General features: G+C 43.0%; 43 protein-coding genes (1 of these 43 running past the window's edge). 8 read left to right on the top strand and 35 right to left on the bottom strand.

Translation table 11 applies throughout. From position 1 onward, the window contains the following. The 3 genes in view from araA to BLV00_RS06135 are tightly spaced (at most 30 nt apart) and all read right to left on the bottom strand, a layout consistent with a single transcriptional unit that may run on beyond the window. A protein-coding gene (araA, locus tag BLV00_RS06145; RefSeq protein ID WP_093043512.1) for an L-arabinose isomerase crosses the window boundary here: on the bottom strand, positions 1-512 show its start. The gene continues 913 nt to the left of window position 1, outside the view; only the first 512 of its 1,425 coding nucleotides appear in the window; it begins with the start codon at positions 510-512; the stop codon falls past the left edge of the window. A gap of 30 nt (positions 513-542) precedes the next feature. After that, positions 543-1,238, bottom strand: coding sequence for an L-ribulose-5-phosphate 4-epimerase (locus BLV00_RS06140; RefSeq protein WP_093043510.1), 696 nt, complete (start codon positions 1,236-1,238; stop codon positions 543-545). 1 nt (position 1,239) lies between these two features. Further along, positions 1,240-2,862, bottom strand: coding sequence for a xylulokinase (locus tag BLV00_RS06135; protein ID WP_093043508.1), 1,623 nt, complete (start codon positions 2,860-2,862; stop codon positions 1,240-1,242). Positions 2,863-3,171: 309 nt separating this feature from the next. Here BLV00_RS06135 and BLV00_RS06130 point away from each other — a divergent pair, with 309 nt between their 5' ends. Beyond that, positions 3,172-4,320 carry a GntR family transcriptional regulator gene (locus BLV00_RS06130; protein WP_093043506.1) on the top strand — a complete coding sequence of 383 codons (1,149 nt, stop codon included), beginning with the start codon at positions 3,172-3,174 and terminating at the stop codon, positions 4,318-4,320. Positions 4,321-4,812: 492 nt separating this feature from the next. Here the strand turns inward: BLV00_RS06130 and BLV00_RS06125 are convergent, their stop codons facing one another. From BLV00_RS06125 to BLV00_RS06095, 8 genes are all read right to left on the bottom strand, one after another. Then, complete coding sequence (locus BLV00_RS06125; RefSeq protein ID WP_093043504.1) at positions 4,813-9,039, bottom strand: immunoglobulin-like domain-containing protein; 4,227 nt, start codon at positions 9,037-9,039, stop codon at positions 4,813-4,815. A 186-nt stretch (positions 9,040-9,225) separates the two neighbouring features. Beyond that, the gene (locus tag BLV00_RS06120; protein WP_093043502.1) at positions 9,226-12,039 is read right to left on the bottom strand and encodes an immunoglobulin-like domain-containing protein; all 2,814 of its coding nucleotides are present in this window, start codon (positions 12,037-12,039) and stop codon (positions 9,226-9,228) included. 99 nt (positions 12,040-12,138) lie between these two features. Continuing rightward, complete coding sequence (locus tag BLV00_RS21915) at positions 12,139-12,303, bottom strand: hypothetical protein (RefSeq protein ID WP_176791356.1); 165 nt, start codon at positions 12,301-12,303, stop codon at positions 12,139-12,141. 34 nt (positions 12,304-12,337) lie between these two features. After that, on the bottom strand, positions 12,338-15,970 hold the full coding sequence (locus tag BLV00_RS06115) for a LamG-like jellyroll fold domain-containing protein (protein WP_093043500.1): 3,633 nt from the start codon (positions 15,968-15,970) through the stop codon (positions 12,338-12,340). A gap of 82 nt (positions 15,971-16,052) precedes the next feature. Beyond that, a complete protein-coding gene (gene yjfF, locus BLV00_RS06110; protein ID WP_093043498.1) occupies positions 16,053-17,039 on the bottom strand; it encodes a galactofuranose ABC transporter, permease protein YjfF in 987 nt (328 codons plus the stop codon). Further along, positions 17,036-18,085 carry an ABC transporter permease gene (locus BLV00_RS06105; RefSeq protein WP_093043496.1) on the bottom strand — a complete coding sequence of 350 codons (1,050 nt, stop codon included), beginning with the start codon at positions 18,083-18,085 and terminating at the stop codon, positions 17,036-17,038. Before BLV00_RS06105 ends, yjfF begins: the two co-directional genes overlap by 4 nt. Position 18,086: 1 nt before the next feature. After that, positions 18,087-19,604 carry a sugar ABC transporter ATP-binding protein gene (locus BLV00_RS06100; protein WP_342722128.1) on the bottom strand — a complete coding sequence of 506 codons (1,518 nt, stop codon included), beginning with the start codon at positions 19,602-19,604 and terminating at the stop codon, positions 18,087-18,089. Positions 19,605-19,682: 78 nt separating this feature from the next. Further along, complete coding sequence (locus BLV00_RS06095) at positions 19,683-20,693, bottom strand: ABC transporter substrate-binding protein (protein WP_093043494.1); 1,011 nt, start codon at positions 20,691-20,693, stop codon at positions 19,683-19,685. Between the two features lie 450 nt (positions 20,694-21,143). Here BLV00_RS06095 and BLV00_RS06090 point away from each other — a divergent pair, with 450 nt between their 5' ends. The 3 genes from BLV00_RS06090 to BLV00_RS06080 are packed head-to-tail and all read left to right on the top strand — an operon-like array spanning position 21,144 to position 25,447. Then, positions 21,144-22,916, top strand: a complete 1,773-nt coding sequence (locus BLV00_RS06090) for a sensor histidine kinase (protein WP_093043492.1) — start codon at positions 21,144-21,146, stop codon at positions 22,914-22,916. Beyond that, positions 22,891-24,432 (top strand): response regulator transcription factor, encoded by a 1,542-nt coding sequence (locus tag BLV00_RS06085; protein ID WP_093043490.1) that lies wholly within the window; start codon positions 22,891-22,893, stop codon positions 24,430-24,432. Before BLV00_RS06090 ends, BLV00_RS06085 begins: the two co-directional genes overlap by 26 nt. 37 nt (positions 24,433-24,469) lie before the next feature. After that, positions 24,470-25,447, top strand: coding sequence for a sugar ABC transporter substrate-binding protein (locus BLV00_RS06080; protein ID WP_093043488.1), 978 nt, complete (start codon positions 24,470-24,472; stop codon positions 25,445-25,447). A gap of 219 nt (positions 25,448-25,666) precedes the next feature. On the opposite strand, the gene BLV00_RS06075 is transcribed toward BLV00_RS06080, so the two are convergent. The 3 genes from BLV00_RS06075 to BLV00_RS06065 all read right to left on the bottom strand — a co-directional run bounded on the left by BLV00_RS06075 (position 25,667) and on the right by BLV00_RS06065 (position 30,163). Further along, entirely contained in the window at positions 25,667-25,987 is a 321-nt protein-coding gene (locus tag BLV00_RS06075) for a hypothetical protein (RefSeq protein ID WP_143030688.1), read from the bottom strand. Between the two features lie 209 nt (positions 25,988-26,196). Then, positions 26,197-28,149, bottom strand: coding sequence for a PTS fructose transporter subunit IIABC (locus tag BLV00_RS06070; RefSeq protein ID WP_093043484.1), 1,953 nt, complete (start codon positions 28,147-28,149; stop codon positions 26,197-26,199). Between the two features lie 97 nt (positions 28,150-28,246). Beyond that, positions 28,247-30,163: a BglG family transcription antiterminator gene (locus BLV00_RS06065; protein ID WP_093043482.1), complete on the bottom strand. Its 1,917-nt coding sequence runs from the start codon at positions 30,161-30,163 to the stop codon at positions 28,247-28,249. A gap of 184 nt (positions 30,164-30,347) precedes the next feature. Here BLV00_RS06065 and ppsA point away from each other — a divergent pair, with 184 nt between their 5' ends. Next, on the top strand, positions 30,348-32,711 hold the full coding sequence (ppsA, locus tag BLV00_RS06060) for a phosphoenolpyruvate synthase (protein WP_093043480.1): 2,364 nt from the start codon (positions 30,348-30,350) through the stop codon (positions 32,709-32,711). An 80-nt stretch (positions 32,712-32,791) separates the two neighbouring features. On the opposite strand, the gene BLV00_RS06055 is transcribed toward ppsA, so the two are convergent. The 10 genes from BLV00_RS06055 to BLV00_RS06010 form a co-directional block, all read right to left on the bottom strand. Then, positions 32,792-33,442, bottom strand: a complete 651-nt coding sequence (locus tag BLV00_RS06055; protein ID WP_093043478.1) for a 3-oxoacid CoA-transferase subunit B — start codon at positions 33,440-33,442, stop codon at positions 32,792-32,794. Beyond that, positions 33,387-34,115 carry a CoA transferase subunit A gene (locus BLV00_RS06050; protein ID WP_093043476.1) on the bottom strand — a complete coding sequence of 243 codons (729 nt, stop codon included), beginning with the start codon at positions 34,113-34,115 and terminating at the stop codon, positions 33,387-33,389. The genes BLV00_RS06055 and BLV00_RS06050 overlap by 56 nt, the downstream gene beginning before the upstream one ends. Positions 34,116-34,178: 63 nt before the next feature. After that, the gene (locus BLV00_RS06045) at positions 34,179-34,961 is read right to left on the bottom strand and encodes an enoyl-CoA hydratase/isomerase family protein (RefSeq protein ID WP_093043474.1); all 783 of its coding nucleotides are present in this window, start codon (positions 34,959-34,961) and stop codon (positions 34,179-34,181) included. Positions 34,962-34,998: 37 nt separating this feature from the next. Continuing rightward, a complete protein-coding gene (locus BLV00_RS06040; RefSeq protein ID WP_093043472.1) occupies positions 34,999-35,406 on the bottom strand; it encodes a PaaI family thioesterase in 408 nt (135 codons plus the stop codon). Between the two features lie 18 nt (positions 35,407-35,424). After that, positions 35,425-36,615 (bottom strand): thiolase family protein, encoded by a 1,191-nt coding sequence (locus tag BLV00_RS06035; protein ID WP_093043470.1) that lies wholly within the window; start codon positions 36,613-36,615, stop codon positions 35,425-35,427. A gap of 25 nt (positions 36,616-36,640) precedes the next feature. Continuing rightward, positions 36,641-37,534 (bottom strand): 3-hydroxyacyl-CoA dehydrogenase family protein, encoded by an 894-nt coding sequence (locus BLV00_RS06030; protein WP_093043986.1) that lies wholly within the window; start codon positions 37,532-37,534, stop codon positions 36,641-36,643. A gap of 26 nt (positions 37,535-37,560) precedes the next feature. Next, a complete protein-coding gene (locus tag BLV00_RS06025) occupies positions 37,561-38,712 on the bottom strand; it encodes an acyl-CoA dehydrogenase family protein (protein ID WP_176791355.1) in 1,152 nt (383 codons plus the stop codon). Between the two features lie 54 nt (positions 38,713-38,766). Further along, the gene (locus BLV00_RS06020) at positions 38,767-40,068 is read right to left on the bottom strand and encodes a TRAP transporter large permease (protein ID WP_093043468.1); all 1,302 of its coding nucleotides are present in this window, start codon (positions 40,066-40,068) and stop codon (positions 38,767-38,769) included. Further along, a complete protein-coding gene (locus tag BLV00_RS06015; RefSeq protein ID WP_093043466.1) occupies positions 40,059-40,595 on the bottom strand; it encodes a TRAP transporter small permease in 537 nt (178 codons plus the stop codon). Before BLV00_RS06015 ends, BLV00_RS06020 begins: the two co-directional genes overlap by 10 nt. Before the next feature lie 123 nt (positions 40,596-40,718). Then, positions 40,719-41,783: a TRAP transporter substrate-binding protein gene (locus BLV00_RS06010; protein WP_176791353.1), complete on the bottom strand. Its 1,065-nt coding sequence runs from the start codon at positions 41,781-41,783 to the stop codon at positions 40,719-40,721. Positions 41,784-42,155: 372 nt separating this feature from the next. Between BLV00_RS06010 and BLV00_RS06005 the strand changes: the two genes are divergently transcribed. After that, positions 42,156-42,923: an IclR family transcriptional regulator gene (locus tag BLV00_RS06005; RefSeq protein ID WP_093043462.1), complete on the top strand. Its 768-nt coding sequence runs from the start codon at positions 42,156-42,158 to the stop codon at positions 42,921-42,923. Positions 42,924-43,204: 281 nt separating this feature from the next. On the opposite strand, the gene BLV00_RS06000 is transcribed toward BLV00_RS06005, so the two are convergent. The 10 genes from BLV00_RS06000 to BLV00_RS05955 form a co-directional block, all read right to left on the bottom strand. Continuing rightward, positions 43,205-44,515: a (Fe-S)-binding protein gene (locus BLV00_RS06000; protein ID WP_093043460.1), complete on the bottom strand. Its 1,311-nt coding sequence runs from the start codon at positions 44,513-44,515 to the stop codon at positions 43,205-43,207. Then, a complete protein-coding gene (locus BLV00_RS05995) occupies positions 44,508-45,911 on the bottom strand; it encodes an FAD-binding oxidoreductase (protein ID WP_093043458.1) in 1,404 nt (467 codons plus the stop codon). Before BLV00_RS05995 ends, BLV00_RS06000 begins: the two co-directional genes overlap by 8 nt. Before the next feature lie 284 nt (positions 45,912-46,195). Then, complete coding sequence (locus tag BLV00_RS05990; RefSeq protein WP_093043456.1) at positions 46,196-47,683, bottom strand: sodium/proline symporter; 1,488 nt, start codon at positions 47,681-47,683, stop codon at positions 46,196-46,198. 171 nt (positions 47,684-47,854) lie between these two features. After that, entirely contained in the window at positions 47,855-48,646 is a 792-nt protein-coding gene (locus BLV00_RS05985; RefSeq protein ID WP_425441648.1) for an enoyl-CoA hydratase/isomerase family protein, read from the bottom strand. An 18-nt stretch (positions 48,647-48,664) separates the two neighbouring features. Beyond that, positions 48,665-50,215, bottom strand: coding sequence for a class I adenylate-forming enzyme family protein (locus BLV00_RS05980; protein ID WP_093043454.1), 1,551 nt, complete (start codon positions 50,213-50,215; stop codon positions 48,665-48,667). Between the two features lie 235 nt (positions 50,216-50,450). Further along, the gene (gene dhaM / locus BLV00_RS05975; protein WP_093043452.1) at positions 50,451-50,825 is read right to left on the bottom strand and encodes a dihydroxyacetone kinase phosphoryl donor subunit DhaM; all 375 of its coding nucleotides are present in this window, start codon (positions 50,823-50,825) and stop codon (positions 50,451-50,453) included. Positions 50,826-50,828: 3 nt separating this feature from the next. Beyond that, on the bottom strand, positions 50,829-51,449 hold the full coding sequence (gene dhaL / locus BLV00_RS05970) for a dihydroxyacetone kinase subunit DhaL (protein WP_093043450.1): 621 nt from the start codon (positions 51,447-51,449) through the stop codon (positions 50,829-50,831). A 17-nt stretch (positions 51,450-51,466) separates the two neighbouring features. Continuing rightward, positions 51,467-52,453: a dihydroxyacetone kinase subunit DhaK gene (gene dhaK / locus BLV00_RS05965; RefSeq protein WP_093043448.1), complete on the bottom strand. Its 987-nt coding sequence runs from the start codon at positions 52,451-52,453 to the stop codon at positions 51,467-51,469. 63 nt (positions 52,454-52,516) lie between these two features. Then, positions 52,517-54,010: a glycerol kinase GlpK gene (gene glpK, locus BLV00_RS05960; protein WP_093043446.1), complete on the bottom strand. Its 1,494-nt coding sequence runs from the start codon at positions 54,008-54,010 to the stop codon at positions 52,517-52,519. A gap of 19 nt (positions 54,011-54,029) precedes the next feature. Continuing rightward, on the bottom strand, positions 54,030-54,869 hold the full coding sequence (locus BLV00_RS05955; protein WP_093043444.1) for an MIP/aquaporin family protein: 840 nt from the start codon (positions 54,867-54,869) through the stop codon (positions 54,030-54,032). Positions 54,870-55,239: 370 nt separating this feature from the next. On the opposite strand from BLV00_RS05955, the gene BLV00_RS05950 reads away from it, so the two are divergent. Next, positions 55,240-56,166, top strand: coding sequence for a prenyltransferase (locus tag BLV00_RS05950; protein WP_093043442.1), 927 nt, complete (start codon positions 55,240-55,242; stop codon positions 56,164-56,166). A 98-nt stretch (positions 56,167-56,264) separates the two neighbouring features. Here BLV00_RS05950 and BLV00_RS05945 read toward each other — a convergent pair whose 3' ends face one another. After that, complete coding sequence (locus BLV00_RS05945; RefSeq protein WP_093043440.1) at positions 56,265-56,543, bottom strand: hypothetical protein; 279 nt, start codon at positions 56,541-56,543, stop codon at positions 56,265-56,267. A 154-nt stretch (positions 56,544-56,697) separates the two neighbouring features. Here BLV00_RS05945 and BLV00_RS05940 point away from each other — a divergent pair, with 154 nt between their 5' ends. After that, positions 56,698-57,561: an SDR family oxidoreductase gene (locus tag BLV00_RS05940; RefSeq protein WP_093043438.1), complete on the top strand. Its 864-nt coding sequence runs from the start codon at positions 56,698-56,700 to the stop codon at positions 57,559-57,561. The last annotated feature ends 110 nt before the right edge of the window (positions 57,562-57,671 follow it).

Genomic DNA, 57,671 nt, shown 5'->3' with positions numbered 1-57,671 from the left:
TTATAAGCAACCGCTACGTCCATCCACTCTGCAATTTGCTTTTGGACTTCAGCACGTTCCCAATGACCTACGACAACTTTATTTTTTTTGTTTAAACGGGCATTGATAAATCCATACTCCCGGTCACCATGAGCAGATTGGTTAAGGTTCATGAAGTCCATATCAATCGATTCCCATGGAATACTTTCGTTAAATTGTGTTGCTAGATGAAGTAATGGTTTTTGTAATAATTTTGTTCCACGAATCCACATTTTCGCAGGAGAGAAAGTATGCATCCAAGTAATGACACCTGCAACCTCGTCACGATAATTAACTTCTTTCATTATATTCGTAATTTTATCTGTATTAACAGCTAAATCTTGCAATATGACTGGGTAAGGTAAAACACCGCTTTCATTTAAAGCATCTGTCATTGTTTGTGCGTGTGCTTTTACTTCTGCTAACGCTTCTTCCCCATAAAGATGTTGTGATCCTACGATAAACCAAAATTCTTTTTTTTCTATTGCTGACATAGTAACCCTCTTTTCTTCATTTAAATTTTTTTACTTTTGCCCGTAATAAGCATTTTCTCCGTGTTTTCGTAAATAGTGTTTATCTAAAATACGCTGTGGTAATTCTTTAGCAAAGTGATTTAATTCCCGCGCAAATAAATTCATTTTCGAGACTTCCTCTAGAACCACACTGTTCATTACCGCAGATTTCACATCTTTTCCCCAGGTAAACGGAGCATGACCATGCAGTATGACACCGGGAACCGCTAAGATATCTAACCCGCGCTCTTCAAATGCTTCAATGATCACATTACCAGTTTCTGCTTCGTAACCACGGTCAATCTCCTCTTGTGTCAAGTAACGGGCACAAGGTACAGAACCGTAAAATGTGTCTGCATGAGTGGTTCCCATCGCTGGAATATCAAGACCTGCTTGAGCCCAGATTGTCGCCCAGGTTGAGTGAGTGTGTGCAATGCCACCGATTGCTGAATAATGCTTATAAAGTACTGCATGAGTCGGTGTATCTGATGATGGATTTAATTCTCCTTCCACCACATTGCCTTCTAAATCAACAACCACCATATCACTGGCTTTCATACTTTTATAATCCACACCACTTGGTTTAATTACGAATAGGCCGCTTTCACGATCAATCGCACTTGCATTTCCCCACGTATATTTCACAAGTCCCTGCTTTGGCAATTCTAAGTTTGCTTGGAACACTTCTTCTTTTAGTTGTTCTAACACATCAATCCCTCTCGCTTTCCACTAGATTATCTATTGCGGCTCGTTCAATCACTAATCCTTCTTTGTATCGTTCTATGAATGTTTCAAATCCTTTCACATCCAATCGATCTGGATACATTTCTTTTACCTCAACTCCAGTAAAGACTTTTTTATCGAGAAAATATCCTAAACTTTCTTTTTGATCTTTGTTCATCATGTAAGAAGCTAGAATAGCAATTCCCCAGGCACCGCCTTCTCCAGCTGTCGCCATAACGGAAACCGGAGTTTTCATTGCAGCCGCAACAATCTTTTGGCCGACAACCGGGGTTTTAAATAAACCACCATGAGCTAGAATGCTATCAATCTCAACATTTTCTTCCTTTGTTAAAATATCCATTCCAATTTTCAAAGCACCAAAGGCAGTAAAAAGATTGATCCGCATAAAGTTTGCTAAGTTAAAATTACTCTCCGGGGAGCGAACAAATAGTGGCCGGCCTTCTTCAAATCCTGTTATATTTTCACCGGAGAAATATCCATAGCTAAGCAAACCTCCACCATCCGGGTCAGCTTCCAAAGCTTTGTTCAACATCACAGTGAATAACTCATTCGTTTCAACCTTTTGTCCCATCGCTTCATAAAATTCTCGGAACAATCCGATCCAGGCATTGATGTCACTGGAACAGTTATTTGCATGAACCATTCCAACTGGACTACCACTTGGTGTGGTTACCAGATCGATTTCCGGATGTACAGTTGAAAGTTCTTTCTCCAACACAATCATGGCAAAAACTGAAGTACCTACGGAGACGTTCCCGGTACGTTTCCTCACACTGTTTGTAGCAACCATCCCCGTTCCAGCATCCCCTTCTGGCGGACAGAGCGGAATTCCTGGTTCCAAATTTTCTGATTTATCCAGAACTTTTGTTCCCACTTCTGTTAGTTCACCTGCTTGTTCACCCGATAGATAAACTGTAGGAAGAATATCTTTCAGTTTCCAGGGATAGCTTTGGTTAGCAATTAGTACATCAAACTGCTTCACCATCGATTCATTGTAATCTTGCGTTGATTCATCAATCGGAAACATTCCGGAGGCATCTCCAATCCCAATTGCTTTATTACCACTTAGTAACCAGTGAATAAATCCAGCTAATGTAGTGATATAATCAACCCGTGGTAAATGTTCCTCCTCATCTAATATCGCTTGATAAAGGTGCGCGATACTCCACCGTTCCGGAATATTGAATTGAAATTGATCAGTTAACTTGTTGGCTGCAACACTGGTGGTTGCATTACGCCAGGTTCGAAATGGAACAAGTAGATCACCTTTATTGTCAAAAGCCATATAGCCATGCATCATTGCAGAAATTCCAATAGAACCAATTTTCTGAATAGTAATTCTATAATTGCGTTCAACCTGTTGCTTCATACCACTATAAGCTTCTTGTAGCCCATTGATAATTTCCTCTAAATGGTATGTCCAATATCCGTTTTCCAAACGGTTTTCCCACTCATAACTTCCAGAAGCTATGGTTTCAAAACGATTATCAATCAACACGGTTTTTATACGCGTCGATCCAAATTCAATACCCAAGGAAGTCTCACCATTAATAATCTTTTGTTTAATGATATCTGGATTATTTTTCAAATTAAACTCCTCTCTGATAGCGGTTTCAATAGAAAGAAAAGCGCTTTCCTTTTTACTTATCTTTATTATAATTTTAGTATATTTTTTGTACGTACAAATGTCAATTATTAAATTATATGTACTTACAAAAATGAGTGTTAGATTTCTAAGAATCTGTATTTGATAAAATAAAATTACAATTTCAATTGGATATTAAGTTCTCGAAGATAGAGGTTTTATTTAAGTTCATTTAAATTCATGGTAGAATATGTACGTATAAATATAAGGATAAAAATTAAATCATGAACAACTATGAAAGAAGTGAGGAAAATGAAACCAAAATACCAAGTGCTTATTGACGATATAAAAAGTAAAATTCTTTCAGGAGTATATAGCGTAGGAGAACGAATCCCTACGGAATCCGCCCTGAAGGATATGTACTGTGTTAGCAGACAAACAGTTCGTAAAGCTATTTTAGAACTATCAAATGAGGGATTCTTAAGAAGTGAAAAGGGATCAGGGACTTATGTAAGTAATCAATATCAATCAAAATCCGGGAGGAAATCCTATAATAAAACAATAGGTGTAATTACTACTTATATTTCGGATTATATTTTCCCCTCTATCATTCGTGGTATTGAAGGCAGATTAAACGAGGAAAATTATTCGTTACTGTTAGCCAGCACGAATAATGATGTTGAACAAGAAAAAAAAGCGCTGGAGATGATGTTATCATTTGGAGTGGATGGTTTGATTATTGAACCAACAAAAAGTAATCTATTCAATCCTAATATTGCTTATTACCTGTCGTTCAAGGAGCATGACGTTCCATTCATTATGATCAATGCGTATTACGAAGAGTTAGATGTTCCTTTTCTTTGCCTAGATGACGTACAGTCCAGCTATCTTGCAACAAAAGAATTGGTTTCTAAAGGACACACACAAATCGGGCATATTTCAAAAAGTGATGATTTACAGGGGAAGTATCGAATGAAGGGGTATATAAAAGCACTTGGAGAAGCAAAATTACGTTTTCATCCCGAGAAAGTGCTTTCTTTTGATACAGAAACGAAGTTGGAATTATACATCAACTTGAAGAAGTTCCTAAACGAAAACAGAGACGAGTTGACTGCAATGGTTTGCTACAACGACGAAGTTGGGTTAGAAGTAGTAAATGTATGCAGACAACTAGGGATTTCGATCCCGGATGAATTGTCAATTATTGGCCAGGACAACTCTTATATTGCAAGAAACGCTAATATCAAACTAACAACGCTGACACACCCTCAAGAACAAATGGGTCGTGACGCAGCAGATTGGGTCATTAAGAAACTACAGGGAGGGGGAAAGGATTTACCAAACGAAACCTATTATCATCCAGTGTTAATCGAGGGCGAAACTGTAAAAGAGTTGAAAAAAATTAACTCCTGTGAATCTAGGCAGCTTTCAACTCGTTGTTTAAATAAGAAAATGTATTAGAGAAGCAGGAATCCCTATAAGGACCTGCTTCTCTTTCTTCTATTTTCTTCCACAGTATATTGTGCTCTTCCCTTTGTAAAATCATCCTTTTTTTACTGAGTCCAATCCGTAATCAATTTCACATCTATCCCCTAAATCTTTATTTTGCACCTGGTTTTAGTTTTTTAACAACGTGTCGTATTTTAAAATTATGATATATCCAGGATACCATCGATGAAATCGTGGAGCAGGCCCTGAATAAACATCCCTCCATACAATCTTAGCAGGTTATCTTCATTGAAAATTGATGGGGAAAAAGTTACATATAAATTTTTCTTTAAAACACAAATGGAGTTCCCGTTTACTAATACTAACTGCCTCTTTATTTCCAGTCCCCTTTTCGCTTAACCCCCAGACCTTTCATTACTTCATCAATAATTTTCACTTCATGTCCGCCCCGCGCGGTTGTAAATTAAAAGCAGGAGGGGCTCTCCCTCCTGCTCCTACTGCCAATTATTGATATAAATTGTACTCGATCAAAAGCTCCGCCCGCTTCGTTAGGGCTTGTTTTGCATCTTCTGTAACTTCGGCAGCCTTTGATTTGTCAAGGTGCTTCAAGAAAATTTCGAGATGTTCTACTGTTTGGCTTTCGTGGCCTTTTTCTTGCTGGTGGATGACTTGCTTCATACTGTTTTCCAGCTTCTTAACCAAGGGACCATTGACGTCGCCGTTTTCCACATATTGTGCTAGCCAGTCATCCAGATGAGCAACGCTTGTTGTGGTAGCGACAGATACAGCTTCGCTTGCTTTTGAGATATTGCCAGCAGCGTCTAGAGCTGTCACGGTGTACTCATATGTGGTGGCATCGGTTAATCCGGTGTCCTGAAAAGTAGTCGATGTTGTTGTACCGACTTTTTCGTCGTCACGATAAACGGTATAACCAGTTACTCCTACATTATCTTCGGAAGCTTCCCAGTTCAGTTCCACTCCACTTTCCGAAAATGATGATGCTTCTACATTAGTTGGAGCTGTCGGTGCTGTTTCATCAGTATCCTCGAACTCTTTCAGCTTGAAAGTTGCTCTTCTTTCTTCTTGCTCTGAATCAATCATACGCACTCCAAGCGTCTGATCGTCTTTCTGATACAAGAACCCACCATCCTTGTATGCCTGGAACGAAGTCCAGTCTTCGTCAGCCAAACCTGGTGTTACTTTAAATGTAGCTTGTTCTTTAAACTTTTCTGTTCCGTCATGCTTAGCGAGTTTAATGTCACTGCCATCTCTGATCAAGTAGAACCCTGGATTATCCTCCGACTGGAAGGATACGTACTCTTCCTTATCGTTTGCAAGTCCAGCTACTTGGTGCCATTGATAATCATAGGTGGTATTTTCCATATCATTCACCAGGATGTCGCCGTCCACATGGCGTACATATGCGTCTTGATTATCGTAGCCCTGCAGCAAATATGGTGAATATTGGATCCCGGAAGCTGTCGGCACAACTTTATGGATCGAGCCGTCCGGATTGTAAATTAGTTCTTCAATCGACACCGAACGTCTGTATTCTCCGCCAGTAGGCAATGCCGCCGTATGGTAAATCAGATACGATTTACCTTCAAATTCAATGACAGCCGGATGGCTTGTCGGACTGTTATAAACAGTGTCCATCAGCTTACCGCCATAAACCCAAGGGCCTTCCGGGCTGTAGCTCGTTGCATAGGCAAGCTCTTCCGGATAATTCATCGCATAGGTAAGGTAATAGGTGCCATCCTTTTCATGGATGTGTGGACCCTCGGTAAATGTGCCAGGCATCCCTTCTATTTCCACTTCATGAATTTCGCCATCAAATTCGGTCATGTTGTCTTTTAACTTTGCGTAATAAAGTTTTGTGTTACCCCAGTACAGGTAAGCCTGTCCCTCGTCATCGATAAAGACGGTCGGGTCAATGTCATCCCATGCGTAACCGTTACCCATATTGTCAGGGTTTTTGGTATCGGTGCTTTTGACAAGCGGGCCGCCGATGGCATCTTTCCAGCCAGTGATGGGGTTATCCGATTCTGCTACACCAATTGCCATTCCTGGTGCATTTGGGTCGCTGTTTTCTACTGTCACATACCAGTAAAATTTCCCGTCTTTTTCAATTGTTTCAGAAGCCCAGGCAGTGTTGCCGTTTCCCCACTCAAAAGTCGTACGAGGCACGGAACCTTCCAACTCCCAGTTTTTCATGTCACTGGAAGAATAGATATCCCACTCCCTCATATCAAAGAAATTACCAGTTATGGATGCTTGGTCATGTCCAGCATATAAATAAACTTTGCCATCATGTTCGATTGCAGCGGGATCGGCGCTGAAACGATCTTTTATAATCGGGTTACCAACGATATCATTCGGCTTTGGTTGGGTTGGAATGTCGCCTTCTTCCGCATGCGGAATGTTATTTTGCAGTCTTTCAAACTCTTCCTGGGTAATACTCATCACATCACCGTGGCGCGGTCTGTCTGGCAGGTTAATATCCTCGGAAAGCTTCCAGTCTGCCGAATTTATGTCGGTTGTTTCAAATAACGTATAGCCTCTTCCGCCACCGTATTCATCAATTAACAGATAAAACTTATCTTCTTCTGTATTCGATTTGAAGATTTCCGCACCTTCGCCATGGTCGAGCACATCCATGCCGATTCCTTCTTTTACAAGTTCAAAGTCACCAAAGAAAGAGTCGCCTACTTCCTGGAATACGTGCTCCCGGATTTCTTCTCCGCCCCATTCTTTCTCAGAGTAATACGTACCTTTAGTGATACGGTGGATTTTATCGTTGTGTTCGATCGCTACCGTGTCCAAGATGTCATGACCTAAATCTAACAACGTTTTTGGTTCTGTGAATGTGTGGAAATCTCTCGTTTTGGCATACATGATCCTGTTATGGCTTTCCCCGTCACCATAGCGGGCGGCTACACTGTCATAGACAAAGGAGGACCAGTAGACAATATATTCGCCGGTAGAATCGTCATAAAAGACCTCTGGTGCCCAGGTATTTCCAGTTTCCGGAGTTGTAATTTCTACCTCTCGTTGTTTTGACCAGTTTACCAGGTCAGTAGATTCCCAAATCATGAGCGAATTGCTTCCTTCTCTAACTGTTCTGCCCCAGTTTCCGCCTGTTCCATATACTTTTAGGTCTGTCGCAAGTAAATAAAACTTGTCCCCTTCAGGTGAACGGATGATCGACGGATCCCGCAGGCCTTTTTCGCCTAGATGACTTGTGATGACCGGATTGCCATCATTGATTTCATTCCACTGGGTTACATCGTTTCCGTCACTTAAAGCGAAGCGGATTTGCTCGCCATCTTCATAAGCTTCCCCGGTAAAGTAGGTCATCATATAGGCTGCGTTATCTTCTACTTTTTCCGGAAGCTCTCTTACAGTAGTCGTGAACTCTTTTACAGCTGTTTCGCCGTTCAATTCAAACGTCGCAGTCAGATCAACGGTTACATTCCCTTCCCCATGGACCGGACGGGAAACTTCACCGGTTCTCGTGATCACGGACGTGTCGGATGAGTCCCAGCTAATCGTGGAACCATTTTCCCCTTCTTTGGACAAATTCAAGTTACCGCGGACATCGTCCTGATTGTAAACAACCAATTCATCAGTATCCGCTTCGATTGCATCAGCGTCTTGCATTTTTCTCATAACAGTCAGGCTGAATTCTTTCGTGATCGAATCGTTTCCATCAGAAATCGTTGCAGTAAGGGTAACCGTTTTGTCCCCTTCTTCATAAGCAGGCCTGTTCACTGTTCCATCATTTGCGATGACATCCGGGTTACTGGACTCCCATGTTATGGTCGTATCATATGCCCCGGTATCAGGAAAATCCAGGTCTGTCGTGATTTGCTCAGCATCGTCGTTATAGCGGAGGAAGTGAAGAAGCGTAAGTTTCTCAGCAGCTTTTTCTACATAATAGCCGCCTAATCCTCCAATGTCTTCCACTTTTGCAGTAGCTTCTTCGTATAAGGCGCCAACTTCTTTCTCTGATAAAGCATCATTGTAAACTTCAAAATCGGCAACCATTCCGTCAAAATATGGATCTGGTGCATAGAAAGACTTTCCTATGTAACCACTGATACCATCGTTGTTTTTAATGTCAGCCAACGTTATCCCGTTGGTTGAACCGGTTGCCACCAGCTCTCCGTCTACATACGTTTCCAGCGTTTCTTCCGGTCCGTTGATCACGTTCGTAACAAGGTTCCACTCCCCGGACGCAAGCCTTGGGGAAGCTGCATAGGTTTCATTCCGCCAACCGTCTGTGGCAATGCCGACCCGGTCAGCCGAACCACCAATATATGCTGGAGTATAGTACATATAGTGGGTGTCACCCTGGCCAAAGCCATATATCCACTGTGCTCCTCCGGTTCCGGCCCAGTTAACGAGGGAAGATACGGTAACACTCTCCACCCCGTCCAAAACCCCATTCGGAATTTCGATAAAGGATTCCGTCTGCCCACCTTCAAAATTGACAACACTTGTGTTGGTGTCGTCGTTCGTGATCAGCTCAGCGTTTTCCGGATTGATGAATGTTCCATTAAAGTCTCCAGTACTGTCTTCAACAGTAGTGCCATCGACATTGCTCATGTCGTAGTCCAAAATTTCTTTGTCCCCTACTGCCGCTGAAGCATCGGTAGTCCCAAACGTAAAAAATGCTGACATTACAGCGGCCGCAGTAAAGGCAAATGCTTTACCTCTCCCTATTGGCATGTCTTTTCTCCTTCCTGTTTTTAAATTAAAAGATTCTTAGAAATAAGGGGGGGCTGGTTTGCTGGATTCGTTATTAGTAAATTTCTCCATCCGGTAGTAATTCCCCCGACTCCGAAATGATCCAGTTGACAAAACAATATTGGGATACCGCCCCTGCACCAAAACAGGAGCGGATTTCCCCTTCCATTAATTCAAGCCATTATCCAACAAAAGGTTCGCATGCTTGCTTAAAGCAGCTTTTGCTTCTTCTGACACGTGTTCAGATTTTGCTTTTTCCAGGTGTTTTAGATAGTTTTCCAAATGTTTTACTGCTTGGTTCTCATTTCTTTTTTCGCGATGATGGGTGACTTGTTTCAGGCTGTTGACCAGTTTCGGTACCAACGGGCCGTTTACATCCCCGCTTTCCACGTATTGTTCGGTTACCTGTCGGAGCTCGTCGATGCTTAGTTGTGGTGTGACGGTAACTTTTGCCGTGGCGATGAATCCGCCTTCGACAGTTGTCACCGTGATGATAGCGCTTCCTTCTTGAAGCCCGGTCACGGTTCCGTTTTCATCGACAACCGCCGCGTTTTCATTGCTGCTGGACCACAGTACACCTTGATTAACGGCTTTTTGAGGTGCGACTGTTGCAGTTAATTGCATAGTTTGTCCCTCGATAAGTTCAACTGCCTCTTGATCAAGAGATACGCCTGTTACCGGATTTTCCGATACAGGTGCTTCCACTTCTACCGGTACATTTTCCAGCAGGCTTTCATATTCCGCTTGGGTTACAGGTAAAACGGTTCCGTGACGAGGGCGGTCCGGTAAATCATAATCCTCAGAAACTGTCCATTCGCCTGAATCCAGGTCTGTAGTTTCGAATGGAACATATCCTCTTCCGCCGAACTCATCGATAAACATGTACCATTTTTCTTCGGTGTTTGATTTGAACACTAATGGTCCCTCCCCGCGGCTGATATCGCCTTTTCCAAGGCCTTCCCGGATTAGTTCAAAGTTTGGGTCAAGCACAGAATCGCCGACTTCCTGAAAGATGAATTTGCCGTTTGGCGAAGAGGACGTATTGCCTCGTTCATCTTTTGTGAATCGGTAGATTTTGCCGTCATGTTCAATCATGGTTGTATCGATGATCGAATAGCCGTAATCCATATATACTTTTGGTTCACTGAATGTGTGGAAATCTCTTGTGGTGGTATACATCATGTGCTGATAACTGCTGCCGCTGGCCCGGTCTTCTTCACTTTCATAAAGTTTGGAAGCCCAGAAGATGACATATTCGCCGATTTTTTCATCATAGAAAATCTCCGGGGCCCACGTGTTGCCTGCTTCAGGCGGAGCAACTTCTACCATTCTTTGCTCGGACCAGTTTACGAGATCATTAGATTCCCAGACCATGATTGAACGGCTTCCTTCCGTTTGCGCTCGGCCCCAGTCCCCGCTGCCATACATCTTTAAATCGGTGGCGATCATATAAAACTTATCACCTTCAGGAGAACGGATGATAAATGGATCTCTCAACCCTTCTTCACCCATATCAGAAGTGAAAACAGGACCTCCATCATTTAGTTGTTGCCAGTGCAACGGGTCATTTCCTTCACTCAATCCAAAGTAGATTTGCTCCCCATTCGAATAGCCTTCACCGGTGAAGTAACTGAACAAGTAACCTTTATAATCTTCCTGCTTCGGCATTTCTTTAACATGGGCCAGAAAGACTTTGGTCACGGTTTCATTATTCTTTGTTATCGTCGCTTTAAGCTTGACCGTCACATCCCCCTCACTATGAGATGGGCGGGTAACTTCCCCGGTTGGAGTGATGATCGACTCATCTTCGGAGGTCCAGGAGATCGCTGTGTTATAGGCTCCTTCTGTCAGTAAAGTCAAGTTACCGCGAACATCGTTGATATTGTAAACAGTCAGTTCTTTAGCAGCGATTTTCACAGCTACCGAGTCCTTCGGGTTATGGATGACTGTTACGGTAAATTCTTTTGTAGCATAATTTGTGCCATCTGAAATTGTTGCGGTGAGAACTACATCCTGACTGCCTTCTTCATGAGAAGGGCGGGTAACCATACCATCGTTGGTAATCACGTCCTGGTTGCTGGATTCCCAAGTGATTGCCGTGCTGTTGGCACCACTCTCAGGGAATTTCAAGTCCTTTTCCACTTCTTCTTTGCTGGCATTTTCATTCAAGAAATCGTCGTAACCCAGCTGGCTTACAGCGCTGTCAAGCAATAATGTATCCATGTTTGCAATCTCTTCATCCGCAGCTGCTGTTAATGCTTTTACTTCTTCTGCAGTCAACGCACCATCATACACTTCAAGATCTGCAACCATTCCGTTGAAGTATGGATCGGCGCCATAAAAAGATTTACCGATATAACCGCTGATAACGTCGGTGTTACTGATGTCCTCCAATGCGAAGCTGGTAGAACCGCTAGCAGTCAGTTCTCCGTCAATATATAATTCCAATGTTTCTCCAGATATGACGGTGGTTACTAGCTTCCACTCATTCTTGGCCAAAGTGTCTGTTGTGGCGGAAACTTCATCCCTCCACCCATTAGTTGCAATGCCGAATCGGGCTGAACCGTCACTAGGATAGCTGGGGGTGAAATACATATATTTGCTGCTATTCTGGCCAAATGTATAAAGCCATTCCGCTCTATTTTTTCCGCTCCAGTTCACTAAAGTGGATACAGTTAAACTGTCTTTCCCATCCAATACACCTTGCGGAATCGTAATATGTGCATTGTTTCCGCCAAAACTGATGACACCGGCATTGTCTGTCGATAGCAATTCTGCATCATCCGGGTTGACCAATGTTCCGTCAAAATTACCGATACTATCTTTGATGACAGTCCCTTCTGTTTCTTTCATCTCATAATCCAAAACTTTATCAACATTTGCCGCAGCAGTTGTTTTGGCAAAACCAACACCCAAAAACATCACCAAAGCGATAACCGTTGCTGTAACAAAGGTAAAAAGTCCTTTCCTGCTATCTGACATCTAGCTACTCCTCCCTATTAAACAATGAATCTGATTTCTACTGTGTGATCATTGCTTTGCCCCTTTATCACCCCTTTCATTATGATGACAAGCTGGATATTAATTGCCCAGTTCCCACAACAATCGGGCTTTTTCAATTAGCTCAGATGGCTTTCGGGTTGAATGTGGTTTTTCGCCGTCAATCTCCCGACTTTTCACAGGATTTGCGGCAAAATGACTGATCATTTCCAAAAACACAGAAAGCGAGCGGGAAGTGGCTTCCAAATCCGGGAGCCCCCACCCTCCGCTAATCTACTGTTTATTCTAGACCCTGATCGATCAAAAGCTCTGCCCGCTTGTTCAACGCTGCTTTGGCGTCATCTGAGAGTTGGTTCGTTTTTGCTTGTTCCAGATGGTATACGTAATTTTCAAGGTGTTTTACGGCTTGTTCTTCGTGGCCTTTGGCCTGGTGGTGGAGGACTTGCTTCAAGCTGTTGGTCAATTTTTTCACTAACGGAACTTCCACTTCTCCGTTTTCTACATATTGGTCTGTATATTCTTGAAGATACGAGAGGCTTGTCTTAGTTGTAGCACTTACCGATTCACTTGCTTCCGAAACGTTGCCGGCAGCGTCTGAAGCCGTGATCGTGTATTCATAGGTAGTTGCATCTGTTAAGCTGGTGTCTTTGAACGTGGTCTCTGTAGTTTTCACGACTTGTTTACCGTCACGATATACAGTGTAATCAGTTACCCCAACGTTATCAGTAGATGCTTTCCAGTTTAGTTCGATTTCATTTGCCGAAATTGCCGATGCATCGACATTTGTCGGAGCTGTCGGTGCAGATTTGTCGGCCGATTCTGTCAATTCAGCAATTTCATTTGCCGAAAGCGCGCGGTTGTAGACTCGGAAGTCATCGAACTTCCCATCGAATAAACTGTGGGCATCTCTTCGCGACTTTCCAAGCGCATTCAAAGTTGTTTCCATCAGCATCCTTGGTTCCATATTAAATACGGAACTGTTGGCCACTTCTTCCCCATCTACGTAGAGGCTGGCATTAAAGTCGTTCATGGTTACAGCTACATGATGCCATTCGCCGGTCGACATGCTTGCTGCCCGAAGTGCATATTTATAACTGGCACCTAGTTTGGAAGATTCGCTTCCAAATTTTTCTGTAAACGGTGTGACGACCGCAAACTCGAGACTGCCTGTATCACCCTTTGTGCTCAAATACATCGTGTTACGGTTTGCTACTCTTCCTGTTTCCGAAGAGAAGTCGAAAATCCGCTGGTCCTCCTGGTCTGAATCGACCTGGACCCAAGTAGACATCGTCATGTTTTCCAAGACCAAATCTTGAATCAAGTTTTCCGGCATTTCCACATAACCGGTAGATCCGTCCAAATCGACAGCGTCAGAATCAATTGTTGCTCCGCCGACTAGCTGCGCATCATGGCCATTGCCTGATACGTCTTTGACCGTCTCGCCGTCTATATCGTCACCGTCGAATGTATAGTGGACGACGGGCTTTTCGACTGACTTTGGAGAATCCATGCCACATTTTTCTTGAAGGGCATCATATTCTTCATTGGTGATTGGAATCACTGTGCCATGACGAGGTCCCGGGGGCAGGGCATACTCGGATGCTGGTACAACGTTGTTTACCAACTGTTCGCCGTCAGACAAATCGGTCGTCCAGCGAACATGATATGGCCACGAATCGAGGAACAGGTACCATTTGTCTTCATGGATATCTTTGAAGACCGTCTGCCCTTCGTTGTTTCCACCATGGCCGATCAAGCCGCGATTGCCGTCTTTCGTGCCTGCGACCGGTTCGAATTGGAAGCCGTTTTCTTCAATGCCATCCAAGTCATCGAAGATATTGGTTGCTTTTTCGTAATAAACTTTGTAGTTCACTTCTGATTTGGTGAATCGGTAAAGTGTTTCCCCGTCTTGAATGAAGCTCGTATCGATGGTCGGGAAGGAATCGTCGATCATCACTTTCGGCTCAGAGAATTCATAGAAATCTCTTGTCGTCGCATAGTACATGACATTGTACTGGCCATTAGGCCTGCCGTTCGGATAATTGCCGTACGTTTCTTCGTTAGGGATGGAAGATGCCCAGAACACGACATATTCACCAGTTTTTTCGTTATAAAAAGCTTCCGGTGCCCACGTGTTTCCGCCATTTTCTGGTGCCACTTCGACCATTCTCTGCTCGCTCCAGTTTACTAGGTCGTCAGATTCCCAGACCATGATCGAATGGCTTCCAGTAATCTGGGCCTGGTCAAAGTTGGTGCTTTCGCCCATCTTCAAGTCGGTGGCGATCATGTAAAATTTATCGCCTTCAGGAGAGCGCATCACAAATGGGTCGCGCAATCCTTTTTCACCCATCGTCGACTGGATGACGGACTGGCCGTTGTTCAATGCTTCCCAGTGCAATGGATCTTTGGCTGTTGCAAACGAAATTTCTTCTCCACCTTCATACTCTCCAGTAAAATACGAGAAGAAGTACGCATCATATTCCTTTTCGCCGGGATCTGCGATAACCGTCACGTCAAATGTCTTTTCGATTTCAGCTTCACCGCTCGAGATCGTTGCGGTCAGCGTAACCTCTGTATCTATTTCCGGACGGTTGACAACGCCAAGCTTGTTCGGATCGTCAACGGCTTCGGCGGTTCCTTTGATAATGTCAGGGTGGGATGATCCCCAAGTAATCGCAGAACCGTTTTCCCCGTCTGTCGCCAAGTGAAGATTGCCTTTCACATTATCCTGGTTATACACGATGACGTCATCGGCATCGAGCTCCGCCTTTTGTCGATCGGTATATTCACTTAATACGACCACATCGAACGTTTTTGTTGTTTCCAGGCCTTCGTAGGATAGATCTGCAGTAAGCTCGACCTCTCCTGCCGGCTCTCCTGCCGCCGGGCGTGTTACCGTCCCGTCATAGGAAATGATATTCGTATCGCTGGAAGACCAGGAAACAGCGACACCATACTTTCCAGTTCCCGGGAGTGTTAAGTCTTTTGTGATTTCTTTCGTACTGGCGTCACCTTCAGCCAAGTACTCGGAAACATCCAGTGATTGTGCCGCATCATCAAGGACAAGCTGGTTGATTTGATCTGCCTTTTCTGCTGTTTCAACCGATAAAGCCGCTACTTGATCAGGGTTTAAAGCCTTGTTGTAAACCCGGAAGTCACCAATCATCCCTTTAAAGTAAGAGTCGTTCTGAAAAATCGATTTTCCGATGAACCCGGAAAAATCGGCCGAAGAATCAATGATGTCGGCTAACTTTTTCCCTTGTGCAGAGCCAGTCGCAACCTCTTGCCCGTTTACATAAAGTGTCAACGTGTCATCGGAACCGGAGAATACCGTTGTCATGACTTGCCAACTGCCGGATTCCAATGGCTGATTTCCTCTGATCAGTGCTTCACTTCTCCAGCCAGCTTCCGAAATTCCAGCCGCGGCCGTATTATTGCTTCCATGTCTCGGTGTGGCAAAAAAGTAGCTGTTGCCGTTCGCAATGTCGCTGGAAACCTTTCCGAAGCCGTATATCCAGCGGTTTGCTCCATCATTGGTCCAATTGACGAGCGCGGAGACCGTCACGTCTTCCAAGCCGCTTAACAAATCGGCTCCATCTTCGTTTTTCGGAATTTCAATATAACCACTGTCGGAATTGGAATCACCGCCATTAAAGGCAACATATCCGGCTTCACCGTTGGTCATCAATTGCCCGTTGTCCGGATTTTTGAAAGTACCGTCAAATGCTCCATCTCCAGCGACATCCGGAATAATCTTGTCATCACCGTTTTCACTAATGGCTTTCATATCATAATGCAAGATCAAACCGTCTGCTTCTGCCGCAGTTGCGGAAGGCACGAAAGCATTCGGAATGGCAGTAAGTAGGAGAAGAAAACTTAACAAAATGTATAAACTGTTTTTCCTGCGTATCATTATGCGCTCCTTTCTTTAATACAGTTTTAGTCGTACCAGGTTAAATCACCAAGTTTTTAACACCTCCCTTCCTGAACGAAAGTCAATGCTGTGTAACGGTTTGGCTTTTGCTTCTTCCTCTGACCGAGCTCAAGCGCTGAAAGACAATAAATAATAACAGCAAAACGCCGATTGCTATTTTTGTCCACCAGGAGCTGAGTGTTCCTTCAAACACGATCAATGTCTGGATGATTCCCAATATCAAGACACCGACAACACTACCGGCAACGTAACCGACTCCGCCTGTTAAGAGCGTACCGCCGATGACTACCGCTGCAATAGCATCCAATTCCAAGCCATTCGCATGCAGTCCGTATCCTGATAACATGTAAAACGTAAACACAAGCCCGGCAAGCGAAGAACAGAACCCGCTCAGCGTATAAATGAGAATCTTGGTTCTTCCTACCGGAAGTCCCATCAGCAAGGCAGACTGTTCGTTTCCTCCGATGGCGTAGACGTTTCTCCCAAACTTGGTGTAATGGGCCAAAAAGATGGCTGCCGCCACGATAGCAAGGGCAATCAGCACACTGATCGAAATATAAAAGTTACCGAAATAAATTTTGGTATTGGCCATGAACTGAAAAAATGGATCAGAGACCGCAATCGTCTCGACACTGATCACATAACTCAGCCCGCGTGCCAAAAACATCCCCGCCAGTGTGACGATAAATGGCTGGAGATTGTAAAAATGGATGAGACTGCCCATCATCACCCCAAGAATCGGTCCGATCAGCAAAGCAGCCGGGATAACTATGACCGGTGATACGTTGGCCTGAAGCAGGATGGCTGTCACCATGCTCGTCAAGGCAATCACTGAACCTACGGACAGATCAATTCCCCCGGACAAAATCACAAACGTCATTCCGACAGCGACGATGATCAGAAAGGCGTTATCAATAAACAGGTTCAATACGACTTGCGGCGATGCAAAACCGGTATAATTGATCGAACCATATAAAAACATAAGAATAAATAAACCGATCGTTACTAAGAGCGGGTAATATTTTTTATTGAGCTGCCAGGACATCATGAGATCTTCACCTCTTGTTCATTACTGCTGTTTTCTGGTTCTTTTTTAAGCGGCTTTCTCGTACGCGGACGCAGCACTTTCTGCCTGAATTCCGATGACTGAAGCAAACATACGATGATGACAACAATCGCTTTTACCAACAGGTTTGTTTCCGGCGGAATGCCGATCGAGTAAATCGTTGTTGTCAAACTTTGAATGATCAACGCTCCAATCACAGATCCCATCAAGAAGAACCTTCCGCCCATAAGCGATGTACCGCCGATGACGACGGCCAGGATGGCATCAAGTTCAAACCACAATCCAGCGTTGTTTCCATCGGCACTGGCCACGTTTGAGCTTAGAATCAAGCCACCGACACCGGCACAGAAACCGGAAAATACATAGACTAATAGGATGATATTTTTCGAATTAATTCCTGCCAGCCGACTCGCTTCTGGGTTGGATCCGACCGATTGAATGAAGAGACCGAGTGCTGTCTTTTTCGTCATAAACAAGGCTATCGCCAAAACGGCAGCCACCAAATAGACGGAAAACGGAATGGTAAGCAAATAGCCTCCACCAATAAAGGAATAAGGCTCATAATAAATCGTGGTAATTTGCCCGTTCGTAATCAACTGTGCAATCCCTCGTCCTGCCACCATCAAAATCAACGTGGCGACAATCGGCTGAATTCCGATCCGCGATACTAATAGCCCATTCCATAAACCTGCTGCGAGCGACAGACCGAGCGCTGCAGCGATTGCAATAAACAACGGTGTTAAACTGGTATCCGATGCCATACTCTGTCCGATTGTCATCGCCGCCATCGCCCCGGACATGGCAACCACCGATCCAACCCCAAGGTCGATCCCTTTGGTGGCAATCACAAGCGTCATCCCGATTGAAATCAGGATGAGCGGTGCCCCACGGTTGACGATATCCACGAGACTTCCGGTCAAATGGCCATTTTTCACTTCGACCTTAAAAAAGCCCGGATCGACAAATAAGTTGATGGCAAGGATGATAACGAGGACGAGGATGGGCCAGAATAGTCTTGATTTCAACATATCAACCCACTCCTCCCGCTATTTCTTTCATAATATCCTGCTGCTTGATTTCCTCCCGGTTTTCCAGTTCCGATACCTTTTTATGATCCCGTAAAACGGAAATCCGGCTGCACGTACGCAAAATTTCTTCCAGCTCGGCCGAAATAAAGACAATCGACATGCCCTCTTCACTTAATGACAGCATCAGCTTCTGAATCTCTGCTTTGGCCCCGATATCGATACCGCGGGTCGGCTCATCAAGAATAAGTAAGTCCGGGTTGGTTAAAAGCCATCTGGCCAGAAGCACCTTCTGCTGGTTGCCCCCGCTCAAGTTCTTAATCAACTGCTCGGGATTAGGAGGATTGATGTTCAACAGTTTGATATATTCATCTACCATTTCTTCCTGCCGTTTTCTCGAGATATAATTAAACCAGCCCTTTCTTCCCTGCACGGCCAGAATCATATTTTCGCGGATCGACAAATCACTGATAATTCCTTCTGATTTCCGGTTTTCCGAGGAAAAGGCAATGTTGTTGGCAATAGCCTGTTTCGGAGAATTCAGATACACCTTTTTTCCTTTGATCCTCACCGTACCGCTGTCGGCTTTATCAGCACCGAACAGCAGCCTGGCAAGCTCTGACCTTCCCGAACCAAGCAAACCAGCAAGACCCATGATCTCACCTTTGCGAAGTTCCAGGTTAAAAGGCTGAATTTTCCCAGTTTTAGAAAGCTGTTCCGCTGCAAGCACTGTTTCATAGTCGCCCTTGTTCGTCAGCGCAAGATTATCTGTAATCGATTTACTATTGTTAAACTCCTTCCCGATCATTTTCGAAATCAATTCGTATCGTGGCAGAGACTCTGTCTTGTATTCGCCAATCCATTCGCCGTTTCGCAAAACGGTCAACCGATCTGTAATTTCATAGATTTGGTCAAGGAAGTGGCTTATAAACACGATGCAAAGGCCATCGTTCTTCAGTTTCCGAATGACAGAGAACAGCTTTCGCACTTCATTCAAATCAAGACTCGATGTTGGTTCATCCAAAATCAGCACCTTTGCCTGGACATTCAAAGCGCGGACAATTGCCACCATCTGCTGAATGGCGACGGAATAGGAACCGAGCGTTTTCGAAACATCGATATCCAGGTTGAGTTCCGTCAATAGTTTTTCCGCTCTCCGGTTCATTTCTTTCCAGTCGATTTTGCCTTTTTTCATGATTTCGTGGCCAATGAAGATATTTTCAACAACGGACAAATTCGTACACAGGTTTACTTCCTGATAAACAGTACTTATTCCGAGATTTTGTGCTTCAAGCGGAGTCGACACTTCGACAGACCTGCCGTCCAGCGTGACGGTTCCTTCGTCTTTTGTATAAACCCCGGTCAGCACTTTAATCAGGGTCGATTTCCCGGCACCGTTTTCACCCATTAAGGCATGTACCTCTCCCGGGAATAAACGCAAGCTGACATTCGATAACGCTTTGACTCCAGGAAATGTTTTGGTGATTCCCTTCATCTCTAGTTTCGGAATGGCTATCTCCAAGGTGATACCTCCTATTTGATATTCTTGTTAGAAAAACAGCCGCTCAAATATGATTTAAGCGGCTTGGCCATTATTTTATTAGTACTTACGAGTTGGAAGAAGCTCTTCCGCTTGATCCATTGTGTAAATACTTTCTTTTACAGAAATTCGCTTTTCAAGTGTTTCCCCTGCAGCATGCGCTTCGATCAAATCGACAAGCTGAGGTCCAAACAACGGGTTACATTCAACGGTAACATTCATCTTGCCGGCAGCCATCGCTTCAAATGCACCTTTCACAGCGTCCACACCGATAACCTTAATATCTTCGCCCGGCTTCAAGCCGTATTCTTCAATGGCCTGAATCGCACCGATCGCCATGTCATCGTTATGCGAGTAAAGGACATCGATGTTTTCTCCTTCAGACTTTAAGAATGCTTCCATGACTTCCTTCCCTTTGGCACGGGTAAAGTCTCCGGATTGAGATTTGATGATTTTGAAGTTCGGATGCTCAGCCATAACTTCTTCAAAACCTTCTTTACGGTCAATAGCCGGCGCAGATCCGACAGTACCTTGAAGTTCCACGATATTAATATCGCCTTCTACCCCTTCCATCTCTTCGGCAAGCCAGTTAGCAGCCTTTCTTCCTTCTTCCACAAAGTCAGAGCCAAGGAAAGTCACCCATAAAGAGTCATCCTCGATATCTACCGCTCTGTCAGCAAGGAATACCGGAATTCCTGCATCTTTCGCTTCCTTCAGTACTGTTTCAAACCCAGTTTCTACTACTGGAGAGAACACGATTGCATCGACTTTTTGCGCGATAAATGAACGGATTGCTTTGATTTGGTTTTCCTGTTTTTGCTGGGCATCTGAGAATTTCAACTCATGGCCTGCATCGGTAATGGCGCTCTTGATAGATTCGGTGTTTGCAGTCCTCCATTCACTCTCAGCACCAACCTGGGAAAAACCGATCACCAGCTTATCGCCAGAAGACCCGCCTCCTCCTTCTCCAGTACTTGCGTTTCCTTCTTTACTAGCGGATGAACATGCAGCTAATACAAGCACCAATGACATGATAAGCAGTAACCCTACACTTTTTAATCTTCTTGCCATTAACTTAGTTCCCCCTTGTCAAAATTGGATTTTTTGCTAACAATCTTGTCGTTTTCATTAGCTTGCTTCAATTGTAAAGCGCTTTCAAGGTTTATTGAATAGAATCATTTACGCAAAAACTAGAAATATTTTCACTCATACAAAGCAGGCGATCGAAAAAAGTGGAAAAATTTTCGGAAAATTGTAATTTTTTATACAAAAAAAGTAAACTAAGAACCCCCAACCTTTATTATTAAGCCGCTAACTGCGTTTTTGCCATCACCTTGATTGGTGAGTAAATCAGAAAAGGTTCAGAAAATTATATTTATTTTAATTAAAAACTGTGTTTTAATGGAAAAGAAATAGAAGGACTAATTCATACTCCAATCCAGCTTAAAGCAACTTTTCAACTTCAACCGAATGTAACCGCTTACTAAAAATTAGGGATTTCATAAGCAAAGGAAAAGATAGATGAAACTTAAAAAATGGTTAGTTTCCAGTCTGCGCACAAAGCTTCTAGTCATGTTTATCCTGTTAACGGTAATACCACTCATCATCGTCGGAATGGTTTCCTATGTAAAATCAATCCATATCATTTCGCAAAATGCCAGTACCTCCGCACAGCTTCAAGCTAGTCAGGCCAGCCAGCAAATTAACGTCATTTTCGAAGATGTCCAGCGATTTACCGAGATTGGAAACCAGGAAAGCACCGTACAATTCCTTCTCAGCACGGACAACTCATATGAAGATGCCAAAGACATTTTAATCATGTTTGATTTTTATCGGAAAATATACCCGCATAGCGACAACATTCGCGATATCAAAATCTTCAATCTTGATGGAAGGGTGATCAGTGAAAGTGACGGGGTTAATCAATTAGAGAGGATTCCGAAAAACGACCCGAAATTTAAGAACCTGCTGCTACGGGAAGAACAATCGATTATCATTCCGACAACGATTAATGATACCCCGGTGATCTCGATAACCAGCTCTGTCATTTCGGAAATTACCGGAGAAGTAATAGGTTTTATCAATATACTGGTCGATGCCACTGCAATCGAACAAATACTCAATGAAACATCATTGGGAGATACCGGCAGTTTTTATATCGAATCGGAGTTCGGTGAGTCGATCTTTTTTCCAACCAAAAGCAAGCCGGGGCGGGCCTCTATTACTAACAGGGAAATGATTCGAAAAACGAACTCAGGGGTGATCATGAATCAGTCCGGAACGACCGCTACCGTTTTCGACACGGTAGACTCGACCGGCTGGAAGGTTATCGGACAGGCCCCGGTCAAAGAGATCATGAGTGAGGCGAATGAAATCCGGACATTAATCGTTGTCACCGTCGTCTGCAGCATCCTTTTTACCATCACACTCTACTATTTCATTTCCTTAAGAATGATCAGACCAATCCGCCACCTTAAGGAAAAAATGAAGCTTGCTTCCGATGGAAACTTGGATGTAAAGGTATATAACGAAAGTTCCGATGAAATAGCCGATCTTAGCAACAGTTTCAATATCATGATTTCCAAAATCAAATCACTGCTCCAGCAAAGTTTAGAAGAACAAAAACAGCTGACCAATGCAGAGTTCCGCGCACTGCAAAACCAGATCAACCCACACTTTTTATATAATACACTGGATAACATAATCTGGATGGCAGAAAGCAAGAAAAGCACCGAGGTCATTGAAATGACGACCGCTTTGTCCCGCTTTTTCCGGATTACGTTAAGCGGCGGCAAAGACTGGATCACCATCGAGGACGAGCTGGAACATATTCGCAGCTATCTCGTCATTCAAAAAATCCGGTACAGAGATATTCTGTACGTTTCTTTCCATATAAATGAACAGATCCTTCCACATAAAATCTTAAAATTGACGTTGCAGCCGTTGATTGAAAATGCTATCTATCACGGCATTAAAAATCAACGCGGCAAAGGACTGATCATCATTAAAGGGGACTTTGATCTTGACGGCAATATCCGAATCGAAATCATCGACAACGGACAAGGCATAAAAGAGGAAAGACTAAATGAAATTCAGGAACAGCTTGACCGTGGCTTGCCAATGCGCGGTGGAAACAGCGGTATCGGCATGTACAATGTACAGCAGCGCATTCAACTTTTTTTCGGAAAAGCGTACGGCCTAACCGTAAATAGCAGGTACGGCGGAGGCACGATTATATCATTAACCATCCCAGCGGAAGGTGAATCAAATGAAAAAGATATTTCTTTTGGATGATGAGGTTCAAGTAAGAGAGGGAATCAAAAATAGCGTTGACTGGGCAAACAAAGGATTCGACTATTGCGGGGATGCCCCCGACGGCGAAGTGGCCCTCCCTTTAATCAAAAAGCAGCAACCCGATATCGTAATCACCGATATTAAAATGCCGTTTATGGATGGTTTGGAATTAAGCAGAATCCTGCGGGAAGAAATGCCGGATACTAAGATCATCATCTTGAGCGGGCACGACGAATTTGAATATGCCCGGGAAGCGATGCGCATTCAAATTGCCGACTATTGCTTAAAACCGATCAGTGCAGACGAATTGCTGAAGACCTTATATAAGGTGTCCTCCCAAATCGACCAGGAAGCATTGGAAAAGAAAAAAATGAATGAGTTACAAAATGAAGCAACCAAAAACCGAACCAGGTACCAGGAAACATTTTTAAATGAAGTCTGCGAAGGTTCCTTTTCACCTTCTGATGCGGTAAAAAAAGCCGCACAGTTAGAAGTCGAATTAATCGCCAGTTTTTATTATGTACTCCTGTTGGAAACAGAGTCGATACCTATAGATATCATCGATTCGATTCAAACCGACTATCCTTGCCTGTCTTTTAAGAGTACGAAAAAAGAAATGGTGTTTATTATGAAAGGTGAAACAGAAAGCCGGATTCACGAAGAAAGGTACGAGGTAAAAGAAAGGCTTGCGGACAAGATTAAGCAGGATATCGAGCGTCCCATACTATACGGCTTCGGAAAAGTAGAAAGCCGGATTCATGGAATTTCCCTCTCCTATTCCCAGGCCGTAGAAGACAAAAACTACAATAAAATGGTGCAGAGAAACAAAGCCCAGGACAGCGAAGAAAACATACTGCATAATGATGAAATGTTCATCTCCAATCGGAACGAGTTGATTTCGTTTCTGAAGAATGGCGACCCGACCGAGATTACGGCATTTGCGAAAAGCTATACGTCCTTGATTGAAGCATCAAATAACAGCGCAGCGTTTTTCCTCTATTATTCATTGATTGATTTCACATTGACCATTAAACAATATTTGAAGGAACAGGAAATCGAGGATGTCGTGCTGCTGAAGGAGATGGCCAACCGTGAAGTTCTAGCAGGCTGGATTAAGGAATATTCGGAAGTCGAATCTTATATTGCCGACATGCTGCAGCTTGTCATGAAATCAGGGATTTTTTCTTCCGGGAAGGTCAATCCGCTCATCCGTAAAGCACAGGATTATATCCAAGAACACTTTAATGATTCGGAATTATCACTGCAGACGGTTGCCGATAAGGTCAATGTCAGCCCATCATACTTCAGCCGAATGTTCAGCAAGGAAACCGGCAAAACCCTGGTCGAATATATCACATCGATACGGATAGAACATGCCAAGAAGCTGTTGAAATCAACGAACCAACGGACGTACGAGATTGCCCAAAGAGTCGGGTACAGTGACTCCCATTATTTTTGCAACCTATTCAAAAAAGTGACGGGAATGACAACCAGACAATATAAAATACGCGGTTAGCTGTAAATGGCTTTCTGAAACAAAGGGGGGGAATACAATGAAGAAGTTCCTTAGCCTCGGTGTCTGCCTTTTTTCATTGATGATCATTTCCTCTTGCAGCAATTTGCTGGCGACCGGAATCAGCAAAGAAACAGATACAAACAGCGAGACAAAAAACGCAGCCCTGAAACCAGAGGACCCGCTAACATTTGGAATCATCTATCCTGTCAATCATCCTTTTTTCAAAAACGTTACGGACAGCGCCACCAAAAAGGCGGCCGAGATGGGGATTGAACTTCTTATTCAGGCACCGTACGCCCCTAATGTTGATGAGCAAATTAATATATTAAAAAATATGATCAAAAAAAAGGTTGATGGCATTGCCATCGGTCCAAACAATCCAGCGGCACTGACGCCATTTATCAATGAAGCTATCGAACAGGGGATCAATGTGATCTGTTTTGATACGGATGCCCCGGAAAGTAAACGCCTGTCATTTATCGGAACGGATAATATACTTGCCGGAAAACATATGGGCCGAGTCGTGGCAAAATTGCTTGATTATGAGGGTAAGATTATAATCAGTTCCGGGATGTCCACGATGGCTAATCTGAATAACAGGATTAAAGGAGTGAAGCAGGTTATCGGAAAACACCCGAAACTGGAAATTGTCGATATTCGCTATAGTGAAGGGGTTCCCGCCAAAACATTGACGAATATCGAAGGAATGATCAAGGAGTATCCTGATTTCGATGTCATGGTCGGTATTGACTCCCTGACCGGCCCTGCAGTGGTGACCGCCTGGAAAGCTCAGGGAATAGACAAAGACGTCGTCACCTTTGACAACTTACCTGACATAATAAACGGGATTAAAAACAAGCAAATTACCAGTACCATCTCCCAACGCCAATCTATCTGGGGTGACCTGATTGTGACAGCTCTCCATGACGTCCATTACGGCCGCTCTTTATCACCTACATACTATACCAAAACAACCGAATTCAACTTTGACAACATCCATGAAAATACTGACTAACGGTTCGCCCGTTTATATCCCAAAATAGACTCCCCTTGATTTCTAAAGGAGGAGATTCTTTAACAACTCCCCGAAAACGTTATCATAGTTATTATGGCAATTGGTCTACCTTTTAGCGATTATGTCGTAGAGGCAAACCAGAGTTATTACAGAATCCTTTTTCTCCTCCAGCAAACAGTAATAAGGGGAGAGATCCAACCAACTTGCAAGTCAAAGCAATCAAAGAAGCCGATTCAATAGAAACAGCTTTTTATTTGAAACCCTATCAAACAGATTAGATTTGGCCAATAAAGCTTCTGAATGCCTCTTGCCCGTTATTATCTCGTTAAATACACCAGCATGCTCCAGCACAGTCGAAAATGTTTTCCCTATTTCTTCTTGAAGAACCTGCTCAATATTATCTTCACTTAAAGCGGTATATTCATTTTTTATCCGTTTTTCCCAATCGATATGTTTAGCAGTCCTATCGTCTTCTTTTCCTTTAGTATCCAGATTATCACTAAGTATATATTTGCCTGGCAATTCCATCTCTTCAACCATGAGGGCTGGATATAGCGTGTTTGGCCAGTAGTAACGGTAGCTTAAGACAAGCAGGTACGAAGTCACTTGTATTTATGAAAAACTGGTACCAAACTTCCGACCTGAGGAAAACGAATCTCATAAAATAATTAATACAGGACTCGAATAGCGATTCGCAGTTTGTATAAAACCCAAAAAACGAGCAGAAATCAAATCTGCTCGCTTCCTCTTTACCGAATCGTTTCCAACAACTGATATGCTTCTTCTCTCGTCTTCACATTCAGTAACTCTTCTCTGAATTTCTCATCCATCAATCGACGTGACAACATTTGCAGGATCTTCAGGTGATCATCGCCTTGCCGCTCTTTTGGTACAGCGATCATGAAGATGAGTTTGGCATCGGTTCCATCCATACTGTTCCAGTCGACTCCGTCACGCTTAATACCAAATACGACGGCTGGCTTTTTGACTGCGGACGACTTACCGTGCGGGATGGCAATGTTCATGCCTAATCCTGTACTGCTTTCCTGTTCACGATTAAGGATCGCTTGTTTGAAATCTGCCTGTGAATCGAGTATGCCTTCTGTATTCAACGTATCAATCAATTCATCAATGACGTCATCACGAGTCGTCCCTGCCAAATCGATATTAATCAATTCAGGTGTTGTGATATCCGTCAGTTTCGTGATTTCTTTTGGCTGTTCCATTTTTTCCGTGCCAGTGGCAGCACTGCCAGCAGTCTCTGCCGGCTCGTCAGCAACAGTTGCTTCTCCGGCTGGTACGCCTGCTGCAGCCACGTCTTTTTTCAAGAAGTTGATCATAAACGCGGTAACCAGTACCCCAACCGTAAGTGCAACGAAGAACATCAACACATTATCAACTGCTCCTAATACAGCCACGATTGGTCCGCCGTGGGCGACACGGTCACCGACATTGCTTAACATAGCGATGACGGAACCGACCATCGAACCTGTAACAATACTCGGAATAACGCGGAGCGGATCCTGGGCTGCGAATGGAATCGCGCCTTCCGTGATACCGAATAATCCCATCGTGAATGATGCTTTACCAGTTTCACGCTCGGCTTGCTGGTATTTCTTTTTGTTGATGAATGTGGCCAGTCCCATACCGATCGGCGGGATAGCGATGGCAACTGCGATTGGTCCCATGATACCGTAGTTTCCTTCTGCGATCATGGCAGCACCGAATAAGAATGCAACTTTATTGAATGGTCCACCCATATCAACAGCGATCATCGCACCTAGAATCATCGCCAATACAATTGAGCTTGTTCCCTGCATGCCTTCCAGCCATCCGGTCAGTCCTTCAAATACGCTGGCAACCGGTGCACCGATTACAAAGATGAACAGCAATCCAACAACCAATGACGCAAGGATCGGGATGAAAATAATCGGCATGACTGGCTGTACAGCCTGAGGTACTTTGATTTTCTTAATAGCTAAAACAACATAACCTGCTAAGAACCCGGCGATGATACCACCGATGAAACCGGCTCCCGCTTCACTTCCATAAAAACTTCCGTTAGCTGCGATATACCCGCCGATGACACCCGGCGCTAAACCAGGACGGTCGGCGATACTGACGGCAATGAAGCCAGCCAAAATCGGTACCATGAACGTAAACGAGGCTCCACCTAATGCTTCAATCTGTTTCCAGAAAGAATCCTCTGGAATCTTAAGACCTCCAGGTGTTTGCTCGCCTCCGAGTGCTAATGCGAGCGCTATCAAAAGTCCCCCGACAACGATGAACGGAATCATATACGATACACCATTCATTAAGTGGCGGTAAATTGGATTTTCTTTTTCCTTTTTTTGTTTCTTAACATCCGCTACGGAAGCCGCACCCGCTTTGTAAACGGATACATTTCCTTCCTGAATGCGCTGAATCAACGCTTTTGGATCACGAATCCCTTCCTGTACCCCTACGACAACGAGCTTTTTCCCGATAAAACGTTCTTTGGAAACTTCTTTATCACTGGCTATGATGATGCTGTCTGCTTCTTCGATATCTTTATCGGTCAGCGCATTCTCAACACCAATCGAACCTTGCGTCTCAACTTTGATATCTACGCCCATTTCTTCGCCTGCTTTTTGCAAGTTTTCAGCAGCCATATAGGTGTGAGCGATTCCAACTGGACACGCGGTTACAGCTAGTATTTTCATGTGTTTCCACCCCACTTTTTTTATTTGTAACCTTATGATACGACAATTTTCGGCATAAAAAATAATTCATTTTTACCGGAGCTACGGTAAAAATGAATTATTGATCGAGCAGCCACATGACCTCCGTGGTATCTCCTGCTCCTGTTAACTTATAGACCATCTCAGGTTTTTCACTAATGGTGGATATCGCCTGGATGAGCGACTTCGTCATAGCCTGGTCTTCTTTTGCAATCGCTAAAAGAAATACAATGGAAACCTGCTCACTCCCCCATTCTAACGGTTGAGCCAAAATAGCCATTGCAACTGTGGAACGATGCACTTCCTCAGTGTGGGCATGGGGTATAGCAATGCCGCCACCAATGGATGTCGCCGAAGAACGTTCCCTGGCTAACGCGCTATGAGGGAAATGGGATGTTACTCTTCCCTTTTCCATTAGTCCCTTAGCCATCAATTCGACGACTTCAAAACGGTGTTCCTGCTTGACTCCCAGATAAATGAATTCTTCATCGAGCAGATTGACGAGCGTGTCCATCGCCTGGCCGTCTTGAATCTCGTTTTCCATTGATTGCAAAAACTCATCCAGTCGCTTTTTATCTTGGGCTTCTAACAATGGAGAAACGACCAGGTTAGGAACGTCAACCTCCGGTAGCGGCTTGGTCGAGATAATCAAATCAACCGTATGCTTCTCCAGGGTTTCTTCCACCTGCCATTCCCCTACAGCAGCTATTACATCAAAGCCTGTATACGACTGTTCAAGCTTTGCCTGAAGCAAATGGGACATACCGACACCGAGATCACAAACGATTAGCACTTTTTTCGCTTGATTCCGTTTTTTATGGAGCCGTTCAACGGCTGCCTGAAAATGAAGCACCAGGTAAGCTGCTTCTTCTTCCGGAAAAGTAAGATCATATTCGGTTTCTACCTCTTCTAGCGCAAGCATGACCATACTGAACATGTAGGGATATTTTTTCTTAATCTCACTAAGCAGCGGATTTTGGATCGTGAATCCGAACCGGATCCGGCTGATGGTCGGTTCCATATGGGTGTGAAGTCCGGCCATCAACGTCTCGTCAGCAGAAAAATCAATCAGCGTAAGCTTCTGTAATTTTGATGTCAATACATCAACGATTTCCGTTACCCCGGAGCCCTTTGCTTGTTTGAATGGATGGTGGGTTCCTTTGCTGCTTAATAGATGTAACGCAAAATACACCCGTTCTTCCTCCGGAAACGGCATCCTAAGCTTCCGCTCCAATCGCTTCAAAAACCAGGTCGCTATCCCGTATTCTTCTGTCTCTGCAACATTAGCTCCCTCGGCGCTATCCAGCTGGATCGGCGCACGCTGGGCCGTCCGTTTGATCATGACTAAAGCATGAATCAGGAGACTTTCGAAGTCTCCATTTCCTGTAAGTACGGAAAAATGGTGCTGCATTTCCTTGAGAAACTGACGGACGGTGTTCACCTCAAACGGAGGAAACAAGTTTATTATCTCCTTATTTTTTCCCGTACTAGAGGAGACGAGTTCCGGGAGACGAGCTAACGCATTCCGTTTCTGCAGCTCCCCGCCCTCGATGATATGGCCGAGGCGCTGCCTGGAAATCAACGCAAGGTTAAACCGTTCAAGCCAACGGGCAATCAATGCTAAATCATTTTTGATTACATTTTTATTGACGAAATAGGTATCAGCCAATTGCGTCAAGGTAACAGGCCGGTCATTGACCAGTAAATGGTAGGTTATTTCAAGCAGGCGGTCTTCAGAAGATTTTGTTTCCGAGCGGTATAGCTGGTCAAACAACTGGGATTTCTCGTCTTGTTTAATAGATAAGCGTACACCCAGTCCAGGCTTACGCATAAGGGAAGCGGCAGGATAGGCTTGTAAAAAATCCTCCACTGCTTTCATATCATTGCGCACGGTTTTCTCTGAACAAGCAAGTTCAGCCGCAAGCTCCTTCACCTGCTTGTACCCGTCGGAATGCAACGCTAATATTCGTATCAATTCTTTTTGTCTGTCGTTCATGCCAACCACCTGCTGCCTTCGTTTGAAATCATTTTCATTCTACCCTATAGAAAGTCTATCAACAAATGACAGTTTCTTCATCTATTAAAAATGATCATGTTCATCATAAAATCAAATAAAAGTATGACACAATAAAATAAATGTGTTATACTAAATTGAAAATCTGATTTGGAGGAGATAGACATTGACTAAGCAGCCGTATATTCGTTTGTTTGAAGAAATCCACAAGGAAGACATTCCCCTGGTAGGTGGCAAAGGTGCTAACCTGGGTGAACTGATAAACGGAGGTGTCAAAGTCCCTCCTGGTTTTTGTGTCACTGCTAAAGCATACAGCGACTTTATTGCAGAGCGTAACTTGGATAAGTACATACTCGAATTGGTCAACGGTCTGGATATTGAGAATCATGAGCAGCTTCAAATCATCAGTGCTGAAATTAGAAACTTGATCCTTACCACAGATATTTTAGAGCCGATCGAAATGGAAATTCGTAAAGCATATGCACAATTCCAACGCAATCTTCAAGTGGATGACCTATATGTAGCTGTCCGCAGTTCAGCTACAGCAGAGGATTTACCGGAAGCTTCCTTCGCTGGACAGCAGGATACTTACCTTGAAATTGAAGGAATTGCAGAAGTCATTCACCACATAAAAAAATGCTGGGCCTCTCTTTGGACGGCACGTGCGATCTACTATCGTGAAAAACAGTATTTCGATCATTTTGATGTCTCGTTATCCGCTGTCGTGCAGAAAATGGTGAACAGTAAAAAAGCAGGAGTTTTGTTCACCTCGAATCCAATAACGGAAGACCATAATCAGATGATGATCAATGCCAGCTGGGGATTGGGTGAATCCGTGGTGTCCGGGATGGTCTCCCCGGATGAATACATCGTTGATAAAAGTAACAACCAGGTAATCGAAAAACATATTGCCACGAAAAACTTTCTGATTGTGAAGAATGAAAAAGCCGTTGGAACTACCAAAGTCGCTGTTAAAGAATTTTTAGGGGAAGATCTCGTAACCGAACAGTGTCTGACTGAATCAGAAATCGATCAGCTCTCCACCGATGCCCTTCGTATTGAAAAGTTATACAACTCCCCACAGGATATTGAATGGGCGATTGATAGCGATACGGATGAACTTTATATTCTACAGGCACGGCCGATTACTACATTAAAAGAGGAGGAAACAAATGTGATAGAACAAGCGCAAGCTGAATCAAATCGAGTGTCACTTTTACGCGGACTGGCCGCGTCTCCTGGAACAGGAAGCGGAAAGGTAAGAAAAATCAAAGATATCACGGAGATTTCCAAGGTAGAAGATGGGGATATTCTGGTTACTATCATGACGAACCCCGATATGATGCCAGCCATGAAAAAAGCAGCAGCTGTGGTTACAAATGAAGGTGGACGAACGTGTCACGCAGCCATCGTTTCACGGGAATTCGGCATACCTTGTATCGTCGGTTCAAACAACGCGACCGAAGTATTGACTGAAGGAATGGAAGTGACCGTTGACGCTACCCGTGGCGTGGTCTATCAAGGAATTTTGGAAGAAAAACAGGAAGAAACAAAGAATGATAGAAACGTAGAATCATCTGGAATCGAGCAAATCAACCTGCACCAGCTGGCACCAATTACAGGCACGAAAGTTTATATGAACCTTGGCGAGCCGGATTTAATTAGCAAGTACAGTAACCTTCCTTTTGACGGCATCGGTCTCATGCGTACCGAGTTCATTTTCACTCACCTGGTAGGAGCGCATCCAATGTATCTATTAAGGAATGGGGAAGAAAAACAATTTATTGATAAAATGTCCGAAGGAATTACAAAAGTAGCTCAAGACATTTATCCAAAGCCGATCGTCGTCCGTCTAAGTGACTTCCGTTCCAATGAATTTCGTGGTTTAAAAGGCGGCGAGGAAGTTGAACCGATTGAAGCCAATCCAATGATCGGCTGGCGCGGGGTTTCCCGTTATATTTCCCCTGAATACGAGGAAGGTTTCCGTTTGGAATGCCGGGCTATTAAAAAAGTCCGCGATGAATACGGCTTAGTCAACGTCTGGACCATGCTTCCATTTGTCCGCACGACCTGGGAAGTAGAACGTGTCAAAGAAATCATGGCAGAAGAAGGTCTGAAGCAGGATCAGCAATTCAAGATTTGGATCATGGCAGAAGTACCATCTGTCATCTTCCAGGCCGAAGAATTTGCTCAATTGGTCGACGGGTTCAGTATCGGAAGCAATGACCTGACCCAGTTGATTCTCGGATCTGACCGTGATTCCGGTATTCTTAACACCATGGGATATTTTGATGAGCGCAACCCTGCTGTCAAACAAGCAATCAAAATGTTGATCCATGCTGCCCATAAACATGATAAAACCGTCTCAATTTGTGGCCAGGGTCCATCTCTGTATCCTGAATTCACAGAATTCCTGATTCGGGAAGGAATTGATAGTGTAAGTATCAACCCGGATACGGTTGCCGATACAAGAAGGCTGGTAGCCTCTGTAGAGCAGCGGTTGATTTTGAACAAATTAAGATCTATATAATAGAAGAAACTAGTAAAGCGCCCATTATATTGGGCGCTATTACTGTTTGCGTATCTTTTATTAGAAAATAGTAAACTACATTAACTAGCTATAAAACTGGAGGAAATTTCATAACTTGCAGGAGTAATTTGTTTTAATTCTTCAAATGAAATGTCTGATAATACTTCCATAAGGTACATCTTACTGGAAATAAATTTAAATAGTGCATGCTCTGTTACAATCATATCTACTTTTCTTTTCCCGCTGCTTGGATAAGTAAGTTTATTAACTATTTTAGGGTTACCATCTTTGGTAAGGTGAGTTGTAGCAATAATAATTTTTTGTGCTCCCATTACAAGGTCCATCGCTCCTCCTACACCGAGAATGGCTTTACCCGGGATAGCCCAATTTGCAATTTCCCCTGTTTCATCTACTTGCAATGCCCCCAAAACTGCTAAATCAATATGCCCTCCCCTTATCATAGAAAAGGAATCTGCGCTATCAAAGATTGATGCACCTTTGTTTAGTGATACAGGTTGTTTATTAGCGCTTATTAAATCCATATCTGTCTCTTCATCAGCTGGAGTTGCTCCCATCCCTAAAATCCCATTTTCTGACTGAAGGTATACATTCTTATCACCAATACAATCAGGAATAAGAGTAGGAATACCAATCCCTAAATTTACTACATTTCCTTCAACCAATAGTTCCGACACCTTTTTTGCTATTTTCAGCCGAATTGCTTGGCTCAATATATTCCCCCCCTTTTTTAATGTATTTGTTTTCAACGATATAATCTACGTACAAATGTGGGGTTATGATATCTTGAGGCTCTATCTCCCCAGCTTCTACTATTTCATCTACTTCCACGATCACTGTTTTACCAGCTGTTGCCATTACATGGTTAAAATTTAAGGCTGTTTTATCGTAAGTTAAGTTTCCTAGAGTATCTGATCTTGAAGCTTTAATTAAAGCAACATCGCCTTTAATTGCCTTCTCGAACACATATTCTTCTCCATCAATTACTTTTTTCTCTTTATTTTCAGCCAATTTAGTTCCAACCGATGTTTTAGTATAGAAACCACCAATCCCAGCTCCTCCACATCGTAAAGCCTCAGCAAGCGTCCCTTGGGGAACCAATTCTATTTCTAACCTGCCTTCCAGCCATGCTTCGACAGCATGGCGACCAGTTGTAAAATAGGAGCCAACAGCCTTCTTTAAGTTTCCAGCGTCTAGTAATTTACCTAATCCTTTTCCTTTTTCCCCCAAGTTATTACTAACGGCAGTTAAATCTTTTAAATCCGATGAGGCTATTTCATCTAATATAGTAAGAGGTGTGCCCGATACTCCAAAACCTCCTACTAAGATGGAATCCCCATTTTTTATATAACTTATAGCTTTAATTGGTTTTATAAGTTTCTCCATTTAATCACCTTTCACAAAATATAATGATTACTTGGCAGATTTTAATAATAAGCTATAGATAAACTATTTCCTCTCAAATACAGGAGTTCTTTTTTCAAGGAATGCACTTGTACCTTCATTTTTATCTTCGGTAGAAAATAAAATTCCTTGGGCCAATTGTTCAACTAATAAACCAGTCTGCATATCCGCATCATATCCGTTGTGAATAGCCATCTTGGCAAGCTTTACAGCAAGCGGCCCTTTTGAAACAATTTGAGCAGCGTTTTTTTCTACTTCCTCTATTAATTTATCTTGCGATACGCATTCGGATATTAACCCTATTCTTTCAGCTTCCTCAGCTGTTATTAGCTTTCCTGTAAGAATTAAATGAAGAGCTCTGCCTTTTCCTATTAAACGAGACATACGCTGGGTGCCGCCAGCACTTGGTATAATTCCTAGGTTTAACTCTGGGAGACCAAATTTTGCGTTTTTGGATGCAATTCTTATGTCGCAAGCCATTGCTAACTCACAACCTCCTCCTAAAGCGTACCCATTTACCATAGCAATAGTCGGTTTTTCGTAAGATTCAATAAATGTGTATAATTCCTGCATATTCCCCACCTGAAAAACGTCTATTGGAGCTTTTTTATTTAGCTGATTGATGTCAGCTCCAGCAGCGAACGATTTATCTCCCTGACCGGTAAAAATAACACATTTTATAGTTGAATCATTCCTTAACTGTTCCAGGGCTAGTTTTATTTCGCTTAAGGTCTCTTTAGTTAACGCATTACGTTGTTCCGGTGAGTTTATAATTATATAAGCAAGCTGTTCTGATTTTTGAAGTAATAAAGTGTGAAAATCACTCATTTTTTCACCCGCCTTTGTTTAATCGTATTCATTAGAATTAAGAATAAATTAATTTAAACGTTCCTGTACCTTTGGAAATGACCTTGCCGTTTTCATCCTTAAGGATTCCATCAACAAAAGCTGTTTTGTGGCCTCTAGAAATAATAGATGCTTCCGCAAAAATCGTCCCAGTCTTGATAGGGGCTGTAAAATGAATGGTCAGATTAGTAGTAACACACCTTGTGTTGGTTACAGATCGAAGGTGCATGCTTTGAATAAAATCTATAGCAGCGGCATATACGCCCCCATGCAAAGTTCCATTTGTATTCAGAAATTCCGGCTTTATATTAAGCTGAATTCTTACATTTTCTTTTTCAAAAAAAATGATTTCTAATCCCATATAATGAAAATATGGACAGTTTTCAAATTCCTTTCTAATGTCCTCTACATCCATTGTTAAAACCATTCCTTACCCTCCTGTACCTTAACTCTCAAGATTTTCTATTAAAATCGCCATTCCTTGACCGCCTCCGACACACAAGGAAGCAATCCCATATCGCTTACCCTTCCGGATCAACTCATGCATTAATGTCACTACAATTCTTGTTCCAGTTGCGCCGAGAGGATGGCCTAATGCAATGGCTCCACCGTTGACGTTTAACTTTTCAGAATCAATACCTAATTCACGTTGTACGGCAAGGGCTTGAGAAGCAAAAGCTTCATTTATTTCAAATAAATCAATATCATTCAAGGACATACCAGTTTGATCAAGTACTTTTCTAATGGCTGGAACTGGCCCTATTCCCATTATTTCTGGCGGTACACCTACTGCAGACCAGTCAACAATAGCGGCTTTAGGTTTAATGTCTTCTCTTTTAGCTGTGAACTCACTCATTAATAAGACAGCAGCAGCACCATCATTCCGTCCACATGCATTTCCGGCGGTTACAGTACCTTCTTTTTTAAATACAGGTTTTAACTTTACAAGCTTTTCAATATTAGTATTGGAGCGAGGATGTTCGTCTGTTTCAAACAAAATCGTTTTCTTTTTCTCCTTAACCTCATAAGGAATAATCTCTTCTTTAAATACTCCACTCTCTATCGCTGCAGATGCTTTTCTTTGACTTTGAAGGGCAAAATCATCCTGATCTTTACGTGGAATGCTATATTTTTCGGCTACGTTTTCAGCCGTTACACCCATGCCCATATCATCTCCGTAAATCTCCATCGGTTGCTGGGACGCTTCTTTGTTAGAATCCACAAGTTTGGGGTTATCTCCCCCAAAACGAGAACCTCGAATATAAACGGCTGCATTACTTAAGCTTTCCGTACCACCTGCAACTACAATGTCTGAATGACCTGATTGAATTTGTTGTAAACCAGATACTATAGCCTGCATCCCCGAGGCGCACAAACGATTTACGGTGTATGATGGTACATCTGTCGGAATACCTGCACGTATGGCTGCCACTCGAGCGACGTTTGAAGACTCTGTCGTTTGTCTTGCTTCTCCCATGATGACTTCATTTACTTTTTGAGCAGAAATTCCTGACTTTTCAATGACACCTTTGATAACATGAGAAGCCAAAAACCCCGAGTTAACCCCTTTTAAAGTTCCACCATACCTTCCTATTGCTGTTCGTAGCCCCTCTGCTATCACTAATCTCTCAGACATATTTCAACCTCCAATTTCATCAGACTTATACTGTTTCCTCAATCCGCTTCCCCTGCTCGTTATATTCATAGAATCCTTTACCAGTCTTACGTCCAAGCTCTCCTTTTGCTACTTTATCTGCAACAATACTAGCGGGTTTATCTTTCGGGTCACCGCTTTCTTCATATCGTTGTTTTCGGACAAAGTAGTTTACATCAATTCCTGTTAGATCCATAAGAGCAAATGGTCCGATCGGATGGTTTAATGCCTTTTTACAGACAAGGTCAATTTCCTCATGAGTTGCATAGCCGTTCTCATATAACCAGACGGCTTCATCCATTAATTTTCCTAAAATACGGTTTGCAATAAAACCTGAAATTTCTTTTTTAAGCAAGACTGGTGTCTTCCGAATACTTCGCACAAAATTCATGCACTTTTCTGCTGTTTCTCCTGAAGTATGCTCTCCCTGGACTACCTCCACTAAATCCATTACCAATGCAGGGTTAAAAAAGTGGATATTACACATTTTCTCAGGATAACTGACAACATCGACTAATTTGGAACTGACTATCGTTGAGCTATTGGTAGCTAACACTGTATGGCGCGGTACGATTTGTGATAATTGGTAAAACAATTCTCTCTTAACTTCCAATTTTTCTACAATAGCTTCTATTATAATGTCTGCTGATTCCAAGTCATTCAGATTCGTGGTGTATGTAATATTGCTAAAGGCGTCTTCGACTTCTTCAGAAGGTAATCTCCCCTTCCTTACCTTTTTATCCATGAGTTCTCTTAGAGTTTGACTTGATTCCCCTAACTGTTTATGTTCAATATCCTGTAGAATTACAGGGTATCCCGCGAGTGCGCATACCATCGCAATCTGTGACCCCATTGCACCCGCACCGACAACTCCTACAGTTTTTATGGCTTGTACTGTCACCATTCTACCACCCTCCCTGGCTATATTTATTTGTTTTCATTTAATACATGTCTTGCAATGATCATACGTTGGACTTCACTGGTTCCTTCATAAATCTTTGTTATACGAGCATCTCGATAAAAACGTTCAATTGGGTAATCTGCCACATAACCCATCCCACCATGGATTTGTACTGCCTTATCAGCAATACGATTAAATACTTCTGAGGCATAAAGCTTTGCTGTTGATGCTTCCTTAATCGCTTTTTTTCCTTCATCTATCAATTCAGCAGCATGAATCATTAACATTCGTGCTGCATCTGTTTCCATAGACATATCCGCCAACATCCATTGGATTGCTTGGTTTTCAGATATGGGTTTTCCGAATTGCTTTCGTTCTTGTGCATAGGATGCAGACCATTCGGTGAGTTTTTCACAAGCACCTACAGCTCTTGCTGCCAATCCGACACGACCTTCTCCTAAAATTTTGAGTGCAGACATATATCCCATACCAACTTCTCCGATTACATTCTCCTCCGGCACCTCACAATCTTCAAAAATAACCTGAGCAGTTTGTGACCCTCTTAATCCCATTTTTTTATCTTTCTTTCCTATGATCAATCCTGGAAAATTCTTTTCTACCAAGAAAGCAGTTATCCCGCCTTTGGCTCCTTTTTCCCTATCCGTTAACGCAAATACAGTAAATAGATCGGCAACAGGTGCATTGGTGATAAAATGCTTCGTCCCGTTAAGAATCCATTTGTCTCCACTTTTGGAAGCTGTAGTAGATAGGTTAGTCGCGTCAGATCCTGCTCCAGGTTCCGATAAAGCAAATGCTCCTACTTTTGCTCCACTTGCCATATCCGTTAAATACTTTTGCTTCAATCTCTCAGATCCAAGTCTAACCAGGCCAACACTCCCAATTCCTGTGTGAGCACTAATCAAAGTAGCAAATCCATGGCTTGATCTTCCCAGCTCCCTTAAAACCATAGCTTTGCCAACAGCACTCAGTCCAATGCCCCCAAATTCTTCTGGGATGCTCATTCCAAAAAGGCCTAATTCCTTTGCCTGTTCTACCAATTGTTTAGGTATGTCATCATCTTCTTCAATTTGCTGTGCTAGTGGTTCTATTTCATTTTCTGCAAAATTACGAACCATTTGTTGCATTTGTTCAATTTCAGGTGCCATTGTTTCAATCATTTTTTCTCCTCCTATTTTTTATAATGCTAGAAAATTTTTGAGATAAAATATCTATTACTTCATGGTATTCGGTAAGTAAAGAGCCACTTCAGGGAAGAAATAAAGTATCCCTACTGTAACTATTATTGGAATCATAAATAGAAAAGAGCCTTTAAAAATAGATTCTAGTTTCAAATCGGACGCTACTCCATTTAGTACAAAACAATTCATTCCAATTGGTGGTGAAATCAAAGCCATTTCAATCACTAGTACTATAACTACTCCAAACCAAATGAGATTAAAATCTAGTACCTCTATTACCGGGAGAACAATCGGGATAGTTACTACAATCATTGCCATAGTATCCATGACTGCTCCAAGAAGGATATACATTATGACAATCCCTAAAAAGATTAATCCTGGTGAAAGACTGGAATTATTAAATAGCGATGCTAATACCATCGGGAGTCTAGTCAGGGCTAAAAAATAATTTAATATAAACGAGGCTAATATAATCGCAAACAAGAAGCCTGTTGTTTTTACCGTGTTAGTTGAAGCTTGTAAAAAAACTTCCCAGTTTACTTTCTTCCGTATGAGCGCGATTAGAAAGGATCCAAACGCTCCTACACCAGCTGCTTCCGTTGGAGAGAAGAGCCCTAAGTACATTCCTCCTATTACTAGTAGAAAAAGGATTAAAACCCAGAAAATATGGCGTACAGCACTTATTCGTTCCTTCCATGAATACGAACTACCAATTGGGGCTAACTTTGGATTAAGTTTTACAGTTAAAATAATGGTAAAGATAAACAACACGGTAAGTAGAACTCCAGGAACAATACCCGCTATTAATAAACTACCAATTGACTGCTCTGTTAACATCCCATATATAATGAGAATAGTACTTGGAGGAATTAAGATTCCTAAGGTCCCCCCTGCTACAATAGAACCTCCAGAAAGGGTTTTAGCATAATTGGCTTTTTGCATTTCTTTTGAGGAAATTACCCCCATGGTTCCAGTAGTAGCTAAACTGGAACCCGATGCTGCAGCGAATATTGCTGAAGAACCAATAGTAGCCATAGCCAAACCGCCTCTTAACTTCCCAAACCAGATTCGAAAAGTAGAAAATAACTCACTGCTAATTCCTGCAGCAAACAGTAATTCCCCCATAAAAATAAACATAGGAATAGTTATAAGTGTGTAATTGAAACTATGGTCCCAAACGATGGTTTCAACAGCAGTTGATAATACTCCCCAACCTCTAAGGTAATAGATTCCTAAAACAGCTGGAAGTGCCATCGATATAGCAATTGGAATCCTTAGGAACATTAGCAAAAACATGATTAGTATCCCAACAATACCTATAAATTCTAGAGACATTTTACCTTCCCCTCACTATCGCTAATTGGTTGTTTAGTAGACAAATTTATTAAAGAAACAATGGAATCAATAACTTTTAACAGAGCTTGAAGCCCCCAAAGTCCAAAACCAACTGCTATAAATATTTTAAATGGGAGGTGAGGAATGGATAACAAGTCAGTAGATTTTTGGAAAGTTGAATCATTTAAGACCGTAGCGTTTACGAAAACTACCGTAATGAGCCAACAAACAAAAAATAAAGTCAATGAGCTAATGACGTTTAAAACTCCTTGTATTTTAATAGGAAGTCGATCCACAATAAGTCCAATAGATATGTGGGCATCTCTTGATTGGGTATACGGCAACCCAAACATGATCAGGGCTACCATTAATAATTGAGAGATTTCCACGTCTCCTATTACCGGGTGCCCAATCGCCCTAGAAATAACAGCTACGGTAATCAAAAGCGTCATAGCTATCAACGTTGCCAGGGATATCCATTTTGCGAGTAAAGTGAAAGTATTAGTTATTTGATGTAACCATTTCATTCAACCACCTCTTTGAAGTTTTCTCTACGTACAACTTATTAGCAAATAGTGCTGATAAAATAATCTAAACCGGTCAAAAGGATTCATAAGTAGAATTCATCCGGGCGTTCTACTATGGTTTTATTATTTAGGTGCTTCTACACCTTCTTCTTTTAGGATCTTCTTAAATTCAGCTAACATGCTCTCTCCGTCATAACCTCTTTCATTCGCATCTTTAACCCATTCTTCCCATTGAACCATTGATTTTTCCTTAAACTTATTTAATTCTTTAGTTGTAAGTTCAATGACTTTACCTTTATCCGCAACCAATTCAGAAATGTCTTTATTGGCTTTTTTAGATTCTTTTATATAACTTTGAGCATATAGTTCAACCAATTTAGGGTTAAGCTCTTCATCAAAAAGTTTCTTTAAATCATCCGGTAATCGATTGTAAAATGATTCACTCATAATAGGAATCATAATAGTACTTGAATATTTCGTTTTAGTAACATAAGGAGCAACTTCGTAAAATTTAGTCCCCATAACCCCTACGGTGGTATATGGAGTAACATCAATCATGCCTTTCTCTAACCCTTCATAAGTAGCATCCGTTTTAATTGATACAGGTGTAGCACCCCATGATTTAGCTAAAACATCGTCCCCCTTGCCTTGAACACGCATTTTCAAGCCATCCAAGTCTTCAAGTTTTTCAATAGGTTTTGTGCTAAATAAGTTATATAAATCGGAAGCAACTCCACCTAAAACTTTAACGTTTTCTACTTCTATATCTACCTCTTTAGAGAACTTATCTAAAACCTTAGTACCGGTTTCTGCATTAGGAAAAGCATAAGGCAATAAACCGATGGTATATGGGAATAGTGCAGAATCATAAAAATATGAGCCAATAGCTGTTCCCACGTCGTACACTCCACCTTGTAAATCTTCTAATGTAGAAGCAGAAGAACCTAAGGTTCCCCCATGGTATAAATTTACTTTTACTCTTCCATCTGTTTTTTCTTCTACTAATTCTTTCCATGGCTCGTATACGTTTTTTGCTGCATGGTGTGTGGAAGGCAGGGTGTTATTAACATTCATTTCAATGACATTCCCGCCTGAAGCACTTGATCCTTTCTCCACACCACAACCAGCTAGAAATAGGGCTGAAACTCCTAAAACGAGGGTACTTAACCGCTTACTCTTTAACTTCAAACTACATTCCTCCATTCTTTATAAGTAAATTTAAAACTTAATGTAACCGCTTTCTTTTTCCCCTGAAAAACAGGTTGAAAATTAAAACATTTACATCTTAATCATATTGCATATATAGGAATCAAGTTCCTATAAACAATATAGTAGAACGTATTTCCAATGTCAAATAATTTTTCAGAAATTGTAGAAAATTATAAATTTTATAATAGTAGATATGACTATATATCCACGAAACAACTTGACATTACTTTGAATATAAAGTTTATTTAGTTTAGAGCATCTTCTAAAAGATGAGCTTGAGATTTTAATTTGATTGCTAATGAACGATATACTTCTTAGAAAGCGATTGGAGTTTTAGAGGGGGAATAAAAAGTGGAAAATAAGCAGAAATCGTCTAGTACTCTCTTAACAGCTGAACGAACTTTAAGGATACTATCACTGTTTAAAAAGAAAACCTATACGCTTCAAGAAATTGTTGACGAGTTAGAGCTTCCAAAAAGTATTGTATTCCGTACGGTACATACCTTGGAATCCTTAGGGTACCTATTAAAAGATGAGAGAACAAAAACATATAGCCTCGGTTATGAAGTTTTTCGTTTGGGTAAAGCAATGAATCATAATATGTTGATAAAAAAGATTGCTATGCCAATCATGGAAGAGTTGCAAGAAAAACTAGGAGAAACAGTTTGCTTTGTAGTTCCTGATTACGTTTCTTTAACAGCCTTACAAATAGCTGACATCGAAACTCCTCATCCGATAAAACATACCGTTAATATCAATAGTGTCGGTTACTTACATTGTGGGGCTGCCAGAAAAACTTTATTAGCTCATTTAGAGCCCGATATTATAAATAAAGTCATTAGCAAAGGCCTACCTAAAATCACAGAAAATACTATTACCGATCCAACAGAATTAAAAAAAGAGCTTGCCAAAATCAGAGAACAGGGCTATGGAATGAGTAGTGCTGAATTAGTTCCTGACTTATTTTCTGTAGCAGCTCCCGTATTTGGCTATGAAGATGAATTTATAGGATGCTTAGGGGTTTATTTACCATCTTATAGATTAAACAATAAAGAACAAAAAATAGTTAATCTGGTTCATTATTACAGTAATAGAATTTCAGAAGAAATTAACTCGTGATTATTATATAAAACCCTTAAATCAATTTTTTTCATAAAAACCCTTGAGGTTGGACGGTAGAGTGACCTAATTAAATGAGACAGAAAAAAAGACCCCCAGAGTCGTATATACAATTATCACTACTTTTGGAGGTTTTTTTCTTGTCTCAAATCCACAGGCCTGTTAAGAATCTAACCCCATGGGCTTTTAATTTTACATTCGTTTTAAACTTCTGTAATTCTACCTAAGAGTTAACCACTTCCTTTTATACATATTGAAAGACTTAATCACATAACTCATTACTAGCAAAACTTGTAATTTACTTTAGGCTCCGCCTCTAGCAAAAGATCTACCAGGTGAACAGCATCCATCGTTTCCGTTGCACCTTCCCGCTCGATTCCAAGCTTCATCTGCAATAGACACCCTGGATTGGTAGTAATAATAGATTCTGGCTGCGTGCCGCAAACATCTTTCATTTTCACATCCAATATATCCATGGAATCTTCATAATTGACAATATTATAGATTCCGGCGGATCCACAGCAAAAGTCCAGCCTGTCCAATTCCTTGAGCGTAATCCCTGGTACCTTTTTAATCAACTCTAATGGAGGAGAGGTGATACCCTGAACATTGGTCATATGACAGGAAGGCTGATAGGTTACCGTACGGTTAATTGGTTTAGTAAATTCCAGTCCTTCCACTTCTACAAGAATCTGCGAGACATCTTTCACTTTTGAAACAAATCGCTTCGCCCGATCGTACCAGTACGACCCTTCATCAAATAAATGATGGTACTCAATCAGCCGCGCTCCACAGCCTCCAGCATTGTTAACAATATAATTGACTTCCGCTTTCTCGAATGCTTCGATATTACGTTTTGCCAATTCTCTGGAATCATCGATTTTTCCTGAGTGCGCATGAAGAGCCCCGCAGCACGACTGTTGTTCGGGCAGTAAGACTTCCAGCCCGCTTCGAACTAAAAGTTCAATGGTATTCTGGTTGGTTTCAAAGAACACGCCATCCATAATACAGCCGGTAAAGAAAGCAACTTTAGCTTGCGCTGGCCCATCAGGTTTATAGTGGTTTACACGCTTTGCCCGCGCTTTAGGAGAAGGTTGTTCTGGAATCACACGCTCAATCTTTTCTAAGTGAAGCGGGGCAAAACGTGTTAACGATAACCGGTTGGCAAACGCCTGCAAGCCGGACTTCTGATAAAACCAGGTCAGGTTCCCGAGTGTTCTCATCCATTTTTCAGAAGAAAAGAATGACTCGAATAAAAAGTCCTCTACTTTACTTTGCTTCCCTGATTCGGAACGTTGGTCCTCGATGACTTCTTTGGCCCCTTCTAAAATCTGTCCATATTGTACATTGGTCGGACAAACAGTAGTACATGCCATACAGCCCAGACATTTTTCTATAGGTTCGCGTAAATCTTCAATCGAGGCTTTATCTTCTGCCACCAGCTTAACTAGATTGATACGCCCTCTTGGTGAATGTGTTTCCCGTTCCATCGTTTCATAGGTTGGGCAGGCTGGCAGACAGTAACCGCATTGCACACAATCAAACGTTTTATCGTAATTGATTTTTTCCTGGAGAGTCTGCATATCAGTCATCCGTCAACACCAGCTTTTGCCCTCTTTCTGCGAAAATTTTCCCGGGATTCATGATATGGTTAGGATCCCAGCTGTCTTTGATCCGCTTCATCATTTCCACTCCAACAGTTCCTAATTCATTCTCCATAAAGGGAGCTTTCATTGTGCCGATTCCATGCTCCCCAGATAAAGTTCCACCTAGATCAATGGCTGCTTCAAAAATCGCTTCCACCGCCTGCTCTACCCGGCGCATTTCTTCCTTATCCCTTTGGTCACATAAAATGTTAGGATGAAGATTGCCATCGCCGGCATGACCGAATACGACAAGCTCTACGTTGTACGTTTCTTTGATTTCTTTTAAGCGGTCCATCATATCAGGGATTTTACTACGGGGAACGGTAGCATCTTCTGAAACTTTTGTAGGTTTGATTTTAGCGATGGCCGGTGAAACTTGTTTTCTGGACTGCCAGATCTTGTTCGCTTCTTCCTTGGTGTTTGGAATGACGATTTGCGTTGCCCCAATTTTACTCATAATCTCTCGAACCAACTCTGTTTCTATTTCGAGCGTCTGAGGGTGGCCATCCAGTTCAATGATAACAATGGCGGCTGCATCCACCGGAAGACCTGCTGGTTGAAAACTTTCGACAGCACGGATGGATGCATTGTCCATGATTTCCATTTTGGATGGCAGAATTCCTGATGTTAACACTTGAGATATCGCCAGGCCGGCAGTACGTACCTCATCAAATGAAATCATAATCGTTTGAGCAGCCCGTGGTTTTGGCAGCAGTTTCAGGGTAGCTTCAGTAATGACGCCTAGGGTCCCTTCCGAACCAACTATCAACTTCGTCAGGTCATAGCCCGTCACGTTTTTGATTGTCTGCCCTCCGGTACGGATCACTTCCCCCTCTGGAGTAACCAATTCCAGTCCTAATACATGGTCTTTCGTCACACCATATTTCAAGCCGCGCGGTCCACCGGAATTTTCTGCGAGGTTGCCCCCGATGGTTGCCACATGGGCACTGCTCGGATCAGGAGCATACATCAGTCTGTACTTTTCCGCTTCTTTATTGATATTTGCAGTCAATACGCTGGGCGATACGTTGACGGTAAGGTCCTCTACGTTAAGGTCAATTTTTTTCGGCCACTGGGAGAGATCGAGCACGATTCCTCCATGAACCGGTAACGGTCCGCCGCTCAGACATGTTCCCTGACCTCGGGGATAAACCGGTACCTTGTATCGGTTGGCGATATGCATAACATGGACTACTTCCTCTTTACTCTTCGCTTGCACCACTACATCGGGAAGATGCTCCCCGAAGGAAGCGTCAAAGCTATAACTATATCGATCCGCTAAATCAGTTAATATTCGCTGATCGGGGATATGATTATTCAATATCTGCAACCATTCATTCATACACGCACACTCCTACTGTCGAAATATTCTGTACCCTTATTTTATAACGAGCTGCTGACAGGTTTCCATCCTTGTACATCGATAAGCTGGCAGTATACTGTCGAAATGGCTTCTTTTCCCCTCGTAAAATGTCGCTTTTTTCCATATAATCAAACCTAGGTCAAACGTTTGATCAACAGCAGATTATTAAAATCTCGTACTCTTCCTCATAATACCTGGATGACCGGGGGTGTTTTTAATTAAAAGAACGAGCCCCACTTTCAGGGCTCGTTCTTTTGATTCCTTTAAATGGCTTTATTCTTTGCATCCTTCAAGCCTTTATAATCAATATCGAATACCGCATTGCTCTCAGGCTTAGTTAATAAAGATATAAATATAAATGTGCCAGCAGATAGAAGCATGGCGATCGCCCCTGTATCAAGGCTTGGAACATAAACACCTTTTACTTTTAAGATATATAGACTGATACTTGATATCAGACCAACAGCTGAAGAAACGATTGCTCCCTGGCGTGTTGCCCTCTTCCATAACAAGCCGATACTAAGTACAGGTACGAGTGAAGCTGAGAAAATTCCCCATGAGGCATTCCCTAACCAGCCGACCAAGTCCGGTGGATTGAAAGAAAGCCCAAAAGTCACGGTGATCACCAATAGCGTTACCATTCGGGAATATGCCAATTCTTTTCCTGGTGACAGCTTCTCCCCTTTTTTAATCACTTGCTGGTAGATATCTCTTACAATTGATGAACTGGCAACCAGCAGGAAGGCTTCACTTGTAGACATGATGGCGGCCATTACTGCCGCGAAAATCAGCCCAGCTACAACCGGGTTGAAGAAATTTTGGATGAACATTGGAGTAACGAGGTCTGGTGAAGCGGGAGCAGCCATTGATCCATTTTCCACCATCACTCGTGCATAAAGGCCGGTGAACCATAATAGTACGGTAATTCCATAAGTAGAGGCAGCAATGATGCAGGCCCATTTCAGCATGGAGACTTTTTTAATCATGTAGAATTTTGACACCACATGCGGCTGACCCTGATGCCCGATCATATAGATGAAAAAATAAGAGATGAAAGCAAATATCCCGATTGACCCTGTTGAATGATACGCATTGACCATGTCAGGATTTATATTCGATAATTGAGAGTTCATATTTGTCATACCGCCGACCATCTTCATCCCGCCAATAAAGACGATCAGTGATCCTGCAATCATCACAATCATTTGGATAAAATCAGTCCAGATCGCGCTGATCATTCCCCCTGCTACAACATAGATAGTTAAAAGGGCCACACCAATCGATAGAGCCAGACCATAGTTAATTCCAAGAATCGTCTGCAGCATATTCCCTAATGCTTTATATTGTGCCATCTGATATCCAATCGCTCCTGCCAGAATCGCAAGCGCCGTAATGACTCGTACGGACTTACTGTTATAACGGAGTTCAAGCAGGTCAGGGATAGTGAGCGATCCGAACTTTTTAGATATTTTACGCATTGGTTTAGCTAAAATAAGAAAACTTACAAAGATACCTCCGGTTGCAAAAATGCCTATCATAAATATCGAATAGCCATTTTCATAGACAAGTCCAGGTAATCCAACAAAACCGAACCCGGACATGGTAGTAGAGGAGATAGCAAGTGCAATCAGCCAGGGACCAAAACTTCTTCCACCTACATAAAACGTATCCATATCTTTCTGATGTTTCGTAGAAAAGATTCCAATCACAAGGATAACAAGTAAATAAATGATCCCGATAGCTAATATCATTCGTCCAGCCCCCTTTCATTCCGAAAGGCGAACCGTCCCCAAAACATAGCTGCTACTATGATTGCCGGCCAAAATACAAACATCATAAAGCTCATTAATGGTGTTAATCCAAACATGCAACCGCTCCTTTTTGATAATGATGAATATTCTGCAAATTATTATGAAAAAAATTTATTGGTGCTTAAACTGAGGACTGCGTTTATGAATAAAAGCATCAACACCTTCTTTTACATCTTCCGTTTGAAAGACATGCCCAAAATACTCGGCCTCAATTGCAAGCCCTTCTTCCTGTGTTGTTTCATACCCTTGATCAATCGCTTTTTTCATAAAAGAAAGGGCCGGAAGAGAATAAGAGGTGATTTTTTCTGCTAAAACCAACGCTTGATCTAATGCCTCACCCTTTTCCACTACTCGGTTCACCAGTCCGATCGCCATCGCTTCTAAAGCGCTGACTGGTTCACCGGTAAGCATCAGCTCTTTCGCTTTTGTTTTTCCCACTAAACGAGGAAGACGCTGGGTTCCACCTGCGCCCGGAAAGAGTCCCAGTTTAATTTCCGGCAGACCGATAAGCGCTTGTTTTTCCGCAATCCGTAAATCACAGCACATCGCCAGTTCACACCCGCCACCCAGGGCATGGCCATTAATAGCGGCAATGGTAGGTTTAGAGAGCTTCTCCAGTTTATTCAATGGCCCTTGTAAGCCCAAGGATTTTTCCTTAGCCAAAGCTGCCCCTTTATCCATCCAACCCGGGAATTCTTTGATATTCCCACCAGCAACAAATGTTTTATCACCGGCCCCTGTTACAATGACCGCACGAATGCTATCGTCTTCCTCTATCCGATCCAGTGTATGATCCAGGTATTCCAATACTTCCTTACTCAATACATTTACAGGAGGTTCATCAATAGCTATAATTTCGATATTGCCCCTTTTTATGCTCATTATTTTCTTCTCTTTTTGCACACTTGTCCTCCCCTTCTATTAATGGCTGTATTGTTCGCGAAGCTTGAACTTTTGGACTTTTCCGGAAGGTGTTCTCGGCAGCTCATCAACAAAAATAACCTTTCGCGGCCTTTTATAGCTGGCTAGTTTTCCCTCTAAATAATCGACTATATCCTGCTCAGTCAGATCTGCTCCTGTTTTTTTCACCACAACAGCACATACCGTTTCAATATACTTCGGATCAGGCACTCCTATAATCGAAACTTCATTTATTGCTTCATGTCTGTAGAGAAGGTCCTCGATTTCAGCAGCATAGACATTTTCACCGCCACTGCGGATCATGTCTTTTTTTCTGCCGGAAATAGAAAGAAATCCATCCTGATCGAACATTCCAAGATCCCCAGTCCTGCACCAGCCATCCCTGAATGTATCTTGTGTAGCTTCTGGCTTATTCCAGTATTCCATGGAAACTGCCGGACTTTTAATTAGAATTTCTCCAATACTTCCATTAGGCAGGCGTTGGCCATCACCATCGCCAATTTTAATCTCTGTCATAGGCAGTGGCTTTCCTACCGTATGATGTTTGGTTTGATTATCTTCCGGATCCAATGATGCAGCGATGGGAGTGCCCTCGGTTAACCCATACACTTGTATAAGACCAATATGTGGATAGCGTTCATTCAATTCTTCAATGGCTTTTGGCATAATAGGGTCCCCCCCAGTGTAGATCCGCTTAAGAGATTCTAGTTGTAAGCTGTTTATATGAGGAGAATTCAACATTTCATAAATCATAAAAGGAAATAAGAAACAATCGGTTACTTGATGCTCGGTAATTACGGTCAGAACCCTGTTGATATCAAACCCTTTACTTTTGGTAATATGTACAGTTCCACCGCGTAACAGGACTGGCAAAGCAACATCCTCCATCGCCCCGACATGATAAAGAGGGCCGGTGGTCATAGCAACTTCATCTCCGGTATAGTTCCACTTCATGGCTTGCATCGCTGAAAACCAAAACGTATTACCGTGAGTCCAGAGCGACCCTTTCGGTAAACCGGTTGTCCCGGAGGTATACATCAACATGACAGGGTCTTTCATTGTAATTCCATCAGGTTCAACGGTACGGGTACTTCCTGCCTCAAGGATGGTACCAGGTTCTGCCCAATTCGGACATTCACTTCTTGCTCCGCCAACATGAATAAAATGTTCGGCCGGTATCTTTTCATAGATTTCCTGAATTGTTGGTGCAAGTTCTGAATGGTAACAAAGCACTTTTGCCCCAGAGTCATTTAAAATGTACTCCAATTCCCGGGATGAGAGCCGGAAATTTAGCCTGACTGCAATGGCCCCTATCTTGGCAATAGCAAAATACAAGCCAATATACTCCAGGCAATTATAGAGAAGAATCCCTACACGGTCTCCCTTTTTTACCCCTAATTGATTAAGTGCATGACCATATTGGTTGGATTTCTCATGCAAGTCCTGGTAGGTCCAATATTGCTGATCCTCCAGTCGTACGGCTATTTTAGAAGGGGGAATTGTTTGACTGTCTCCTTCTACCCGTCTTGTGAAATAACCTAAATCGAACATTCACTACCTCCTCTAATTTTTAATTATTTGTAAGCGCATACATTTTCTTGATTGAAAATTAAGAATACTTACAAAATATCTTAGAGGAAAATAATTGGAATATCAAGGAATTATCATTATGTCGAAGCTTACTACCTACGCTTATAAGCAAAAAGTAAAAGAGTAGCGGTTAATATGACTCATAAATTAATTGACCCCGGAGCCCTCCAAATATTGGAGGGCTCCGGGGTAGCTTTTACTTAAACTCTTTTTCTAAGGCATTCACGATTTTCTCAAGCGGCCTTCCCATACTCGATTCCACAGCTGCCAGATAAGCACCTTCCAAAACAGGTGCTTCCGCCAATTGAACGTTTTCCAACTCCAGCATTTCGATTGCTATCTCAGCATTCATTTTCGCGCTGCCGAGATCATAGAAAACAATCGTGCCTTGAGCGCTGTGAACTTTCTCGATAGCACCCTGAATTTTTTCAAGGCTCGTACCGATTTCGCCATCTCCCTGCCCTCCGGCCGCTTCTACGGTAACCTGTCCGACTGCCTGTTCGAGGATGTCCTTGACTCCGTTGGCAACTTTTTCACTATGGGATATGATGACAATTCCTACATTCGCCATCTCCTACACCTCCCCTTCAATGCAGTCGGACAATGCTTGGAAAATATAATAGGATGAAACTGAGCCTGGGTCGAGGTGACCCTTGGAGCGCTCCTTCAAATAAGCGGCACGTCCTTTTGTCGCTATGATATCCTTTGTAGCTTCCATCGCTGACTTGGAACTATCACGAATAAGCCCGGCGTCAAAGTCCTTTGCTTCTTTTAACTGCTTGACAACAGGAGACCAGACATCGACCATCGTCTTTTCACCTTCTGTCGCTTTGCCACGTTGTTTGATGCCGGCCCCCCCATCTTCCAACGCTTTGATAAAAGCATCATACGATACAGCCTCTCCACCTTTGGCTGCCATCGACATCTTCAAAAATGCTGTGCCGAACAATGGACCAGACGCTCCTCCAACTTTTGACATCAACGTCATCGCTGCGTCTTTCCATACGTCGGCGACTTGCTTATAATCATTACCATCCAGCTTCTTGACTACCTCATCGAAACCGCGGGCCATATTGATGCCATGGTCGCCGTCTCCGATCGCCTGGTCTAATTCAGACAAATAGTCTTTATTCTCCTGGATTTTTTCATTACTTTTAGTAAGCCAATTCAATGCTTGTTCGACTGTGAATGCCATAAGCTCCCCTCCTATTATCAAGATCGAAATGCCGGCGCATCCGAAGGACTGTCCAGCAGCTCTTTCAATTGACCATCCAATTTCAATAACGTCACGGAGCATCCCGCCATTTCCAAGGATGTCATATATTCGCCGACGAAGGTTTTATAGGCCTTTACCCCTTTTTCCTGTAAAATCCCCTGAACTTTGCGATTGACCAGGTGAAGTTCCATTTCAGGACTCGCCCCGAGCCCATTCACCATTACTGCTACTTCATCTGATCCTGACAACTCCAGGTCTTCCAGCACATGCTTCGTGAGTTCAGTTGCGATTTCATTGGCTGAAGCGAGTGGTTTCCGTTCTGTACCTGGTTCCCCATGGATACCAATGCCAACTTCCATTTCATCTTCTCCCAGTTCAAAGCTTGGTTTCCCGGATGCCGGCATTACGCATGGACTTAATGCCACTCCCATCGAGCGAACATTCGCGATCACTTTCTCAGCCACAGCCTTCACTTCCTCCAGTGAAGCACCTGTCTCCGCCATCGCCCCAGCAATTTTATGAACGAATATAGTACCGGCAACCCCTCTGCGTCCATCTCTGTCTTCGATGGCCACATCATCCTTGACAATGACCTGTGCCACATCGACGCCTTCTGCTTCCGCCATTTCAGCAGCCATCTCAAAATTCATGACATCCCCGCTGTAATTTTTAATGACAAGCAGCACCCCGGAGCCCCCATCAACTGCCTTGATCGCTTCAAATACTTGGTCCGGCGTTGGAGAAGTGAAGACTTCGCCAGCTACGGCGGCATCAAGCATGCCCTTCCCTATGTATCCGGCATGGGCTGGTTCATGGCCGCTGCCTCCCCCGCTGACAATACCTACCTTACTTTGAACAGGTGCATCTTTTTTTGTAACAACGTTAGTATCAGGAATACGCTTGATTTGGCCTGGGTATGCGCCAACTACTCCATCCAGCATTTCGGTTACAACTTGATTCGGGTCGTTGATGATTTTCTTCATATAAATATCCCTCCTATTAAATCAGGCACCTCTTGTTATCAAAAGGTGCCTGTCAATGTTGGTTTACTTGAACTCCCGGGTGGCCGCGACGGCTTTTTTCCATCCATTATAAAGTTCTTCCTGCTTGCTTTCTTCCATTTCTCCTTCAAATGTGCGTTCATTTTTCCACTGCTGCTTGATTTCGTCTTTATCTTTCCAGTAACCGACTGCCAGACCAGCCAGGTAGGCTGAACCAAGTGCTGTCGTCTCCTGGACGACCGGACGCTCGACCGGTACGCCGAGGATATCACTTTGGAACTGCATCAGGAAGTTGTTTTTCACAGCTCCCCCATCGACACGCAAGGTTTTCAAGTCGATATCTGAATCGGCGATCATTGCATCAAGTACATCTTTTGTCTGGTAAGCCAGTGATTCCAACGTGGCACGGACAAAATGTTCTTTCGAAGTACCACGCGTCAAGCCAAACACCGCTCCACGGGCATCAGAATCCCAGTAAGGAGTACCGAGTCCGACAAACGCTGGTACCAGATATACGCCATCGGTAGAATCGACAGATGTAGCCAGGTTTTCTGTTTCCGGTGCACTATTAATCAGCTTCAGGCCGTCACGCAGCCACTGGATCGCTGAACCGGCGACAAAGATACTTCCTTCTAATGCATATTCGACTTTTCCATCCAATCCCCAGGCTAATGTAGTCAACAGGCCATGTTCGGATTTCACGCCTTTATCTCCCGTATTCATCAGCATGAAACAGCCCGTGCCGTAGGTGTTTTTCGCCATTCCTTCGTCAAAACATGCCTGGCCGAACAAGGCCGCCTGCTGGTCACCTGCGATACCGGCAATTGGTACTTCGTGGCCGAAGAAATGATAATCAACTGTGTTTCCATAGACTTCGGAAGACTGCTTTACCTCCGGAAGCATGCTCTTTGGCACACCTAAAATATCAAGCAGCTCATCGTCCCACTTCAAATCATAGATATTGAACATCAGCGTACGAGAAGCGTTGGAATAATCGGTGATATGCACCTTACCGCCAGTAAGCTTATAGACAAGCCACGTATCCATCGTCCCGAACATCAGGTCACCATTGTCCGCTTTTTCACGCGCTCCCTCAACATTATCGAGAATCCATTTCACCTTTGTCCCGGAAAAATAAGGGTCAAGCAGCAGTCCTGTTTTGTCGCGGAACAGATCATTATGTCCTTGTTCCCGTAAGTCTTTACAGATGCCCTCCGTTTGGCGTGACTGCCAGACGATCGCTTTGTAGATTGGTTTTCCATTATTTTTATCCCACACGACTGTTGTTTCACGCTGGTTGGTGATTCCGATGCCGGCGACCTGACTCGGCTCGATATCCGTTTTTCGTAAAACATCAGCGATACAAGCGAGTACGGACGTCCAGATTTCGTTCGCATCATGCTCGACCCAGCCCGGCTTTGGGAAAAATTGTTCGAATTCCTTTTGTCCGGTACCTACGATAGTTCCAGCTTCATCAAATAGAATCGCGCGTGAACTCGTTGTCCCTTGATCGATTGATAAAATGTACTTTTTTTCCATAACACATCTCTCCCCTTTATTAATTTAGCTGGCTGACACTTTTTTCGACACGGTCGGCTGCAGTTTCTTCCTCTTTCAACTCAGACATCGCAGCTCCCACCAGAATCACAGCCATTATTGCACTCAGAACCCAGAATATTAATGAAAATTCCCCTAAGAACATGGCCCGGTAGAATACCGCACCATAGACACCGCCGATGGCTGGTCCGACTACCGGAATCCAGGCATAGCTCCAATCCGAACCGCCTTTACCCGGAATTGGCAGGAACGCGTGCGCAAGTCTTGGCCCAAGGTCACGAGCCGGGTTGATCGCATATCCAGTCGCCCCGCCGAGTGACATACCAATCGCTACAATCAGCGCCCCTACGATCATCGGGTTCAGCCCCTCAGTAAATTCATTGGCCCCAATGAACATCAGACCCATTACCAAAACGAATGTACCGACAATTTCACTGACCAGGTTTGAAAAAGGGCTTCGTACGGCAGGATCCGTAGAAAATACGGCCAGCTTGGCACCCTGGTCTTCTGTTTTCTTCCAGTGTGGAAGATAATTTAAAAATACGATAACTCCGCCAATAAATGCACCAATCATTTGCGCTGTAATATACATTGGAACTTTTGCCCACGGAAATTCACCGACGGCTGCAAACCCCAGCGTAACCGCCGGGTTGATGTGAGCACCCGAGAATTGTCCAACTGCATAAACCGCCATCGCAACAGCGAGTCCCCAGGCAATCGTGATGACTACCCACCCCGACCCTTCAGCCTTGGAATCTTTTAAAACGACGCCTCCCACGACACCTCCGCCAAAAATGATCAAAATCATTGTACCTATGATTTCTGCTAAAAACTCAGACATTCTACACACTCCTTCTTAAGTTAGATTTAACGGGAACAAAAAAAGACCCACACTTCCAGCACGCACTTCCCCCAGGGAAAGTACTTGCTCAGTGTGAGTCTCCATGTCTCCGTCACGTAGTTAACTTGTTATCTATTAAACTAAACTATTATGAAAGCGGTGTCAATAAAAAAGGTAATAGTTTCAAATTTGTAAAAACCCCGTAATATAAATCACATACATTTTTAAGGGCCTGGCAATATCATTTTTATCCTAACTCGTTATCTGCAGGCTGCTAAACTAAATTCTGCTTGATAGATTGTAAAAACGGGTACTCAGTAAAGAGTATTCATAGGTAACCGTTCACTTACCTGGAAAGGAGCTGCAATCCATGAATAACCAAGCCCTGGCAATACTTAAAGGAGGAGGGCTGTTATTACGGTCAGTCGCTGTCGTTTCTTCAAGTGTCGCCACGATTGTATCTACCGTCCTCCCCTTATACCTCTATTATCCCATCGCACTATACAGATTGATTTCTTTATTCCTGTTATTGACTTTAGGAGCGTTTGTCATTCACGGTGTACTTACACATATATTAAACGACTACATTGACCATCAATCTGGCACAGACGCACACAGTCCCGCTATCTTGTCAGGGGGAAGCCGCGTGATTCAGGAAGGATATTTTTCTTCGGAAGCCCTCTGGCGTTTTGGCAAATCGCTGTTTGCATTACTTGCGATGGTCGTTGCCATGTTTGTCATCTTTGGCTATTACCAGATGGCGATTTTGTTAGCAATCGGTTTATGGGGAGCTGTTTCCTACTCTCTCCCTCCGCTGCGACTTAGCTACCTCCCACTCGTCGGAGAATGGCTGGCCACTTTTCCCTCGGTGTTTTTTCTTGGAGTTGCTGGAGGTTGGCTGATGTTGGATCCTACCCCTGAGTGGGTGCTGCAAAATGCCGTCATCAACGCTTTATTTTGTATCGCCTGGGTGATGATACATCATATCCCTGATCGAGATGCCGATAGAAAAGCTGTACCCACGAAAAAAACGAGCGTGGTCTGGTCTGTAGAAAGGTTCGGTACTGCATTCAGCCGTCTTCCGGCCCTCGTCTATTTTGGTCTAACAGGACTATGCGCTCTTTGGTTGGGGTTGGACCGGCTGTGGGCAGCAGTTGGGCTAGTCATAATGACTGGGGCTGCTGTTTTCTTAATCTTTAAAATGGATGTGGAAGACCACCAGCAAGTATCCGCTTGTGAAAAAGCCATACTTATACTAGCTATGGTCAATGCCGTTTGGCTCGGCATTTTTATATAAGAAAACCGGCCAACGACTTGTATTTCTCATAAAAGAGACAGAAAAAAAGTGAGCATCGAATTTCTGCACACTTTCAGTTACTTCGTTAAATTTATGAACTAGTAGTTAAGCATTGATTTTAAAAATATACCGTTACTCTCTTTCACAATCGCCTTTACTCGGTCATATTCCTCTTCTGCCAAGTCAGTTTTCAACACATGCATCGAATGATCATCATTCTTCTTTAGAAAAAATAAACTTCGTAATACCTCTATCAGTTCATTATTGTCTTTAGGGATACTCCCCAACGTTATATTATCCGCATGAAGAGATTGAAGCCTGGACTTCACCCCTTCTGCTTGTTCCTCATTATTAAAATACGCATGAATTCTTTTCATCTAGATATCCTCCCGTCCGTTACATTAGCCTCCCACATTCTTCAAAAAATAAAGCTTTGTAAGCGAAAATTGTCTTACTTAGCAGGTGGTTAAATCTGGAGAGCCCGGGCACCCTAATTCATAACTCAATTAGTAGGATAAGGAGGAAATAGACATGCCGAATAAAAAGAAAGAAATACAACCGAAGCAGCACCAGAACCGCCAGCCCGGCTTTGAATATGAAATGAAGCCGTTACCGGAATTTGTAGATAACACTTATATAGGCAGTGGAAAGTTAAGTGGAAAAATCGCTGTCATTACAGGTGGTGACAGCGGGATTGGAAGAGCGGTCAGTCTGTATTTTGCCAAAGAAGGCGCCGATGTTGCGATTCTTTATTTGAATGAGCAGGAAGATGCGGACAACACGAAGAAACTTGTGGAAGCGGAAGGAAGAAAATGCGAGCTGATTATTGGTGACATCGGAGATTCGGCCCATTGTGAATCCTCCGTTACACAAATCGTCAATTCATTGGGTAAGATTGATATCCTTGTTAATAATGCAGCGATCCAGTACCCGAAAGAAAACTTCCTCGACATTACAAACGAGCAGATGGAAGAAACATTTCGGGTGAATTTCTTTTCTTATTTTTACATGACGAAAGCAGTCCTGCCTCACATGAAAAAAGGCAGTACAATTATCAATACTTCTTCCGTTACAGCTTATGAAGGAAACGAACAGTTGATTGATTATTCATCAACCAAAGGCGCCATTACAGCTTTCACCCGCTCCCTGGCTAAATCATTAGTTGGAAAAGGAATTCGCGTCAACGGAGTTGCGCCCGGGCCAATTTGGACACCTCTTATCCCGGCAAGTTTCGATAAACAGAAAGTGGCCGAATTCGGATCCGATAATCCGATGGGACGTCCAGGACAGCCTAGAGAAGTTGCTCCCGCTTATGTCTACTTAGCCAGCGACGATTCAAGCTATGTGACCGGACAGATGATTCATGTGAACGGAGGCATACCAGTGAATGGATGAACACCCCGGGACATCTAGTGTGCACCCCTTAAAATAGACGTTGAAAAAACCCCCGGTTACAACGTACGATTTTTAAGGGGTGCATTTTTATGGCTTTAAAAGGACAAAAG

This window comes from Thalassobacillus cyri (assembly GCF_900107755.1).
GTDB lineage: Bacteria > Bacillota > Bacilli > Bacillales > Halobacillaceae > Thalassobacillus > Thalassobacillus cyri.
The sequence above is the reverse complement of the archived record's forward strand: the minus strand, read 5'-3'. Positions and strand labels throughout refer to the sequence as shown.

Excerpts from the sequence above, each read along its gene's own strand:
- BLV00_RS06130 (WP_093043506.1), top strand. The coding sequence starts at position 3,172 with ATGAAACCAAAATACCAAGTGCTTATTGACGATATAAAAAGTAAAATT.
- BLV00_RS06125 (WP_093043504.1), bottom strand. The coding sequence starts at position 9,039 with ATGCCAATAGGGAGAGGTAAAGCATTTGCCTTTACTGCGGCCGCTGTA.
- BLV00_RS06120 (WP_093043502.1), bottom strand. The coding sequence starts at position 12,039 with ATGTCAGATAGCAGGAAAGGACTTTTTACCTTTGTTACAGCAACGGTT.
- BLV00_RS06115 (WP_093043500.1), bottom strand. The coding sequence starts at position 15,970 with ATGATACGCAGGAAAAACAGTTTATACATTTTGTTAAGTTTTCTTCTC.
- yjfF (WP_093043498.1), bottom strand. The coding sequence starts at position 17,039 with ATGATGTCCTGGCAGCTCAATAAAAAATATTACCCGCTCTTAGTAACG.
- BLV00_RS06105 (WP_093043496.1), bottom strand. The coding sequence starts at position 18,085 with ATGTTGAAATCAAGACTATTCTGGCCCATCCTCGTCCTCGTTATCATC.
- BLV00_RS06095 (WP_093043494.1), bottom strand. The coding sequence starts at position 20,693 with ATGGCAAGAAGATTAAAAAGTGTAGGGTTACTGCTTATCATGTCATTG.
- BLV00_RS06090 (WP_093043492.1), top strand. The coding sequence starts at position 21,144 with ATGAAACTTAAAAAATGGTTAGTTTCCAGTCTGCGCACAAAGCTTCTA.
- BLV00_RS06085 (WP_093043490.1), top strand. The coding sequence starts at position 22,891 with ATGAAAAAGATATTTCTTTTGGATGATGAGGTTCAAGTAAGAGAGGGA.
- BLV00_RS06080 (WP_093043488.1), top strand. The coding sequence starts at position 24,470 with ATGAAGAAGTTCCTTAGCCTCGGTGTCTGCCTTTTTTCATTGATGATC.
- BLV00_RS06075 (WP_143030688.1), bottom strand. The coding sequence starts at position 25,987 with ATGGTTGAAGAGATGGAATTGCCAGGCAAATATATACTTAGTGATAAT.
- BLV00_RS06070 (WP_093043484.1), bottom strand. The coding sequence starts at position 28,149 with ATGAAAATACTAGCTGTAACCGCGTGTCCAGTTGGAATCGCTCACACC.
- BLV00_RS06065 (WP_093043482.1), bottom strand. The coding sequence starts at position 30,163 with ATGAACGACAGACAAAAAGAATTGATACGAATATTAGCGTTGCATTCC.
- BLV00_RS06050 (WP_093043476.1), bottom strand. The coding sequence starts at position 34,115 with ATGGAGAAACTTATAAAACCAATTAAAGCTATAAGTTATATAAAAAAT.
- BLV00_RS06045 (WP_093043474.1), bottom strand. The coding sequence starts at position 34,961 with ATGAGTGATTTTCACACTTTATTACTTCAAAAATCAGAACAGCTTGCT.
- BLV00_RS06040 (WP_093043472.1), bottom strand. The coding sequence starts at position 35,406 with ATGGTTTTAACAATGGATGTAGAGGACATTAGAAAGGAATTTGAAAAC.
- BLV00_RS06035 (WP_093043470.1), bottom strand. The coding sequence starts at position 36,615 with ATGTCTGAGAGATTAGTGATAGCAGAGGGGCTACGAACAGCAATAGGA.
- BLV00_RS06025 (WP_176791355.1), bottom strand. The coding sequence starts at position 38,712 with ATGATTGAAACAATGGCACCTGAAATTGAACAAATGCAACAAATGGTT.
- BLV00_RS06020 (WP_093043468.1), bottom strand. The coding sequence starts at position 40,068 with ATGTCTCTAGAATTTATAGGTATTGTTGGGATACTAATCATGTTTTTG.
- BLV00_RS06015 (WP_093043466.1), bottom strand. The coding sequence starts at position 40,595 with ATGAAATGGTTACATCAAATAACTAATACTTTCACTTTACTCGCAAAA.
- BLV00_RS06000 (WP_093043460.1), bottom strand. The coding sequence starts at position 44,515 with ATGACTGATATGCAGACTCTCCAGGAAAAAATCAATTACGATAAAACG.
- BLV00_RS05995 (WP_093043458.1), bottom strand. The coding sequence starts at position 45,911 with ATGAATGAATGGTTGCAGATATTGAATAATCATATCCCCGATCAGCGA.
- BLV00_RS05990 (WP_093043456.1), bottom strand. The coding sequence starts at position 47,683 with ATGATATTAGCTATCGGGATCATTTATTTACTTGTTATCCTTGTGATT.
- BLV00_RS05980 (WP_093043454.1), bottom strand. The coding sequence starts at position 50,215 with ATGTTCGATTTAGGTTATTTCACAAGACGGGTAGAAGGAGACAGTCAA.
- dhaM (WP_093043452.1), bottom strand. The coding sequence starts at position 50,825 with ATGGCGAATGTAGGAATTGTCATCATATCCCATAGTGAAAAAGTTGCC.
- dhaL (WP_093043450.1), bottom strand. The coding sequence starts at position 51,449 with ATGGCATTCACAGTCGAACAAGCATTGAATTGGCTTACTAAAAGTAAT.
- dhaK (WP_093043448.1), bottom strand. The coding sequence starts at position 52,453 with ATGAAGAAAATCATCAACGACCCGAATCAAGTTGTAACCGAAATGCTG.
- glpK (WP_093043446.1), bottom strand. The coding sequence starts at position 54,010 with ATGGAAAAAAAGTACATTTTATCAATCGATCAAGGGACAACGAGTTCA.
- BLV00_RS05955 (WP_093043444.1), bottom strand. The coding sequence starts at position 54,869 with ATGTCTGAGTTTTTAGCAGAAATCATAGGTACAATGATTTTGATCATT.
- BLV00_RS05950 (WP_093043442.1), top strand. The coding sequence starts at position 55,240 with ATGAATAACCAAGCCCTGGCAATACTTAAAGGAGGAGGGCTGTTATTA.
- BLV00_RS05945 (WP_093043440.1), bottom strand. The coding sequence starts at position 56,543 with ATGAAAAGAATTCATGCGTATTTTAATAATGAGGAACAAGCAGAAGGG.
- BLV00_RS05940 (WP_093043438.1), top strand. The coding sequence starts at position 56,698 with ATGCCGAATAAAAAGAAAGAAATACAACCGAAGCAGCACCAGAACCGC.